This is a genomic window from Pseudomonas violetae, assembly GCF_023072615.1.
Taxonomy (GTDB): Bacteria; Pseudomonadota; Gammaproteobacteria; order Pseudomonadales; family Pseudomonadaceae; genus Aquipseudomonas; species Aquipseudomonas violetae.
Genome location: NZ_JAKNRW010000040.1, coordinates 1 through 45,864 on the forward strand (window position 1 = coordinate 1; position 45,864 = coordinate 45,864).

Annotated in this window: 41 protein-coding genes; 38 read left to right on the forward strand and 3 right to left on the reverse strand. The window is 55.4% G+C overall.

All coding sequences use genetic code 11. The features are described 5' to 3' along the window. Window positions 1–699 precede the first annotated feature (699 nt). Window positions 700–2,100 carry an MATE family efflux transporter gene (locus L9059_RS26580; protein ID WP_247293865.1) on the forward strand — a complete coding sequence of 467 codons (1,401 nt, stop codon included), beginning with the start codon at window positions 700–702 and terminating at the stop codon, window positions 2,098–2,100. A 139-nt stretch (window positions 2,101–2,239) separates the two neighbouring features. Here L9059_RS26580 and tusA read toward each other — a convergent pair whose 3' ends face one another. Continuing rightward, window positions 2,240–2,491 carry a sulfurtransferase TusA gene (gene tusA / locus L9059_RS26585; RefSeq protein ID WP_247293866.1) on the reverse strand — a complete coding sequence of 84 codons (252 nt, stop codon included), beginning with the start codon at window positions 2,489–2,491 and terminating at the stop codon, window positions 2,240–2,242. 92 nt (window positions 2,492–2,583) lie between these two features. Next, window positions 2,584–3,657: a 23S rRNA (cytidine(2498)-2'-O)-methyltransferase RlmM gene (gene rlmM, locus L9059_RS26590; RefSeq protein ID WP_247293867.1), complete on the reverse strand. Its 1,074-nt coding sequence runs from the start codon at window positions 3,655–3,657 to the stop codon at window positions 2,584–2,586. 222 nt (window positions 3,658–3,879) lie between these two features. Here rlmM and acnA point away from each other — a divergent pair, with 222 nt between their 5' ends. From acnA to L9059_RS26710, 24 genes are all read left to right on the forward strand, one after another. Further along, window positions 3,880–6,621 (forward strand): aconitate hydratase AcnA, encoded by a 2,742-nt coding sequence (gene acnA / locus L9059_RS26595; RefSeq protein ID WP_247293868.1) that lies wholly within the window; start codon window positions 3,880–3,882, stop codon window positions 6,619–6,621. A gap of 228 nt (window positions 6,622–6,849) precedes the next feature. Beyond that, window positions 6,850–7,893 (forward strand): RHS repeat-associated core domain-containing protein, encoded by a 1,044-nt coding sequence (locus L9059_RS26600; RefSeq protein WP_247293869.1) that lies wholly within the window; start codon window positions 6,850–6,852, stop codon window positions 7,891–7,893. Between the two features lie 88 nt (window positions 7,894–7,981). Continuing rightward, window positions 7,982–8,773 carry a CPBP family glutamic-type intramembrane protease gene (locus tag L9059_RS26605; RefSeq protein WP_247293871.1) on the forward strand — a complete coding sequence of 264 codons (792 nt, stop codon included), beginning with the start codon at window positions 7,982–7,984 and terminating at the stop codon, window positions 8,771–8,773. A gap of 214 nt (window positions 8,774–8,987) precedes the next feature. Beyond that, window positions 8,988–9,422 (forward strand): low molecular weight protein-tyrosine-phosphatase, encoded by a 435-nt coding sequence (locus tag L9059_RS26610; RefSeq protein ID WP_247293872.1) that lies wholly within the window; start codon window positions 8,988–8,990, stop codon window positions 9,420–9,422. Window positions 9,423–9,446: 24 nt separating this feature from the next. Further along, window positions 9,447–11,681 (forward strand): polysaccharide biosynthesis tyrosine autokinase, encoded by a 2,235-nt coding sequence (locus L9059_RS26615; protein WP_247293874.1) that lies wholly within the window; start codon window positions 9,447–9,449, stop codon window positions 11,679–11,681. Between the two features lie 54 nt (window positions 11,682–11,735). Further along, entirely contained in the window at window positions 11,736–12,254 is a 519-nt protein-coding gene (rfaH, locus tag L9059_RS26620) for a transcription/translation regulatory transformer protein RfaH (protein ID WP_247293876.1), read from the forward strand. A 749-nt stretch (window positions 12,255–13,003) separates the two neighbouring features. Further along, window positions 13,004–14,395 carry an undecaprenyl-phosphate glucose phosphotransferase gene (locus L9059_RS26625; RefSeq protein ID WP_247293878.1) on the forward strand — a complete coding sequence of 464 codons (1,392 nt, stop codon included), beginning with the start codon at window positions 13,004–13,006 and terminating at the stop codon, window positions 14,393–14,395. A 72-nt stretch (window positions 14,396–14,467) separates the two neighbouring features. Then, window positions 14,468–15,598 carry a non-hydrolyzing UDP-N-acetylglucosamine 2-epimerase gene (gene wecB / locus L9059_RS26630; RefSeq protein ID WP_247293879.1) on the forward strand — a complete coding sequence of 377 codons (1,131 nt, stop codon included), beginning with the start codon at window positions 14,468–14,470 and terminating at the stop codon, window positions 15,596–15,598. Window positions 15,599–15,668: 70 nt separating this feature from the next. Next, a complete protein-coding gene (gene wecC, locus L9059_RS26635; protein ID WP_247293880.1) occupies window positions 15,669–16,937 on the forward strand; it encodes a UDP-N-acetyl-D-mannosamine dehydrogenase in 1,269 nt (422 codons plus the stop codon). Between the two features lie 268 nt (window positions 16,938–17,205). Continuing rightward, window positions 17,206–18,393, forward strand: a complete 1,188-nt coding sequence (locus L9059_RS26640) for a hypothetical protein (protein ID WP_247293881.1) — start codon at window positions 17,206–17,208, stop codon at window positions 18,391–18,393. Next, window positions 18,380–18,880, forward strand: coding sequence for an acyltransferase (locus tag L9059_RS26645; RefSeq protein WP_247293882.1), 501 nt, complete (start codon window positions 18,380–18,382; stop codon window positions 18,878–18,880). Before L9059_RS26640 ends, L9059_RS26645 begins: the two co-directional genes overlap by 14 nt. Window positions 18,881–19,094: 214 nt before the next feature. Further along, window positions 19,095–20,291 (forward strand): glycosyltransferase family 4 protein, encoded by a 1,197-nt coding sequence (locus tag L9059_RS26650; protein WP_282615624.1) that lies wholly within the window; start codon window positions 19,095–19,097, stop codon window positions 20,289–20,291. Next, window positions 20,266–21,204, forward strand: a complete 939-nt coding sequence (locus tag L9059_RS26655) for a hypothetical protein (protein WP_247293884.1) — start codon at window positions 20,266–20,268, stop codon at window positions 21,202–21,204. Before L9059_RS26650 ends, L9059_RS26655 begins: the two co-directional genes overlap by 26 nt. 433 nt (window positions 21,205–21,637) lie before the next feature. Beyond that, on the forward strand, window positions 21,638–22,882 hold the full coding sequence (locus tag L9059_RS26660; RefSeq protein ID WP_247293885.1) for a DUF6369 family protein: 1,245 nt from the start codon (window positions 21,638–21,640) through the stop codon (window positions 22,880–22,882). Window positions 22,883–22,884: 2 nt separating this feature from the next. Beyond that, window positions 22,885–23,613 carry a WecB/TagA/CpsF family glycosyltransferase gene (locus tag L9059_RS26665; RefSeq protein ID WP_247293886.1) on the forward strand — a complete coding sequence of 243 codons (729 nt, stop codon included), beginning with the start codon at window positions 22,885–22,887 and terminating at the stop codon, window positions 23,611–23,613. Window positions 23,614–23,871: 258 nt separating this feature from the next. Continuing rightward, entirely contained in the window at window positions 23,872–24,159 is a 288-nt protein-coding gene (locus L9059_RS26670; RefSeq protein ID WP_247293887.1) for a hypothetical protein, read from the forward strand. 87 nt (window positions 24,160–24,246) lie between these two features. Then, complete coding sequence (locus tag L9059_RS26675) at window positions 24,247–25,353, forward strand: polysaccharide biosynthesis/export family protein (RefSeq protein ID WP_247293888.1); 1,107 nt, start codon at window positions 24,247–24,249, stop codon at window positions 25,351–25,353. A gap of 14 nt (window positions 25,354–25,367) precedes the next feature. Beyond that, window positions 25,368–26,027 (forward strand): YjbF family lipoprotein, encoded by a 660-nt coding sequence (locus tag L9059_RS26680; protein WP_247293889.1) that lies wholly within the window; start codon window positions 25,368–25,370, stop codon window positions 26,025–26,027. Next, complete coding sequence (locus L9059_RS26685; RefSeq protein WP_247293890.1) at window positions 26,024–26,797, forward strand: capsule biosynthesis GfcC family protein; 774 nt, start codon at window positions 26,024–26,026, stop codon at window positions 26,795–26,797. The genes L9059_RS26680 and L9059_RS26685 overlap by 4 nt, the downstream gene beginning before the upstream one ends. After that, window positions 26,794–28,893 carry a YjbH domain-containing protein gene (locus L9059_RS26690; protein WP_247293891.1) on the forward strand — a complete coding sequence of 700 codons (2,100 nt, stop codon included), beginning with the start codon at window positions 26,794–26,796 and terminating at the stop codon, window positions 28,891–28,893. Before L9059_RS26685 ends, L9059_RS26690 begins: the two co-directional genes overlap by 4 nt. After that, window positions 28,890–29,273: a VanZ family protein gene (locus L9059_RS26695; RefSeq protein WP_247293892.1), complete on the forward strand. Its 384-nt coding sequence runs from the start codon at window positions 28,890–28,892 to the stop codon at window positions 29,271–29,273. Before L9059_RS26690 ends, L9059_RS26695 begins: the two co-directional genes overlap by 4 nt. Window positions 29,274–29,988: 715 nt before the next feature. After that, window positions 29,989–30,315 carry a hypothetical protein gene (locus L9059_RS26700; protein WP_247293893.1) on the forward strand — a complete coding sequence of 109 codons (327 nt, stop codon included), beginning with the start codon at window positions 29,989–29,991 and terminating at the stop codon, window positions 30,313–30,315. 227 nt (window positions 30,316–30,542) lie between these two features. After that, a complete protein-coding gene (locus tag L9059_RS26705) occupies window positions 30,543–30,713 on the forward strand; it encodes a hypothetical protein (protein ID WP_247293894.1) in 171 nt (56 codons plus the stop codon). Window positions 30,714–30,737: 24 nt separating this feature from the next. After that, the gene (locus L9059_RS26710; RefSeq protein ID WP_247293895.1) at window positions 30,738–32,303 is read left to right on the forward strand and encodes a methyl-accepting chemotaxis protein; all 1,566 of its coding nucleotides are present in this window, start codon (window positions 30,738–30,740) and stop codon (window positions 32,301–32,303) included. Between the two features lie 207 nt (window positions 32,304–32,510). Here the strand turns inward: L9059_RS26710 and L9059_RS26715 are convergent, their stop codons facing one another. Further along, window positions 32,511–33,188 carry an alpha/beta family hydrolase gene (locus L9059_RS26715; RefSeq protein WP_247293896.1) on the reverse strand — a complete coding sequence of 226 codons (678 nt, stop codon included), beginning with the start codon at window positions 33,186–33,188 and terminating at the stop codon, window positions 32,511–32,513. Window positions 33,189–33,284: 96 nt separating this feature from the next. Here L9059_RS26715 and ccoN (L9059_RS26720) point away from each other — a divergent pair, with 96 nt between their 5' ends. The 13 genes from ccoN (L9059_RS26720) to L9059_RS26780 all read left to right on the forward strand — a co-directional run. Further along, window positions 33,285–34,709 (forward strand): cytochrome-c oxidase, cbb3-type subunit I, encoded by a 1,425-nt coding sequence (gene ccoN, locus L9059_RS26720; protein ID WP_247293897.1) that lies wholly within the window; start codon window positions 33,285–33,287, stop codon window positions 34,707–34,709. Window positions 34,710–34,719: 10 nt separating this feature from the next. Next, entirely contained in the window at window positions 34,720–35,328 is a 609-nt protein-coding gene (ccoO, locus tag L9059_RS26725) for a cytochrome-c oxidase, cbb3-type subunit II (RefSeq protein WP_247293898.1), read from the forward strand. A 3-nt stretch (window positions 35,329–35,331) separates the two neighbouring features. After that, window positions 35,332–35,532 (forward strand): cbb3-type cytochrome oxidase subunit 3, encoded by a 201-nt coding sequence (locus tag L9059_RS26730; protein ID WP_247293899.1) that lies wholly within the window; start codon window positions 35,332–35,334, stop codon window positions 35,530–35,532. Beyond that, window positions 35,529–36,485 carry a cytochrome-c oxidase, cbb3-type subunit III gene (gene ccoP, locus L9059_RS26735; protein WP_247293900.1) on the forward strand — a complete coding sequence of 319 codons (957 nt, stop codon included), beginning with the start codon at window positions 35,529–35,531 and terminating at the stop codon, window positions 36,483–36,485. The genes L9059_RS26730 and ccoP (L9059_RS26735) overlap by 4 nt, the downstream gene beginning before the upstream one ends. A gap of 492 nt (window positions 36,486–36,977) precedes the next feature. Next, complete coding sequence (gene ccoN / locus L9059_RS26740) at window positions 36,978–38,420, forward strand: cytochrome-c oxidase, cbb3-type subunit I (protein WP_247293901.1); 1,443 nt, start codon at window positions 36,978–36,980, stop codon at window positions 38,418–38,420. After that, the gene (gene ccoO, locus L9059_RS26745; RefSeq protein ID WP_247293902.1) at window positions 38,420–39,028 is read left to right on the forward strand and encodes a cytochrome-c oxidase, cbb3-type subunit II; all 609 of its coding nucleotides are present in this window, start codon (window positions 38,420–38,422) and stop codon (window positions 39,026–39,028) included. Before ccoN (L9059_RS26740) ends, ccoO (L9059_RS26745) begins: the two co-directional genes overlap by 1 nt. A gap of 5 nt (window positions 39,029–39,033) precedes the next feature. Continuing rightward, window positions 39,034–39,219, forward strand: coding sequence for a CcoQ/FixQ family Cbb3-type cytochrome c oxidase assembly chaperone (locus tag L9059_RS26750; RefSeq protein ID WP_003175465.1), 186 nt, complete (start codon window positions 39,034–39,036; stop codon window positions 39,217–39,219). Next, entirely contained in the window at window positions 39,216–40,199 is a 984-nt protein-coding gene (gene ccoP / locus L9059_RS26755; RefSeq protein WP_247293903.1) for a cytochrome-c oxidase, cbb3-type subunit III, read from the forward strand. The genes L9059_RS26750 and ccoP (L9059_RS26755) overlap by 4 nt, the downstream gene beginning before the upstream one ends. A 311-nt stretch (window positions 40,200–40,510) precedes the next feature. Next, on the forward strand, window positions 40,511–41,926 hold the full coding sequence (gene ccoG, locus L9059_RS26760) for a cytochrome c oxidase accessory protein CcoG (RefSeq protein ID WP_247293904.1): 1,416 nt from the start codon (window positions 40,511–40,513) through the stop codon (window positions 41,924–41,926). 11 nt (window positions 41,927–41,937) lie between these two features. Further along, the gene (locus L9059_RS26765) at window positions 41,938–42,477 is read left to right on the forward strand and encodes a FixH family protein (RefSeq protein ID WP_247293905.1); all 540 of its coding nucleotides are present in this window, start codon (window positions 41,938–41,940) and stop codon (window positions 42,475–42,477) included. A gap of 154 nt (window positions 42,478–42,631) precedes the next feature. Then, the gene (locus L9059_RS26770; protein ID WP_247293906.1) at window positions 42,632–45,082 is read left to right on the forward strand and encodes a heavy metal translocating P-type ATPase; all 2,451 of its coding nucleotides are present in this window, start codon (window positions 42,632–42,634) and stop codon (window positions 45,080–45,082) included. A 24-nt stretch (window positions 45,083–45,106) separates the two neighbouring features. Then, window positions 45,107–45,325, forward strand: coding sequence for a cbb3-type cytochrome oxidase assembly protein CcoS (gene ccoS, locus L9059_RS26775; protein WP_247293907.1), 219 nt, complete (start codon window positions 45,107–45,109; stop codon window positions 45,323–45,325). Beyond that, on the forward strand, window positions 45,318–45,864 hold a 547-nt coding region (locus tag L9059_RS26780), incomplete at its 3' end, for a sulfite exporter TauE/SafE family protein (protein ID WP_247293908.1). The genes ccoS and L9059_RS26780, both read left to right, overlap by 8 nt.

Consider the following 45,864-nt stretch of genomic DNA (forward strand, 5'->3'; position numbering starts at 1 on the left):
ACAGACCCACCCCCCCTGTGGCGAGCGAGCTTGCTCGCGCTGGGCCGCGCAGCAGCCCCAAAACCTGTGCATGCGGTCTGCGTGTTAAATGGCGTCGCCGAAACTGGGGCCGCTTCGCAGCCCAGCGCGAGCAAGCTCCCTCGCCACGGGTATAGCGGAAGCTGCGGGTTCTCGAAACAGCGATCCCCCTGACCACACGCAACCCAACAGACCCACCCCCCTGTGGCGAGCGAGCTTGCTCGCGCTGGGCCGCGCAGCAGCCCCAAAACCTGTGCACGCGGTCTGCGTGTTAAATGGCGTCGCCGAAACTGGGGCCGTTTCGCAGCCCAGCGGGAGCAAGCTCCCTCGCCACAGGTATAGCGGCAGCTGCGGGCTCTCGAAACAGCGATCCCCCTGACCACACGCAACCCAACAGACCCACCCCCCCTGTGGCGAGCGAGCTTGCTCGCGCTGGGCCGCGCAGCAGCCCCAAAACCTGTGCATGCGGTCTGCGTGTTAAATGGCGTCGCCGAAACTGGGGCCGCTTCGCAGCCCAGCGGGAGCAAGCTCCCTCGCCACGGGTAACTCGACACAGTGACAAATGCAGCCCCCCACAACCCACCCGCCGATTACAAATCCCCAACACAGCAATTTTCCTGACCACTACGTCAACGCGTAGAATGCTCCGCCTCGCGCATCAATACCTTTGGACGTTTCGCCGTGAATTCCGTAACTGAGCACTTCTCTCCCACCCCCCTCACCCGCCCCGCCCGGGTGCGCCTGGAGCTGAAAACCTTGCTTGGCCTGGCCCTGCCGATCATGATCGCGCAGCTGGCCACCACGGCCATGGGTTTCGTCGATGCGGTGATGGCCGGTCGGGTCGGGCCGAGGGACCTGGCGGCTGTGGCCCTGGGCAACTCGATCTGGGTCCCGGTGTTCCTCCTGATGACCGGCACCCTGCTCGCCACCACCCCGAAAGTCGCCCAGCGTTTTGGCGCCGGCACCCACAGCGAAATCGGTCCGATCGTGCGTCAGGCTCTGTGGTTGGCGCTGGTGGTGGGCCTGATGGCTACCGGCATGCTGTTCAGCGCCGAGCCGATCCTGCACCTGATGAACGTCGACCCCGAACTCATCGGCCCCTGCATGCGATACCTGCACGGCATCGCCAGCGGCCTGCCTGCCGTTGCGTTTTATCACGTGCTGCGCTGCTTCAGTGACGGCCTGGGGCGCACACGGCCAGCCATGGTCCTTGGCTTATGCGGCCTGGCGCTGAACATCCCGCTCAACTACATCTTCATCTATGGCCACTTCGGCATACCCGCCATGGGCGGCGTTGGCTGCGGCTGGGCCACGGCGATCGTAATGTGGGTGATGGCACTGGGCATGGCCGGCTGGGAACGCTGGGCGCCGGTCTATCAGTCGAGCCAGCTGTTCAGCCGCTTCGACTGGCCGCAGTGGTCGGTGATCAAGCGCCTGCTCGGCATCGGCCTGCCCATCGGCATCGCGGTGTTTGCCGAGTCGAGCATTTTCGCCGTGATCGCCCTGCTAATCGGCAGCCTCGGCGCGACCGTGGTAGCCGGGCACCAGATAGCACTCAACTTCAGCTCCCTGGTGTTCATGATCCCCTACTCCCTCGGCATGGCCGTCACCGTGCGCGTCGGCCAGGCCCTCGGACGTCAGCAGCCGCGAGAGGCAAGGTTCGCCGCCGGAGTCGGCATGGGCACCGCGCTGGCGTATGCGTGCATCTCGGCGAGCATGATGCTGTTGCTGCGCGAGCAGATCGCGACCATCTACACTTCGGACCCGACGGTGATTCATGTGGCGGCGATGCTGATCGTGTATTCGGCGCTGTTCCAGTTCTCCGACGCGATCCAGGTCACGGCAGCCGGCGCCCTGCGCGGTTACCAGGACACTCGGGCAACGATGATCCTGACGCTGTTCGCCTACTGGGGCATCGGTTTGCCAGTGGGCTACGCACTGGGCCTCACTGACTGGTTCGGCGAACCCAGCGGCCCGAGCGGGCTATGGCAGGGCCTGATCGTCGGCCTGAGCTGCGCGGCCCTGATGCTATCGATCCGCCTGACGCGCAGTGCCCGCCGGCGCATCCGCATAACCCTGTAGGAGCCCGGCTTGCCAGCGATGACGGTGTCACATTCACCATCACCATCGCAGACAAGCCAGCTCCCACGGATTTGTAGCGTTGCACAGTCCAACAAGCACCCGCTCCCACAAGGTGCTCATCCATGCTTAAGCGAGCGGCTTAAGCGATTTTCTTGCGAATCCAGTAGAGGTAGGTACCTGCCTCTTCATGCTGCCCGACCAGTTCATGGTCGAGGAATACGCAGAACTTGGGGATGTCACGCCGGGTCGACGGGTCGGTGGCGATCACCTTCAACAGGCCGCCGGGCACCAGATCACGGATGTGCTGGTGCAACATCATCACCGGCTCCGGGCAGTTGAGGCCGGTGGCGTCGAGGGTGCCGTCAACCGGCGTATCAAGCATTTCACTCATGATTCACTCCTGAAACTGGCCGATATTGTCGCGCAATGTCGGGTGTTCGGTCATCTATGACTTACCACCGCTCGCACAGGGGGCCATGTGCATCAGCGGGCTTTGGGCTTCTTCACATCAATCCGCCGCAAATGACACGTCACTTCTTCCCGGTCGTGATACAGCTGCTTGCAGCCAATCTCCACCCGAATCCCACGCGCCTTGAACCCCTCGGCGATACGCTCAAGCAACCGTTTAACCTCGGCATACCGCTGCTTCATCGGCAACTTCAGGTTCACCACCGCCTCACGGCAATGCCCCTCGCCGATCCACTCCTCCAGCATCGCCGCATTGCGCGCCGGCTTTTCGACGATGTCACACACCATCCAGTCCACCGGCTGCTTAGGCTTGAAGGTAAAACCATCCGCCATCAAATGCTGCACCAACCCGGTTTCCATCAGGCTTTGCGCCATCGGTCCGTTATCGATCGCCGTCACCAGCATGCCACGGTTCACCAACTGCCAGGTCCAGCCACCGGGCGCGGCACCCAGGTCCACACCGGTCATGTCACTGTGCAGACGCTCGTCCCACTGGTCACGTGGGATAAAATGGTGCCAAGCCTCTTCCAGCTTCAAGGTCGAACGACTCGGCGCATCACGGGGAAACTTCAACCGCGGAATACCCATCGGCCACATCGCCGAATTATTCGACTCCGCCAGCCCCATGAACACCTCGCGCCCACTCTTGAACGTCAACAGCAACCGCGGCTTGAGCGGGTCTTCCACCAACTTGCCGGCCGCCATCAGCGCCTTGCGCAAATGCACTTCGAACTTCTTGCAGAAATTCGACAATTCCTTGCCATCGTTGGTATCGACCATCTCCAGCCACAAACTGCCACACAGCGGAAAGTCAGCCATGTGCGCGAGGATCACACTGATGCGATCGGTTTCCGGCAGCTCGATAAACATCCCGCGAGCCCACTGGCGTGGAAAAATCAGCTCGGCAAAACGCTGGCCGCGCATCAGGCGCTCGGCGCCGTCTTCCTCGGTGCAGATAAATTCGGCAAAGGCGCTGGCGGTCTTGGCCTTGGCATAACCGGCCACGTTCAAACGGGCCGCATGCTCGGAAATCTCGGAGCAGACTTCGCCTTCGAAGCCCGGCCGGCAATGCATAAAAAGGGTGTTCATTATTACTCCTGGGCAGATGGCGAGGAATTCAGCCACTGCGCGATGCCCAGGCTTGCGTTGAAGCAAAGCCTGTCACGAAAACCGGCGCATGATAGCCGAGTTCGGAACCTTGGACCTGTCCATAGAGTCCAGTTATTAGCGTTAAGCTGCAAACAGGACTAGGTTAAGACCTCAGTTCGTCCCCTCAGTCCGTAGCCGTGCGGATCAAAAGGAGTGATCGTAATGCCGTCCCTCGATAGCCTGAAAACCCTCAAAACCCTGCAAATCGACGACAAGACCTACCATTATTTCAGTCTGCCCGACGCCGCCAAAAGCCTCGGTGACCTCGACAAACTGCCCATGTCGTTGAAAGTACTGCTGGAAAACCTGCTGCGCTGGGAAGATGCCAAAACCGTCACCGGCGCCGACCTCAAGGCCATCGCCGCCTGGCTCAAGGAGCGCCGCTCCGACCGGGAAATCCAATACCGCCCCGCCCGCGTATTGATGCAGGACTTTACCGGCGTCCCCGCCGTGGTCGACCTGGCTGCCATGCGCGCCGCCATGGCCAAGGCCGGCGGCGACCCGCAACGCATCAACCCGCTGTCCCCCGTGGACCTGGTCATCGACCACTCGGTCATGGTCGACAAATTCGGCAGCGCCGGCGCCTTCGAGCAGAACGTCGACATCGAAATGCAGCGCAACGGCGAACGCTACGCCTTCCTGCGCTGGGGCCAGAGCGCCTTCGACAACTTCAGCGTCGTCCCCCCGGGCACCGGCATCTGCCACCAGGTCAACCTCGAGTACCTCGGCCGCACTGTCTGGACCAAGGATGAGGACAGCCGCACCTACGCCTTCCCCGACACCCTGGTCGGCACCGACTCCCACACCACCATGATCAACGGCCTTGGCGTACTCGGCTGGGGCGTCGGCGGCATCGAAGCGGAAGCGGCGATGCTCGGCCAGCCCGTGTCGATGCTGATTCCGGAAGTCATCGGCTTCAAACTCACCGGCAAGCTCAAGGAAGGCATCACCGCCACCGATCTGGTGCTCACCGTCACCCAGATGCTGCGCAAGAAAGGCGTGGTCGGCAAATTCGTCGAATTCTACGGCGACGGCCTCGCCGACCTGCCCCTGGCGGACCGCGCGACCATCGCCAACATGGCCCCGGAATACGGCGCCACGTGCGGCTTCTTCCCGGTGGACGACGTCACCCTCGACTACCTGCGCCTCTCGGGCCGACCGCCAGAAACCGTCAAACTGGTCGAGGCCTACTGCAAAACCCAGGGCCTGTGGCGCCTGCCGGGCAAAGAACCGGCGTTCACCGACAGCCTGGCCCTGGACATGGCCAGCGTCGAAGCCAGCCTCGCCGGACCGAAGCGCCCACAAGACCGCGTCTCGCTCCCTAACGTCGCCCAAGCCTTCAGCGACTTCATCGAACTGCAATTCAAACCCACCAGCAAGGAAGAAGGTCGCCTGGAAAGTGAAGGCGGCGGTGGCGTGGCCGTGGGTAACGCCGATCTGGTCGGCGAAACCGACTACGAATACGACGGCCGCACCTATCGCCTGAAAAACGGCGCCGTGGTCATCGCCGCCATCACCTCCTGCACCAACACCTCCAACCCCAGCGTCATGATGGCGGCTGGTTTGGTGGCGAAAAAAGCCGTGGAAAAAGGCCTGACCCGCAAACCCTGGGTGAAAAGCTCCCTGGCCCCCGGCTCCAAAGTCGTCACCGACTACTATAAGGCTGCAGGGCTGACCCAATACCTCGATCAACTGGGCTTCGCCTTGGTCGGCTACGGCTGCACCACCTGCATCGGCAACTCTGGGCCACTGCCGGAACCGATCGAAAAAGCCATCCAGAAAGCCGACCTCACCGTCGCCTCGGTCCTGTCGGGTAACCGCAACTTCGAAGGCCGCGTGCACCCGTTGGTGAAAACCAACTGGCTCGCCTCCCCGCCGCTGGTCGTCGCCTACGCACTGGCTGGCACCGTGCGCACCGACATCAGCAGCGAACCCTTGGGCAACGACAAGGAAGGCAACCCGGTATACCTGCGCGACATCTGGCCCAGCACCCAGGAAATCGCCGACGCCGTGAGCCAGGTCAACACCGCCATGTTCCATAAGGAATACGCCGAAGTGTTCGCCGGCGACGAACAATGGCAGGCCATTGAAGTGCCACAAGCCGCGACCTACGTCTGGCAGGACGACTCCACCTACATCCAGCACCCACCGTTCTTCGACGACATCGGCGGCCCGCCTCCGGCAGTCAAAGACGTCTCCGGCGCCCGGGTCCTGGCCATGCTCGGCGATTCAGTCACCACCGACCACATCTCCCCCGCCGGCAACATCAAGGTCGACAGCCCCGCCGGCCAATACCTGCGCGCCAAAGGCGTGGAACCACGCGACTTCAACTCCTACGGCTCACGCCGCGGCAACCACGAAGTCATGATGCGCGGCACCTTCGCCAACATCCGCATCCGCAACGAAATGCTCAGCGGCGAAGAAGGCGGCAACACGATCTACATCCCCACCGGCGAAAAAGTCGCGATCTACGACGCCGCCATGCGCTACCAGGCTGCCGGCACCCCGCTAGTCGTCATCGCCGGCCAGGAATACGGCACCGGCTCCAGCCGCGACTGGGCCGCCAAAGGCACCAACCTGTTGGGGGTAAAAGCCGTTATCGCGGAAAGCTTCGAACGCATCCACCGCTCCAACCTGGTCGGCATGGGCGTGCTGCCACTGCAATTCAAACTCGACCAAAACCGTAAAAGCCTGAACCTCACCGGCAAGGAAACCCTCGACATCCTCGGCCTGACGGGCGTCGAACTCAAACCACGCATGAACCTGACCCTGGTCATCACCCGGGAAGACGGCAAACGCGAGAAGGTCGAGGTGCTGTGCCGGATTGATACGCTAAACGAGGTGGAATACTTCAAGGCTGGCGGCATCCTGCATTACGTACTGCGCCAACTCATAGCCTCATAACCCAAGCGGGGGGATAACAATCCCCCCCAACACCAACTCCTACACCACCAACCCCATGTGGGAGCGAGCCTGCTCGCGATAGCGGTCCAAAAGCCGCCAACCCCACTCAGAGTGACAACGCTTGCCCGAGAGTTCAGACCCAATCTACCTAGCAGTTCTGATAGTAGGCAGAAGCCGAGAAACCAACGATCCTAGGACCACGATTTTTAGCGCCTCGGGATCATCTCAATGCCAACTAATGTCCCCTCCGTGCTGGCTCGCTACACATACGATCCACTCGACCGCCTGAGCCATTGCTCCCCCTCCGAGCAACCTTACATCCAGCGCTTTTACTGCAACACACGCCTATCCACCGAAATGCAAGGCACCCGCCATCGCAGCATCGTGCAGCACGAAGACCAGCTATTGGCGCAACACCATCGAGATGGCGCAGCGGGGTCCACTACCCTGTTAGCAACCGACCTGCAACGCTCGGTACACCACGCAATCCATGGCAACTTGCCTTACGTCTTGGCATACACGCCCTACGGCCATCGCCCACTAATAAACAGCGTTCTCGATCTGCTCGGCTTCAACGGCGAAACCCCGGACCGGGTAACCGGGCACTATCATCTCGGCAATGGGTATCGCGAGTACAACCCGGTGCTGATGCGGTTCAACACCCCGGACAGCTGGAGTCCGTTCGGGGTGGGTGGGCTGAATGCCTATGCATACTGCGCAGGGGATCCGATCAATAATTGGGATCCATCCGGGCATGGCCTCAAATCAATACTCCGCGTGAACAGACCTCCTGTACCTCGCAGACTCTCCAAAACTAATTTTGATACACCTCGAAGTACCACTCCGATGGAAGCCGTGCAACCTGTAGCTCATCAACATCCTGCCCTTGAAGATTTTCACCATTTCAGCCCTAAAACCAAAGAAAACACACTTGAAAACGTGTCGACTTTAATTCCGGAAGAGGGGACGAAAACACTCATCGAGGACATCAAAAGAACAGCTGCGCAACGCTACAGCGATCCTTCGAAACAGCTGGACTTCTCTACGTATAGACTTGAAAGAAACGCTAATAGAGTCAAGCTGCTGGAGCATCACAACAAACTCCACGCGACAGACCAAACTTTGAAACCCACAGAGCGTCGCCTACGCTTCGGCTTTGTGCACATTAAGGAGTTTGATGAAGAAGCCTGGGAACTCCGCAAAGGAGTGGAGACACGCCCTCTTGCTCAGTTTCGACGCTCCGAGCCACCACTGAAACGCGAACAGCTTTAAAAACAACTTAATCCGCCCATCCATTGCGCGCCACTTCCCCATCTGCCTAAATTGCCCCACAGAATCAAGTCCCACCAAGGACGACCCCATGCTCCGCCTCCCCTGGCCGTACCTCACCATGCTCACCGCCGGCTACGTCCTGGCGCTCACCTACGGTCAATTGTCCCTCCAGGCCAGCATCCCCATCACCCTGCTCCTGCTAGCCGGCTTCGCCATACAACCGCAAAACCACCGCTACGCCCGCTACCTCGGCCACAGCCTGTTCGTCATCCTTGCCCTAGCCCTGGCCCTCCACTACCTGCCAGGCTTCCACAACGCCCAAGTCATCGAGCCCCAACGCTTCAGCGAAAACGCCGCCCCCGTCTCGATGTACCTCAACCTCGACAAACCCCTGCTCGGCTTCTGGCTCCTGCTCGCCTGCCCATGGATCATCGCCCAGCGCTCTTTCAGCCAAACCCTGAAAACCAGTGCCATCACCCTGACCCTCACCGCACTCGCCACCTTCGCGAGCGCCTGGCTACTGGGCATCATCGAATGGTCCCCTAAGTGGCCAGACGTCGCCCGCCTCTGGCTCCTCAACAACCTGCTACTCGTCACCCTGGTAGAAGAAGCCCTATTTCGCGGCTATATACAGGGCGGCCTGAGCCAACGACTCAAACACCTGCCCTACGGCGAAACCCTCGCCCTGTTACTTGCTGCAACACTTTTCGGCCTGGCGCACTGGGGCGCCGGCTGGGAGTGGGTCCTGCTGGCAACCCTGGCGGGCATCGGCTACGGCCTGGCGTACCGCTTCGGCGGGCTGGCGGCGGCCATTGCCACGCAATTCGGGTTAAACCTGCTGCACTTCGGGGTGTTCACATACCCGATGTTGGCGGGATAGTCATCAGGGCCAAGCAAACGTCCGTATGACAGAAAGTGTCAACGGAGCCTTGACCCTCCCCCCCTACGCCACTAGAGTGCACGCTTTTAAAAATGGCCCCGGAAGCAGTAATGCACCGGAGAAAGCCGTACTGTTGCGCTGGAAAGGACTTCCATCCCCCTCCTCCTGCTGCCTGTGCGGTCATCACACTCGATTCCGTAACCTACGCAGCCCTATGTTCAATAAAATCCTAGTCGTATGCATCGGCAACATCTGCCGCAGCCCCACCGTAGAAGCCCTGCTTAAAAGCAAGCTGGCCCACCGCGGCGTCGACGTAAGCTCAGCGGGCCTCGGCGCCCTCGTGGACAAATCCATGGACGCCACCGCGCTGGAAGTCCTGCGCGAACACGGCGGCGATCTGCCAGACCACAAAGGTCGGCAATTGACTCGAGAAATGCTGCAACAGGCCGATGTAGTACTGACCATGGAACAGCGCCATGTGGACAGCATCGCGCGAATGGCCCCGGAAGTACGCGGAAAGACGTTCCTGCTAGGCAAGTGGCAGAACAACCAGGAAATTCCCGACCCGTACCGCCAGCAAAAAGTCGCATTCGAACACGTCTACCAGTTGATGACGCAAGGCGTCGACAGCTGGTCGCAAAAACTATAATCACCTCTTGTAAAAGTACCCCGCATGCCAAGCCAAAACAGCCTACCTATTCAGGATCACAGCGACGACGATGACAGCATCGATCTGCTCGCGCTATTCGGCACTCTGATCGATAGCAAGTGGATTATTATCGGCATTACTGCGTTTTTTTGCGCAATTGGTGTTGCTTACGCCCTATTGTCAACGCCGGTGTATCAAGCGAACGCACTTGTTCAGGTCGAGCAAAAAAAAGGCGGCATGGCAGCGTTAGGCGGCATGGCAGAAATGAGCGAAATGTTCGGTGCTACCTCTCCGGCAGTGACCGAAATCGAGCTCTTAAAATCTCGTGCGGTACTTGGCAAGGCTGTGGAGAACCTCAATCTTGACATCGTAATTGAACCTAACTACTTCCCCGTGATTGGTCACTACCTAAGTCGACACTTCAAGCAAACTAACGAATATGAGTTTGCCTCACCCTTGCTTGGCTTAAACAGCTATGCATGGGGCGGTGAAAAGCTCGATATCTTCCAGCTAGAAGTGCCAGACACCTATATCGGTAAAAGTCTTACTCTGCAAGCTAAGGGCGACAACGCTTTCACGCTGATTAACGATGACAATGAAGAAGTAGTAAGCGGCAAGGTCGGGAAAAATCTCGAGCAAAATGGGTTCAAGCTGCAAGTCTCTACACTTAAGGCCAATGCAGGGACGCAGTTTACTGTAACTAAACAGCGCCGCCTAAATACAATCTTGCAATACCAAGATGATGTGTCGGCAGTGGAACGCAGCAAAGATTCCGGGATAATTGCGCTATCTATAGAGAGCGAAGACCCTAAACTAGCTAACAAAGTACTGGACGAGATTAATCGCTTATATGTACTTCAGAACGTAGAGCGCAACTCTGCTGAAGCCGCGCAAAGCCTTGAATTTCTACGCACCCAGTTGCCAGACGTGCGCAAACAATTGGAAAAAGCCGAAGGCCAATTAAACACTTACCAGACTAGCGCACGCTCTGTAGACATAACAATCGAGACTAAAGCTGTGCTCGATCAAATTGTGGCATTAGAAACACTGATCTCTGAACTCAAGCTTAAACAAGCAGAAATGGAACACCGCTTCACACGCGAGCACCCTGCTTATCAGGCTTTGATGACCCAGATGGGACAACTTGACCAACAAAAACGCGGACTAGAAAAGAAAGTCAAGAACCTGCCAGAAACACAGCAAGAACTGCTTCGTCTAGCCCGTGACATGCAAGTGACTACCGAGATTTACACCCAACTTCTGAACAAAACTCAAGAACTGGACATTGTCCGCGCTGGCACCGTCGGTAACGTTCGAGTTATCGACTCAGCTGATGCGAATATTGATAAACCGGTGAAACCGAAAAAACCATTGATCGTACTGATAGCTACCTTGCTCGGAGGACTGATTGCCGTAGCATACGTGCTGATCCGCAAAGCGATGAATCGCGGCGTGGAAGATCCAGAAATCATCGAGCAACTTGGTATCCCTGTGTACGCCTCGATCCCGCTCAGCAAAGGGCAATCCCTGATTGAGGCCACTTTAAAAGGCAATGGTCGCGCATTAACTGGCTCGCTGTTGCTAGCAGTCAATAACCCTGCTGACCTGGCTGTGGAATCGTTGCGAAGCCTGCGTACCAGCCTGCACTTTGCCACCATTGAAGCGAAGAACAACATCCTGATGATCTCGGGCCCCAGCCCAGCCGTAGGCAAATCCTTCGTTTCGTGCAATCTGGCCACCATCATTGCCCAGACAGGGCAAAAGGTACTGTTGGTTGACGCAGACATGCGAAAAGGTTATCTGAACAAGTTGTTCCGTATGGATGTGAGCAACGGACTTTCCGACCTTCTGGCGGGAAAAATCGACTTGCACAAGGCAACGCATCCGACGGAAGTGGAAAACCTGCATGTCATCACCCGCGGGCAAATCCCACCGAACCCGTCTGAACTTCTGATGCATAGCAATTTTACCCAATTTCTCGAAACTGTCAGTGGCCAATACGACTTGGTCATCATCGACACACCGCCGATTCTGGCGGTAACCGATGCAGCCTTGGTCGGACGCCAAGCCGGTACAACCCTGATCGTGACCCGTTTCGGCGTTAACGCCGCAAAGGAAATTCAGGTGACAAAGCGTCGCTTCGAACAAAACGGTATCGTCGTCAAAGGCGCGATTTTCAACGCAGTGGAACGTAAAGCTTCCGCCTATGGCTACGGCAACTACAGCTACTATCAATACGAATACGCTTCAGATAAATAGCACCGGATTTCAGGGCAGCGCCGCTGCCCTGATTTACCCAAGAGAGCTTTCCGCATGCCTCCTCAGAACCCGCCACCCCGCTGGTACCTGATCCAGTGCAAGCCACGACAGGACTCACGCGCAGAGGAAAATCTGACGCGCCAAGCTTTTAAGTGCTACCGCCCAACCCAACATACAGAACGCATCCAACGAGGCCGCCGCACCACTTTGGTGGAGTCATTATTCCCTGGCTACCTGTTCATCCAACTCGACCAGCTTAACGATAACTGGCACCCCATCCGCTCAACTCGCGGAGTCAACCAACTTGTCACATTCGGAAAACAGCCCATTGCCATAGCTGATGAACTCATCGAACAGCTGCAACAACGAAGTCAAAATCAACTCACCGAAACTCCGGAAGATTCCATAGCGCTTGAGCCCGGTGACTACGTACGCATCACCAGCGGCAGCTACAAAGAACTAGAGGCCATCTTCCTCTCCCACGACGGCGCCGAACGCATCGTGATCCTCCTGCAACTCCTCCACCGTGAACACCGGCAAAGCGTCCCGATCACTGCAATAGAAAAAACCTGACACCGCCCCACCAATAAAACAAAAATAATCCATCATCTCCCCCATCACTGGAGCTCCCCTATAAGAGATGCCGAAGGCTATCTTTTGATCTCAACCCCTGCAGCAACGCCTCTCATTGGCAGCAATCCGCCCTCCTGCCAAGCCCAATAATCCCCGCCCCATGTTCTCCCTCGTATTTCACCGAAAACAACCATCCTCGCAACAAAATCTTAAGACTCGGCAGTCACTCCAGACACTATCCCTGTGATCCACTACACAAAATATGCAGTTCGTCTGTAGGATCTTTCACGCAAAACTGTTTTACCCTTCACTTTTTCCACCAAATCGGTAAAATGCGCCGTCGGCTGAGGTAAATTCTCATTTCGGCAGGATGCCATTGCACAGTCATAGCGTTGTGCAGCAGTCAAGGACAGACTCATCTCCTCTGCTTGCTATTAACCGAGCCAAGACTCGGCCTGCCTGATTGATCCTCGCCCCTAAATTTGCCAGCGCTTGCGCATACGGCTCACGTCGCACCCACGGCGCACGTTTTCAGGAAACCAACGGTGAATCCTGGGGCGGTAGCGTGCCCAAAACCTTGATATTGGCCAAGGCAAAGTGCGTCCCCTCCCACGGATAAGGGGCTCGCCACGACAACGACCGGTTTGTGCTTAAGGCTCAAACAGTAACTCCAGCTGAATGGAGATAACTCCTCCTTACAGCGGGCGCAGCCTGGATGGCTTCGTCCATTTCACGCAAGGGACCTTATTTTGATTCGCAAGCGTCACACCACAATACCAGCAGGTCGCGGACTAACGTTCTGGGCTCAGTGGCTAGCAGCAATCTCCGTACTCATACTCCTTCTTTGCGCACTGGCTATATTGAAAACGGGAGAAGTGGATACCCAGTACCGCATTCTAAGCGTGCTTATGTTGCTCGGCTCAGTACCGGCTTACTCCATGATGCAGGTCTACCACAAGCAACATGGTTATCTAGTCGGCCTGGGGCGTCTGCTTGCCGGTTGGGTAACGCTGCTTTCAGGATTGATGGTGATGGCCTTCATCACCAAGACCAGTCAGCTTTTCTCCCGCGAGGTGATTATCACCCTCGCCTTATCCGGTTTTGCTTTGCAAGCCGTCCTTTACGTCCCGCTACATAATCTCGCTAAACGCTACCAACTGAAACTTCAAGCTGCTCGCACTTCGCTGATTGTTGGCACGGGTGAACTCGCACTAGATTTAGCGGACAAACTTGCTCGGCAGAAGAACGAACCTTTGGTAGGCTTGGTGGCTGCGGACGATTTGCCGCTACCCAATGACAGCGCGTACCCCTTCTTGGGTAGTCTCGCCCACCTGCGCGACCTGATTTCAACCCATCGAATCCGCCGTCTTTATATTGCACTGCCGCTCACAGAAGCCGAAAAGATCGAAGAGCTTTACATCGATTTGCTGGACTCGAGCGTTGACGTGATATGGATCCCTGATCTTCAAAGCTTGATCCTGCTGAACCACTCAGTATCTGAAATAGAAGGGCTCCCCGCGATCCATCTCAATGAAAGCCCACTCACTTCCTATCCTACTGCGGCACTTTCTAAAGCCGTACTGGATCGCACAGTTGCTTTAATCGCTATCATCCTGCTCAGCCCGGTACTCTTGGGCACCGCCATAGCCGTTAAATTATCGTCCCCGGGCCCAGTTCTGTTTAAGCAAAAACGCCACGGCTGGAATGGCAAGATTATAAAGGTCTGGAAGTTTCGTTCCATGCGCGTGCACGATGACCAAGAGGTCAAGCAGGCTAGCCGTGATGACCCGCGAATCACGCGAGTAGGACAATTTATCCGCCGCACCTCGATAGACGAGTTGCCGCAACTATTCAATGCCTTGCAAGGTCGCATGTCGTTAGTAGGACCGCGCCCCCATGCGGTGGCACACAACGACTACTATACGGGAAAAATTGACGCCTATATGGCGAGGCACCGTATCAAACCTGGCATTACGGGGCTGGCACAAATCAGCGGTTTCCGTGGTGAAACAGAAACCATAGACAAAATGGAGAAGCGTGTGGAGTTGGATCTTGCTTATATCAATAATTGGTCGTTGTGGCTTGATATTAAAATATTGATAAAGACACCCTTTACCTTGCTCTCGAAGAATATTTACTGAGTGATCGCCTTTTTAGACCGCCTTTCTCAGCGAATATTTTAATTAACAATCATTTACAATGGCTTGCTCCCAATGAAAACACTATGCGTCTTCGGCACGCGCCCCGAAGCTATCAAAATGGCCCCTCTTGTTCTCGCACTTGCGAATGACGATCGCTTTGACGCAAAAGTATGCGTTACAGGCCAGCACCGTGAGATGCTTGACCAAGTTCTTGAGTTGTTCAATATCACACCTGATTTTGATCTAAACATCATGAAACCAGGCCAGGACCTGACCGATGTCAGCACGGCAATCATGCAAGGTTTAAAATCAGTCTTCACGCAGTTTAAACCAGATATCGTACTTGTCCACGGAGACACAGCAACGACATTCGCGGCTAGCCTCGCGGCCTACTACCATCAAATTCCTGTCGCCCACGTGGAGGCGGGGCTTAGAACCGGTAACCTCTACTCGCCATGGCCTGAAGAGGGCAATCGCAAGCTCACAGGAGCATTGACCAAGCTGCACTTCGCTCCAACTGAAACCTCCCAAGCCAACCTGTTGCGAGAAGGAATCAATGCAGCATCGATTATCGTGACCGGCAACACGGTAATTGATGCATTGCTGGGCGTCATTGCACGCCTTGATCAAGACCCCGAATTGAACGCAAAAGCCGCTGAACCAAGTGCGTTTCTTGATCAAAGCCGAAAACTGGTACTCGTCACAGGTCACCGGCGTGAAAGTTTTGGCGACGGCTTTGAGCGAATTTGCCAAGCATTAATGGAAGTTGCCCAACAACATCCAGAAGTAGACATCGTATATCCCGTACATCTAAATCCAAATGTTCGCGAACCCGTTAATCGCCTGCTCACCGGCATTAAGAACATCTACCTAATTGACCCATTAGACTATCTCCCTTTTGTATATATGATGAGTCGGGCTTATATTATCTTGACCGACTCAGGCGGCATTCAAGAGGAAGCCCCATCACTGGGCAAGCCCGTGCTCGTGATGCGCGATACAACCGAGCGTCCGGAAGCCGTCGCTGCAGGCACAGTGAAACTAGTCGGCACGGACACTGACAACATGGTTCGTGAGTTAAATCGCCTGCTTACAGATACCGCTGCGTACCGCACTATGAGCTTTGCACATAATCCATACGGAGATGGCAAAGCATGCGAGCGAATTCTGAATGCACTGATCGCTCATCACACTTCGAGCTAATCAGGCATTAACTTCACTCGAATTAAAATCGTTAGAAATACACTTAACAAATATCAATCAAGGACGTTCCATGCCTTTTGCAACTATCTCAGTCATTGGTCTCGGGTATATCGGTCTGCCGACAGCGGCTGTCTTCGCTTCCCGTAAGAAAAAAGTAATCGGCGTTGACGTCAATCAGAACGCAGTTGAAATTATCAATCGTGGACAAATCCATATCGTCGAACCAGACCTAGACATGGTTGTACATGCTGCAGTAACCGAAGGTTACCTCCGCGCTACGACGCAGCCGGAGCCTGCCGACGCTTTTTTAATTGCAGTACCTACACCGTTTAAAGGCGACCATGAACCAGACTTAAGCTACATTGAGTCCGCTAGTAATAGCATTGCACCAGTTCTTAAGAAAGGTGATCTGGTCATTCTTGAGTCAACATCCCCGGTCGGGGCTACCGAGCAGATGGCTGCTTGGCTCGCCGCAGCTCGACCAGATCTGAGCTTCCCGCAGACACATGGTGAAAGCTCCGATATTCGCGTTGCACACTGCCCGGAACGTGTTTTGCCTGGTCATGTGCTCCGCGAGCTAGTACAGAATGACCGAGTTATCGGCGGCATGACGCCAAAGTGCTCGGAACTAGCTATTAACCTTTACAAGATTTTCGTGCAAGGCGATTGTATCGTCACTAACGCGCGCACAGCGGAAATGTGCAAACTCACCGAGAATAGCTTTCGTGACGTCAATATCGCTTTCGCAAACGAGCTTTCGATGATTTGCGACAAGCTCGAGATCAGCGTCTGGGAGCTAATTCGACTGGCAAACCGTCACCCACGGGTAAATATTCTGCAACCCGGCCCCGGTGTAGGCGGACACTGCATCGCAGTCGACCCATGGTTCATTGTAAGCAAAACCCCCGAACAAGCTCGCTTGATTCGTACTGCCAGGGAAGTAAACGACAGCAAACCAGAATGGGTAATCGAAAAAGTCAAACTGGCCGTAGCCGAATTCTTGCAAGCAAATCCGGACAAGACAACTAGAGAAGTTACTATTGCCTGCCTGGGATTAGCTTTCAAACCAGATATTGATGACTTGCGGGAAAGTCCGGCTTTAGCTATTACACAGACGATAGCGAAAAGCCACGCCGGACCAGTACTGGCAGTGGAACCAAACATATGCGAGCTTCCCACTAAACTGGCGAACAATCTTACTTTCGCCAGTATAGAAACTGCACTCTCCGAGGCCGACGTTCTATTAATTCTCGTAGACCACAAAGAATTCAAAGAAATACCTTTATCAACAATCGAAAAGTTTTCCTTTGTTGACACTCGTGGTATCTACACGCAGTAATACAAAGGAAATAGTTATACATTAATCATCTCTATTAGCTTCCCCCTCTACCAATAAATGTAGTGAGGGCAAATAGAGCTGAAACTCACGCTTCGTTTAACCGACTGTTTGAACCATGCCCCGCTTAGCGGGGCATCTTCAATTAGGGCAACAAACAATGCGCAATGAGCAATCAAACCCCCTCGATCGAGAAATAGAGGGTGATGTCGCCTTATTACTTCAAAATCCAAAACAAATACGCATTTATTTATGGCGCCCCACGACAATCATGAAGGCCATCCTATCAAAAAGTACAAGCCATTTATCATTTCTAATAATGTGCGCGGGATCCGGAGTATTATTTTTATCTAACATACTGGCAAAGAATTTTTTATCTACTCAAGACTACTTGTCTCTCTCATATATAATCACTATCACTACAATACTAAGCTCTTTTGCACTCGGAGGGATGGAGCAGCTAATAATTAGGTTCGGAACAAACGATAACAACAAGATAACAATAGACAAAACTTCGTCAATTTGCATAATCGCAGCATTGATCACTGCCATCCTTATAAGTCCGATTACAATAAATATAATATTTCCAAACAGTTTAAGCATAGTTTGGATCTTCCTCTTAACCCTTAGCTTTTGTCTCGCCCTGATAAATTACAACATATCTAGAATCAAAAGCCGCTTTATCGAGGCCCAAATATCTTCTAACGCGTGGAAATTCGCACTATTTTCTGGAGTAGCAGCGTGCATTTTATGGCCTAGTAACGACTTTGAGAATACGCTTCTAAGCCTCATCGCAGGCGCAGCCATTTTTAATATCTACCTTTCCATCATAAATATTAAATCATTAACGATTACTAGAAACCAGAGCTCTACATTAAGCACTGGATTAGCATTTTCTTTTTCCCTTGCAATTATGACAGTACTTGGTACTTTCGATCGCGTACTGGCCGAGAAATTCTCAGGCCCATCACTTTTCACGGAATACGTCTATTTTTCAATGATATTAATATACCCCTTTAATATGATTGCCTCCTATATAGGATTTAGAGAAGCAGTTATCTTCAAAACTAACTTTTCAAAAAACCTAATCAGACAAAAAGCATGGAAGTTGTTAATAAAGATCTCCTTTCTATTTTTACTATTCGGTGGTTGCGTTTATTCACTTTCGTCTTTTATCAACCTAAAGCTGACATGGCTTAATATGCTGCTATGCTACCTGCTAATATGCACCAAATGTATCTACTCTATCTTTTCCGCCGTGATGGGAAGCAGAGCCTCCGCTAGCGAAATATGGAAATCTAATCTTTTTTCAGCCGCAGCGATCATAGCAATAAGCGGTATATACTTCTCCCTAAGTCAAGAAGTCACACTAAATAGCCTACTATCACTGTTCATTGCCCTCTGGGCTTCTAGAACAATAATTTTCACGTACATGGTCTTTTCAAATGAAAATGCTTAAATATGAACTTATCTTATGGGCAATGAAGTTAACCTCTATCATTCCTGGAAACATTGGCTGCAGCATCAGAAACGCGGCACTGCCCTATAAACGTGGAAACAACGTTAAAATCTGGGATGGAGTACATATCGACAGTCCATCCAAATTGCGACTCGGAGACAATGTTTCCATTAACAGAAACTGCATAATTAATGCCGCCGGAGGGGTAACTATTGGAAATGATACTTTAATAGGTCCGAACGTCACCATCTACTCCCAAAATCATTTATATAAAGATAAGTCATTAGCAATTCGGATACAGGGATACGAAAAAAAAGCTGTTTCAATTGGCGCGGACGTCTGGATAGCGTGCAACGTAATTATACTACCTGGAGTAAATATCGGAGATGGCTGCGTCATAGCGGCTGGTAGTGTTGTGACTCATAGCTTGCCACCCTATACAGTTATTGCAGGAGTCCCTGCAAAAGTAATAGGCCATAGGCCATAGTTCATCCACCCTCGAACAGCTACGTTCAACATTAACAACCTGATGCAGGGTAACTGCTATTGCAAGTACGAGAGCAGAACAATACTTTGCCACTTACAGTTCTTGAAGAAGACCCCCATCAATATTTTAGCCAATCCTTATAATATGCATCCTCGGCTCATTCTACGATTATTTGTCGCTTTGATATATTCTGCTTCTTTCTGAGAAATAAATAATGCTTAAAATATTACACTTACTTCACCAGTCCGCTCCTAACATTAGCGGATCCTCTACCCGGACTAATTTGATTCTCAAATGGACATCTCGGAGCGGGGTGGAAAACATCGCAATCACATCACCGTTTCAAGAGCCATTTTCTCCTCCCGCAGCAACAAAATCTGAACACTTCCCAAACAATGGCGTTAAAGTTTATCGGAGCTATATTTTCAAGAATTTGAGCGTAGGTGCGGGAAGCAACTTTCTTATTAAAATAAAAAAAGCCGCTACACTCCCTTACTTTTTTATCCGAATAATGCGAATTATTAAAAAAGAAGACCCCGACATTCTTCATGCTCATGCAACATTTTTATGCGCCATTCCGGCAATTATATTAGGGCGGTTATTCAGAAAGCCAGTCGTTTACGAACTGAGAAGCCTGTGGTTCGACAACGAAAATTTCAAAGCAAGCAAACTAACTCGAATATTTGCTGCAGCACTTGAAAGATACTGCCTTAATAACTGCCAGCGCATTATAACTATATCTGATGGTTTAGCAGAATATGTTACCACCCTCCCCAACAGCAAAAATCGCTCCGTAACAACCATAAAAAACGGTATCGATGATGAATCCATTAATAGTGTCGAACAAATTTGTACTCAGACAGGAAAAATTCGATTTGGCTATATAGGCTCAGTTATTGATCTTGAGGGGTTACATTTTGTACTTCAGGCACTCAAACTCCTAGAAACTCAAGGTGTGTCAATTGACTTCCATATATACGGTGATGGGAGCGCTAGAGAATCACTTGAAAAATCAACTAACTCACTAGGCGTAAAAGTCCATTTTCATGGGAGATTTCATCCAGACGAAGCACAATCTATCTACAATAAGCTCGACGTTATCATAAACTATCGTAAATCAGGGGAAATCAGCGAAAAGGTGACACCTCTCAAACCTCTCGAAGCACTACTACACCGGAAAACACTAATATGTTCGGACGTGGGTGGATATAGAGAAATTCTCGACGGAGATCATGCTGTATATATCCAACCCGACAGACCAGATTTGCTTGCAGACGCAATACTTGAAGTATATCTGGACAACAACAAACATCAGACCTTAATTAACAAGGGGTTTGCATTCGTTACCGAGAAACGTCTTTGGTCGAAAAATGGTGAAAAATATCATGAACTATATCGCGGCATGCTATAAGAAATCTGGCCAATTAATTAATATTTATCTGACACAATTCCGATTCGCTATAACTCTCTCTTCCTTTGTCTTCACGCCACTTGTCTCTTATGCGGGAAGCCTTGAAAACTTCAATAGCTCTGAGATCCATGTACTGCCGCATGAAACACAAGAAGATCTTCAATATTCATCTCTGCAAAAAGCTATCGATTTTTCCTATAACAATCTTTCACCGAATGTGACTTCAGTGAAATTTGTAATTCATCAAGGCACGTATGATGGACAATCTGCTGTTCTTCGTCCAAAACAAGGAGTTCACTATGAGATCACATCTGCATCAGGTAGCGATCCACTTCCTAGTTTCGACGGACATCAACAACAGTTAACATGGTTAAAAATTGTCTCCACAAATGGATCTGGCTCAACGGTCAGCATCAGTAAACTGAGAATAACTAACTATGTCACCGCTATATCTATTGAAGGAGATAGAGAAAATTTAGATAAATTCAATTCAGGAAACAAGATATCAGATATGCGTTTTGAAAATATTGGCCAGAACTCTCCAGACGCCTCTCCTAGCACTGCTGTTATACGACTAGTAAATTCTCGTGCTAATGAGATTCTAAACAATGTTTTCCTAAATATACGAAACGTTAAGGACTGCAACCTTCTCCACTCCATCTACTTAGCTCATCATTCAAGCGATAACTCAATAAAAAATAACAGCTTTGCAAATTTTTGCGGCTCTCCTATTCGAGTTCGTGATGACTCAAACAGAAACATCGCCAAACTTAATAGCTTCGTAAATATTCAAAATAAACGACTTATGGATCAATGGTTTTGTGATAAAAACATCAGAGAAGACTGTACAAAAAAACAACCAGAACAAGACTCGCATTCAAATATTTTTAAGATGAACGAAATCTCCCCATAAGTTATATGTTATAGGAGGACGTTCATTACAATCGAAAAAAGCTACAGTGCCAAACGCAGAAAATAGCAAATGGCTTCAGATTTTGATCTATGGATTGGTGCTCCGTCAAAAGAACTGAGATGGCGAAAGGCACTAGCATTCCCAAAAAAACAAGACTGCTTGAGCAAAAAAGGACACCACCGTCACAATTACAACTCGATCGCCAATGACAGCGGTGAGTGTCTTCGCCCTTGTAAGCCCATCATCACAATCTGCAACGCAACAGCACCCTACCTACGGTATACTGCTGACCTCTATACTTGGTGTGATAATGGAAAGCCCGCTCAGTAAAATGATTTGGGCGCACTCCACCGTAACTGCTGCCTATATATCACTCTGCTACTGACCGGGCCGAGTAAAACAAAGACTTACAAGCATTTGGATCAGTCTAATAATGACTTACATCGTACTTTCCCTGTTATTTTTCAGTCTAGGCCTCCTCAGAGAGAAAGGGTTATGGGCTTTTCTCGCTCTGCTCTCTTGCCTGCCGCTCTCCAATTCTTTTTCGCTATATTTCTACCAATATGGCCTTTTCTCATTTGATTTTTATTTTTTCGGAGCGCTCATCTCTATCGCTATTAAAAGCATAGCAAGTAACGGCAGTACGATGAAAGTACCTAAATGGGCAACGCTTTCATTCTTGATAATTATCGCATACTCCGTCATCTCGGTTTTTTCCAGCACCCCTCTAGACGTTTATTTTTTGCGCGATTATAGACCCGCAATTTTCTCACTTGAGCTAATTGCTGCAACCCTTATACTCAAGTCAAGAAACATAAAACTATCAAATGACAAAATTATTAAAATAGCAATTCTGGCCGGCGCAACAAACTTAATATGGCTAACACTTTCTATCGTCGGAGTAATATCATCAGATGATCAATATTACACCAACAACAACTTTAAATACTTTGATGCAAGCACTTATATTTCCACGCTATTTACAATTTATTTTTTCTCTCGACAGGGGACTGCAAAAAATACGAAAAATAAAATACATCTTAACCCCGCGCAGGCTCTCGCCATTACCGTCTCGCTACTCTCAGTCGTTTTATCCGGCTACAGAATCCTTGCTCTCGCAACAATTATTGCGGCTGCCCTCGCGGCTGCCAAGAGTCCTAAACGACTTGTCCAGATCTTAATAGTATTCGCCGCCGCCACATTGACATTTATATTTCTAGCTCAATATTTCGGCGCTGCACGAGTTACAGAAGGGCTAACTGTGGATGGACTACTTCAGCAATTTGCAATTCGCTACGGACCTGCTTTGGACGTTATAAGCTCTTTTAAATCATATAATTATTTTTTCGGAAGTGGTTTCGGTACCGTTTTTGACATATCGTGGTTTGAGTACAGGGAATTAGACACAAAAAACAACTTTGTCGACAGTTCCTATATGACTTTTTTCGCCAAATACGGACTACTTGGGATGCTATACCTTGCTTCAGTCTCAATATCTCTTGTATCTCTAGTGCCAAAACCCATCAGGCTTTCCCTTTTAGCATACTTATTGATTATATTTTTTACCTACGCGATATCCTATCAGTCAGCCTCTTTTGGAATTATAGTGGGCTGCATGATGGTTAGAATTCTTCAATCAAACTCAGACAATGCTGCCAAAAAATCACTAGGAGATTAAGCATGCAAAGAATCGAATTCTTGGGATGCCCCATGGATGTAGCATCCATGGACACCACAGTCGAGGCGATTCGTAGCAAGATCACGGACGGTCATTTCACCCAGCATGTAGTAGTGAATGTCGCAAAGCTTGTAAACATGCGCGATGACGTTCAGCTAAGCGAATCAGTTCGCTCGTGCGATATTATCAATATCGATGGAATGGGTGTGGTGTTAGGCGCTCGTTTTCTTGGGCATACCGTTCACGAAAGAGTAGCGGGTGTCGACTTATTCCATGAACTGCTTCGAATGAGTTCTGTGAACCAGTTTTCGGTGTATTTGTTGGGTGGTACAGACGAAGTCGTTTCAATCGCTGCCAATAAAGTTAAAGAGCTTTATCCTGGGCTAAAAGTTGCCGGTTTTCATCATGGATATTTTTGGGACGACGAAGCAGTAGTGGTCGAAAAAGTTCGAGCGTCAGGCGCACAGTTATTGTTCGTCGCGATTACGTCACCTATGAAAGAGAACTTCATAAACCGCTGGCGCGACCAACTAGGCGTCTCTTTTGTCATGGGTGTCGGTGGGACATTCGATGTAGTTGCGGGTAAAGTCAAGCGCGCACCGAGATGGATGCAAACTTATGGCCTTGAATGGCTTTTTCGGGTCATTCAGGAGCCTCGTCGAATGTGGCGTCGCTACCTGACTACCAATAGTAAATTTGCTTGGCTACTCATCAAAGAAAGGTTCAAATAAAGCAGTAGCATCCGATATACTTATGTAGATGTTAACACCCGTAAGACGTTTTGGAGCTCGTACTCAAAAATGGATGCTAACTCAGCTTAAGAGGCTGCCGCCCAACCCAAACTCACAGGAATCAGGGATGGTTCGCCAGCACTGGAGCTAAGCATAAAAAAATGCGATTGCTCATGCCTAGCTTGCAATTCAGATACTTACTGCAATATCCTTATCTCCAACAACCCTCAGGGATTCCCCCTTTCAAGGAGCACGATCATGAAAAAGCTACTGGCCTTGGCCCTCATCACCTCTGTAAGCCTGCCGTTGATGGCTGCTGACGCTGTTCCAGCAAAAGTCGCTGCGGCGCCTGACAAATCTGCACCTCTGAGCTTGTCGACACCTATCGCAGGTGGCGTAACAGTTGGGACTGGTCTGGCCATCGGCGCAGGCCTCGTCGCTGTAGGCGTTGCTGCCTCCAACAGTGGTGGTGGTGGCGGTAACGACGGCACCCCTGGCACTACTGGTACTACCGGCACCACCGGCACTACTGGTACCGCTCGGTAACAGCGCTCCGCTTAAAGTTCGATACGCTAACCTCCCAGCCTTGCTGGGAGGTTTTGTTTTGCCTATTCCCTTCGAGCAATTTCGACAATGAATCGCGCGCTTCCCTTGGCCATGCTGGTCGGCCTGACCCTGCAAGGCTGCATATTTTCCCCTGGTCAGCACATGGACACAGGTAATCTGGTACGCGAAGGCTCACCAGAAAGCAGCCGAATCGAACTGGTGCCAATTACACCTAAATTGGTTGCCATTGACGCTGCCTCCAATCACTCGAATGTAATTGCCCCTGAGTTGCTTAATTACCAATACGGTGAGTATCGGATTGGTGCTGGCGACCTGATCTACATCACGGTCTGGGACCACCCGGAACTGACAGCGCCTTCAGGGCCACAACAACAAATTGAAGCGAACGGACGTCTGGTACGCCCAGATGGCTCGCTTTTCTATCCTTACGTTGGAACGATCGCGGCTGCCGGTAAAACCATCGAGGAGCTACGCTCGATTATTGCCTCTCGCTTAGCCAAGGTTGTCGCAGAGCCCCAGGTAGATGTGAGCATCTTGCGCTTTGTCAGCCAAAAGGTTGTTCTCTCTGGCGCCTTTGGCAAAACCGGTCAGTTACCTCTCACCAATACACCAATGAGTCTGCTGGACGCTGTTGGTCAAGGCTCGGTGCAGGTCGGGACGGCTGACATTTCTGGCCTCGTGCTCAAGCGCGATGGTCGTGAATATGTCATTGATCTTGATGCGCTTAATCGAAAGAACTCCAACCTGCATAACATTTTTCTAAAAGACGGCGATCAACTGCACCTGCCGTACAACGACCAGAAAAAGGTCTATTTGTTGGGTGAAGTCACCGCTGCACGACCTCTTATTTTCAAAGGCACCAACATGAACCTAACCGACGCCCTCGGCAGTGTTGGCGGTTTGCGTCAGGAAACTTCGAGCGGCAAAGAGGTTTACGTAATCCGTGGCGTTGAAAATCTAGCGGACGAACCGGTCAAGGTTTTCCAGATCGATCTCAAATCGCCTTCAGCCTTCGCCTTGGCCCAGCACTTCAAATTGAAGCCGCAGGACGTGGTCTATGTCGGCCCCGCCGATGTCACTCGCTGGAACCGCTTCATCAGCCAGGTTTTCCCAACTGCCAACCTGCTGCGTACCGGTGTAGCGATTCAAGATGACATGGGCAGCGACAACTAAGAATTGGATGTCTTGTGAAATTTCTGCGACTGGCCACCCTATCGGTGGCCTCCTTGCTGGTGAGCGCCTGCAACCCGTTAATGACCGCTTCCATGGACACGCTCAAGGCCGCGTTTGAAGGCCCTGAACCCCTGGAACTCACCCGCCAACAGGTGGATGCAACTCCGTACTACCAGATAACCATCGCGGCACCTACGGGTGAAGCCGTTATGGCACTGGTGCGTCTACAAGATGGTGTTGGCTTCTGGATGGCGTCCACTCGCCAGATTCTGATGCTCGAAGACGGCCTGGCCATTCGCAGCGTTGGTTTCAACAACAACCTTGATGGCACTCGCTTTGAGGGTGAATCGCCCTTCAAGGCCGGCTTGCACCGCGTTGTTGATGGCCTGCAAACGCGCCGCCAGGTGGACTTTGTCGACGGTTACCGGATGGGCGTGACGCTCACCAGCCGCTTTGAGAAAAAAGGCCTGGAAACGGTGCATATCCTCGATCACGACGTGGAGTTACTGCGCGTGGATGAGGAAATCGCAATGGAAGGCTTGGGCTTTACTGCGCGAAACCAGTATTGGGTCGACCCTGCCGACGGCTTCATCATGGCCAGCGTGCAGCACCTGACCCCCGAATTGCCCCTACGCATTGTTCAAGTGCGCCCGAATAAGCCGGTAGTGCAATGATTGCTCGTTCCTCCTGGCTGCTTTGCTGCAGCCTGCTCATGACTTTTGCCGTAAATGCTGACTCGCTGGTCACCGTGCAGGGCGATGCTGCCAAACCTGGGCGCTATTCGTTCCAGGAAGGGACCCGCTTGCATGACGTTCTGCTTCCAGCCCAGGTTAATCCGAAGGCGTATCTGCTTGGCGCTGCGTGGTTGCATACGCCGTTACGCAATGCGCAGGAGCGATTGAAACTGGGCGTGCTCTTCGATCTTGCGACCGTTAAGAGCAATGCACTGCAGGATGATGAGATCGAGTTGGCAGCGCTTGCAGAGCGCTTGATAGCCCAAGTACAAGCCATGCCGGTCACCGGCCGCCGGGTTGCTCAACTTGACCCGGTGCGGGTTGAACTGAACCGTGGGGACAATCCGTACCTGAGCAATGGTGATGTGCTGCTGTACCCTCCCCGTCCGAACACTGTGAAGGTGGTGGGTGCGGTAACTGGCGAATGCGATCTGGCTTACGAGCCTTTGCAGCCGGCAATCAGCTATCTGAAAAACTGCCCGCGTGATCTTGGTGCAGACAAAGATGTGCTTTTTGTTATCCAGCCGGATGGCCGCGTTTTCCAGGAAGGTATAGCGCTTTGGAATGAAACCAAATCTGTTCCGCCCGCACCCGGAGCGCGCATTTTCGTGCCCGTGCACAGCACCGCCAAGGGTGATCCAACACCAGACCTTAATACTGAACTGGCCGCTTTCATCGCCACCCAGCCACTGCTGGAGGTGAAGCCATGAAGTATCACTTGATTCCATGCCTGTTGCTCGGCTGCAGCGCTTGGGCGGTGGCGGAGCCGCGCTACACACAGAGCGACTTTGGTGGTGTAGGTCTGCTGCAAACGCCTACCGCGCGTATGGCGCCAGCGGGTGAACTGTCGTTGACCGCCAACCGTACTGATCCTTACAGCCGCTACAGCGTGTCCTTTCAGCCTTTTGAATGGTTGGAAGGTTCATTCCGTTACACCGCCATCAGTAACCGCAAATATGGCGCGGAAGCATTAAGTGGCGGCCAGAGTTTCAAGGATAAGGCGATTGACGCAAAAGTCCGCCTGATGGAAGAGACTCACTGGTTGCCTCAGGTGGCCCTGGGTGCGCGAGATATCGGCGGTACCGGCCTGTTCTCCAGCGAGTATTTCGTTGGCAACAAACGTATGGGCAATTTCGATCTCAGCTTAGGTCTGGCTTGGGGTTATATCGGTAATCGCGGCGACATGGACAACCCCTTGGGTTGGATTAACGACAAGTACAACTCTCGGCCGGGTTCAACAGGCCTGGTGGATACTTCTGGTAGTTTCAACGCAAATGCGTACTTCCGAGGATCTCCGTCTTTCTTTGGCGGCGTTACCTATCAAACCCCTTGGGATCCTCTGTCCCTCAAAGTGGAGTACGAAGGTAACGACTACCAAAACGAACCGCTGAACAACAACCAGATCCAGGACTCCCCAATCAACCTAGGCTTCGTCTTCAAAGCCACCGATTCGGTAGACCTCCACGCAGCCTGGGAACGCGGCAACACCGCCATGTTCGGCATCACCTTGCACACCAACTTCGCCACCCGCAAGGCGCCGACCAAAAGCTTCGACCCAAAACCCGAACCTGTGCCGGACGTCAAACCGACCACCGCGCCAACGGACGTGCAATGGGCCGGCGTCGCCAAGCGTCTGCAGAACAACGCGGGCTACACCGTTTCGAAAATCACCCAGCGTGACTCCGAGCTGATCGTCTACGGCGAACAGGGCCGCTACTTCCACACCCCGAAAGCCGTCGGCCGTGCTTCGCGCATCCTCGACAACAGCGTCAACGATCAGATCGACTGGTTCACCATGGTCGACACCCGTTACAGCTTGCCGGTCGAGGAAGTCAGCCTGCCCCGGGATACGTTCCGCGAAGTGGTGCAAGAAGATCGCCCGCTCGAAGACCTGCGCCGGGTGACCGAGCAGAACGTTCCGGTGCCGCATCAGGAAAAAACCCTGTACGCGAAAACGCCGGACAAGTTCACCTATGGCCTGGGCCTTGGGTACAAGCAGAACGTCGGTGGCCCTGACGGCTTCCTGTTGTATCAATTCAGTGCGGACCTGAGTGCCGAGTATCGATTCCAGCCTGATTTGTGGTGGAGCGGCATGCTGAGTGCAAACCTGGCGAACAACTTCGACAAGTTCAAGTACGACGCACCCAGCGGCCTGCCGCGAGTGCGTACCGACCTTCGTCAGTACATGACAACGTCGGAAGTGACGATGCCGACCTTCCAGCTGAACAAGGTCAAACAGCTGGACGAAGACCTTTACGGCATGGTGTACGGCGGCTACCTGGAATCGATGTTCGCCGGCGTCGGCGGTGAAGCGCTGTACCGTCCGATGGGCGAGCGCTGGGCGGTTGGCGTGGATATGAACTGGGTCAAGCAGCGTGATTTTGATCAGGGCTTGGGGCTGCGTGATTACAGCACCATCACCGGTAACGCTACGCTTTACTATCGGAGTTCTTTCCAGGACATTCTGGGCGCACTCAGCGTCGGGCGTTATTTGGCCAAAGACTACGGCGCTACTTTGGACTTGTCCCGCGAGTTCAGCAACGGCGTGCGGTTCGGTGGCTGGGTGACCGTCACTAATGCCTCGAAAGAGGAATACGGTGAGGGTAGTTTCGGCAAGGGTATCTACTTCTCGATTCCGTTCGACGAATTGATGGCCAGTTCGACCACTCGCCGGGCTAGCCTTGCGTGGACTCCACTGACTCGAGACGGTGGCGCTTCCCTGGCTCGCAGCTACTCGCTGTACTCCCTGACCGAGCGTCGCAACATCGACCTGTTCCACAACAACTTCTACAAGGTCACCGAATGAAGCAACGGATTCTGCGTGTCCTGCCCAAGCTGGCGTTTTTCGTGATCCTGCTGGTGCTGTGCGTCGCCGGCATGCGCGGCGAGCCGGTGCTGCAGGTATTCGAGAATCAGGACAAGCTGCATCACTGGGCCGGCTTCGCCTGCTTGACGGTGAGCGCCTACTGGGCGTTCCCCGGCACGCGGTTGGGCTGGCTGCTGTTTTGGCCGTTGGTGGGTTCGATGTTGATTGAGCTGGAGCAGAGCTTGATGCCGCTGCGTACAGCTTCCTGGGGGGATATGGTGGCTAATGCTACCGGGGTGTTGTGCGGGATGATGGTTGTGCTGGTTCTGCGGGGTTATCAGAGTGCCAGGCTGAAGAAAGCACTGGTGGTTGAGTCGTAGGACGCTGGATGACTGGGCATGTTAAGTGCCTTTTGAGTGGGAGCTGGGTTGCTGCGAGTTGTGATGTGTCAGTTGGGGGTATTTGACTGGGCATTGCGTTCGTACGCAGGCTAGCTCCCATTTTTGGTTTCGAGCTATGGCGTTCTACTTGGGGTTGTACTTTGCCTCAGACATGGCGGAGGTTCCGGCAAATGCAGCTGCATTTTGATTAGGTGTTCGGGGCTTACGTTTCTGATGGGCATGTAGGAAACTTCGTTGCTTGAAGAAAGCGAATTTTCCTACTCGCTATGTATCTGTTTCTTACTTATTTCCCATTCGATATACCGCACAGTCTTTCCCGCCGTTTTTTTGATGGCTGCGAGGGTTAGTTTGCGAATGGGTCCTACATAAGTACGAGTTTTGAGACGCCGTCTTCGGAGATTTCCTTCAAGTTTTAGCGGTTTTCATGAACTGGTGCGCGATGGTTTGCATGGGTAGTCTTTCGATGTCGCTGCGAAGGCAGTGGCAGGGTGTGGAAGCCCTTATATCGTTAGGCGCGTCATGCGCCACCTGTTCGACGTTTGTATCGTCAGTGCTTTATGGTGGCTGTGCGCGGGGCGCTTTCGAGTGCGCCGGGTGCCTAACGTCCCGGTCTTCCACACCTGCGCACAGCCGCCACCTTTTGTGTGGAAGCGAATTCTGGCGGCAACCAGTCGATACGTTAGGAGTTCGAACGATGCCAACACTAACCCCCGATCCACCCTATTCAAAACCAACCCCCTACCCCGAAAGTCGCTTCAAGGCGCTGACCAGCAACTGTAATGACATGCCCACGCTTTTCGTCGATGCCCAGGCGCCGCTTGATGTGCTGGTGGACGCGGCTAACTACCGGATTAATGCAGTCACCCAGGTGCTGGAAAACCTGTCCATGCGTGGGTCGGTTGAGTGTCAGTCTTTTATTCTTAGTGATTTTGCTTTGTTGTGCGCCATTCCGTTGCGCGATGGGTGTGATTTGCTGGATGTGGTTCGGCGGCGGATGCGGCCGCGGGCTGCTGGTGGCTGAATTTGTAAGTGAGACTTGAGAGGTTCGGTGGTTGCGGTGGGGTCATCGCGGGCAAGCCTTGCTCACACAGGGGTTGCTTTCACTGGAGTTGTTCAACCACTGTGAAGATGCTGTTGGGACTGCTGCGCAGTCCAGCGGGAGCAAGCTCCCTCGCCACGGGTATTTTTTGCCTGGGTTTCTCTATTTGCAGTTCACTTTAGGGATTTCGCTGGCCTGGAGTTCTCTGTTTGCAGGTCACTTTAGGGATTTCGCTGGCTGGGAGCCCTCTGCTGCAGTTTCCTGCGCTGATTTCCCGGGATGTGATCATCGCCATGGGTTTGATGGTGGTTTTTGTGGAGCAACTCCCAGCCTTGAAAAATAAAATTCAACAATTTCCCGCCTTCGCCGAAACCCTGTGAAAGCCTCACGGATTGAATAAAGCCATGCGTAACAACCAGCCCATCACTCAACGCGAACGGACCTTCCCGGCTCAGCAGCGGTTGATTTCCACGACCGATGCCAAGGGCGTGATTTCCTACTGTAACGACGACTTTGTCGAGATCAGCGGGTTTTCTCGTGAGGAACTGATCCGTGCCCCGCACAATCTGGTCCGTCATCCCGACGTACCATCGGCGGTGTTTGCGCATATGTGGGGCACGCTCAAGCAGGGCCAGCCTTGGATGGGCATCGTCAAGAATCGCTGCAAGAGCGGTGATCACTATTGGGTTAACGCCTATGTGACGCCGATCTTTGAAGGCAATCAGGTGGTCGGTTACGAATCGGTGCGGGTCAAGCCGACGGCCGAGCAGATCCGTCGTGCCGAGGCGTTGTATCAGCGGCTCAATCAGGGCAAGTCGGCGGTTCCGGCCAGCGATAAGTGGCTGCCGGTGGTGCAGGACTGGCTGCCGTTCATTCTGGTCAGCCAGTTGAGTTTCATGATTGGCGCCATGCTGAATTCCCATTGGGGCTTTGCCCTGGCCGCCGGGCTTTCGGTGCCGTTGGGGTTGATGGGCTTGAGCTGGCAGCAGCGCGGGCTGAAGCGCCTGTTGCGTTTGGCTGAGCAGACCACGTCCGATCCGTTGATTGCGCAGATGTACACCGACAGCCGTGGCGCTCAAGCGCGGTTGGAGATGTCGATTTTGAGTCAGGAAGCGCGTCTGAAGACTTGCTTGACCCGTTTGCAGGACACTGCCGAGCATCTGACCGATCAGGCCAAGCAGTCCGACACCCTGGCGCACAACAGTTCGACCGGGCTGGAGCGTCAGCGGGTTGAGACCGAGCAGGTCGCGACTGCGGTGAACCAGATGGCGGCGACGACCCAGGAAGTGGCCAGCCACGTGCAACGCACGGCGGATGCCACGCAGGAAGCCAATCGCCTGACGGGGCGTGGTCGCACCATTGCCGGGGAGACCCGTGAGGCGATTCAGCGGCTGTCGGTGGTGGTTGGGGAAACCGGGATGACGGTGACTCAGTTGGCCAAGGACAGTGATGAAATCGGTGGTGTGGTGGACGTGATCAAGGGCATCGCCGACCAGACTAACCTGCTGGCGCTGAATGCGGCGATCGAAGCGGCGCGGGCCGGTGAGATGGGTCGTGGTTTTGCGGTGGTGGCGGATGAGGTGCGGCAACTGGCGCAGCGTACCAGCGAGTCGACCGGGCAGATTCATGCGCTGATTGCCAAGCTGCAGCAGACGGCCAGTACTGCCGTGCAGACCATGGAGGCCGGGCATCGTCAGGCTGAGGAAGGTGTGGCGCGGGTGCTGGAGGCGGATCAGGCGTTGGTGGGGATCAGTGAGGCGGTGGCCAATATTACTGATATGACCACGCAGATTGCGGCGGCGACTGAGGAGCAGAGTGCTGTGGCTGAGGAGATCAGTCGTAATATCAGCAATATTTCGCAGCTGGCGGATCAGACGTCGGAGCAGGCGCAGCATTCGGCGTTGTTGAGTGAAGAGCTGACTAAGACGGCGAGTACGCAGTATTCGTTGGTTGAGCGGTTTAATCGCTGACAGTCGCTGGAAAGACAAAAACCCGGACAGTGAAAACTTCCGGTTTTTTTGTTGCCACTTTGGCACAGTCCACTGTGGCCCCGGCAGTGGGGGTGCCTGGCAGACCGCTATCGCGAGCAGGCTCGCTCCCACACTGGATTGTGGTGCTGCACAAATCCTGTGGGAGCGAGCCTGCTCGCGATGAGGCCCGTGCAGCCACCGCAGATGTCACTGAAGGAAATTGACAACCTTCTGCGCAGCAGCGGCCAGATGCTGTTCGTGGGTATGCCCCGAAGCCTTCAGCGGCTTGAGGTCATGATCCCCCGCCACCCGCCAGAACACCTCGATGCTCGGTGACAACGTGTACCCTTCAACCGCCTGCCGATTCCCCAGCGCATCCCGCTCGCCCTGGACGATCAACGCTCGCGTCTTCAACCCCGCCAAGTGCTCCACCCGTGGCTTTTCCGGTTTGCCCACCGCGTAGAACGGGTATCCCAGGCACACCAGCGCATCCGCCCCCAGTTCATCGGCCAGCAAGCTCGCCATCCGCCCGCCCATGGACTTGCCGCCGATGGCCAGTGGCCCGGCGACATGACGTCGCACCAGGGCATAGACCTCACGCCAGCATTCCAGCAGTTTCGGGGCTGGGTTCGGTGGGCGTTTGCCCCCGTCAACACGCCGCTGCGCCATGTAGGGAAACTCAAAGCGCAGGACGTTGACGCCAGCAGCGGCAAGGCGTGCAGCCATGTCGTTCATCCAGGCGCTGTCCATGGGCGCGCCGGCGCCATGGGCGAGGATCAAGGTGGGTGAAGCCGGTGCCGAGGCGGCATTCCATAACCATCCTTGTTGCTGCACACACTGCGCCCATTGATCCCCGTCAATACTGGCCTTGTGCTCTTTGTCCATGCTTGCCTCGCTTTTAGTCTGCCTATAACTCCAGGCGAAGGACGCGCTGCTTTGTCGCAAGCGTGCTCACTTCGGCTGAACCGTGGATGGGGAACCATGAACACTTCTATCAGTACCGCCTACAACTACAAGGTGGTCCGCCAATTCGCCATTATGACGGTGGTGTGGGGCATCGTTGGCATGGGGCTCGGGGTTTTTCTCGCGGCCCAATTGGTCTGGCCCGAACTCAACTTCGATTTGCCGTGGACCAGCTTCGGGCGTCTGCGCCCTTTGCACACTAACGCGGTGATCTTCGCCTTTGGCGGTTGCGCCCTGTTCGCCAGCTCGTTCTATTCGGTACAACGCACCTGCCAGACGCAATTGTTTGCGCCGAAAATTGCCGCGTTCTGTTTCTGGGGCTGGCAGTTGGTGATCCTGTTGGCGGCGATCAGCCTGCCGCTGGGTTACACCAGTTCCAAGGAATACGCCGAGCTGGAATGGCCGATCGACATTTTGATCACCATCGTCTGGGTGGCCTACGCCGTGGTGTTCTTCGGCACGATCATGCAGCGCAAGACCAAGCACATCTACGTCGGCAACTGGTTTTTCGGTGCGTTCATCATCACTGTGGCAATTCTGCACATCGTCAACAACCTTGAGCTGCCGGTGAGTTTCACCAAGTCCTACTCGGTGTATGCCGGTGCCACCGATGCGATGGTGCAGTGGTGGTACGGCCACAACGCCGTGGGCTTTTTCCTGACTGCCGGCTTCCTCGGCATGATGTATTACTTCGTGCCCAAGCAGGCCGAGCGGCCGGTGTATTCCTATCGCCTGTCGATCGTGCACTTCTGGGCCCTGATCACCCTGTACATCTGGGCCGGTCCGCACCACTTGCACTACACCGCGCTGCCGGACTGGGCGCAGTCGCTGGGCATGGTGATGTCGCTGATTCTGCTGGCGCCAAGCTGGGGCGGGATGATCAACGGCATGATGACGCTGTCGGGCGCCTGGCATAAGTTGCGCAGCGACCCGATCCTGCGCTTTTTGGTGGTCTCCCTGGCGTTCTACGGCATGTCGACCTTTGAAGGTCCGATGATGGCGATCAAGACCGTCAACGCCCTCTCCCACTACACCGACTGGACCATTGGCCACGTACACGCCGGCGCGCTCGGCTGGGTGGCGATGATTTCCATCGGCGCGCTGTACCACATGATCCCGAAAATCTTCGGTCGGGCGCAGATGCACAGCATCGGCCTGATCAACGCGCACTTCTGGCTCGCGACCATCGGCACCGTGCTGTACATCGCCTCGATGTGGGTCAACGGCATTGCCCAGGGCCTGATGTGGCGTGCGATCAACGAAGACGGCACGCTGACCTACTCCTTCGTCGAAACCCTGGTGGCCAGCCATCCAGGCTTCGTCGTGCGCCTGGTGGGCGGCGCTATCTTCCTGAGCGGCATGTTCCTGATGGCTTACAACACCTGGCGTACCGTACGGGCCTCGCAGCCTGCCGACGTCGCCACTGCCGCGCAGATCGCCTGAGGAGTCCGCGATGAAACACGAAACAATCGAAAAAAACGTCGGCCTGCTGATGCTGCTGATGGTGCTGGCCGTGAGTGTCGGCGGCCTGACCCAGATCGTCCCGCTGTTCTTCCAGGACGTGACCAACAAGCCAGTGGAAGGCATGAAGCCCTACACCGCGCTGCAGCTGGAAGGGCGTGACATCTACATTCGCGAAGGTTGCGTGGGCTGCCATTCGCAGATGATCCGGCCATTTCGCGCCGAAACCGAACGTTACGGGCACTACTCGGTGGCCGGCGAAAGCGTGTGGGATCACCCGTTCCTCTGGGGCTCCAAGCGTACCGGTCCGGACCTGGCACGGGTCGGCGCACGCTACTCGGACGACTGGCACCGCGCGCACTTGTATAACCCGCGCAACGTGGTGCCAGAGTCGAAGATGCCGGCCTACCCATGGCTGGTCACGCAGGCGGTCGACAGCAGCCATACCGAAACCAAGATCCGCACCATGCGCACCTTCGGCGTGCCGTACACCGACGACGACCTCAGCGGCGCGGTCGCCAGCCTCAAGGGCAAGACCGAAATGGACGCCCTGGTTTCTTACCTGCAAGTGCTCGGCACTGCCATCAAGAGCAAGAGGTGAGCCATGGTCTTTGAATTGAGCACTGGAATGATCCGCGGCCTGGGCACGGTCGTGGTGTTCGTGGCCTTCGTCGGCCTGACGCTGTGGGTGTTCAACACCAAGCGCAATCCGGAATTCGCCGAAGCGCGCCTGCTGCCGTTCGCCGACGAGCCGCAACCTGACAGCACCCCAGAACCTGCAACAACAAGGAGTACCCGGTCATGACCACTTTCTGGAGTACGTGGATCTGCGTACTGACCATCGGCAGCCTGATCGGCCTGACCTGGCTACTGATTGGCACCCGCAAGGGCGAAACCAAGGGCAGCGTCGACCAGACCATGGGCCACAGCTTCGACGGCATTGAGGAGTACGACAATCCGCTGCCGCAGTGGTGGTTCATGCTGTTCGCCGGGACCCTGGTGTTTGCCGTCGGTTACCTGGTGCTGTACCCAGGCCTGGGCAACTGGAAAGGCATCCTGCCCGGCTATGAAGATGGCTGGACCGGTGTGCACGAGTGGGAAAAGGAGATGAGCAAGGCCGATGCGAAGTTTGGGCCGATCTACGCCAAATTCGCGTCGATGCCCGTGGAAGAAGTCGCCAAGGATCCACAAGCGCTGAAGATGGGCGGTCGCCTGTTCGCCTCCAACTGCTCGGTGTGCCACGGCTCGGATGCCAAAGGTGCGTTCGGCTTCCCCAACCTCGCCGACAGTAACTGGCGCTGGGGCGGCGATGCCGAGATGATCAAGACCACCATCATGGGCGGTCGCATGGCGGCGATGCCGGCCTGGGGCGAAATCCTCGGTGAGGCCGGGGTGAAGAACGTTGCCGCCTATGTGCGTCACGAACTGGCTGGGCTGCCGTTGCCTGCCGATAACAAGGCCGACCTGCTAGCCGGACAGCAGTCGTTCAGCACCACCTGCGTGGCCTGTCACGGCGCGAATGGCCAGGGCACCGAGGCGATCGGCGCGCCGAACCTGACGCACCCGGCCGGGTTCATCTACGGCACCAGCCTGACGCAACTTGAGCAAACAATTCGCCACGGTCGCCAGGGCCATATGCCGGCGCAGAACGAGCTGCTGGGTAACGATAAGGTGCAACTGCTCGCGGCGTATGTGTACAGCCTGTCGAACCATGGGGAGTTGTTGAGCGACAAGCTTCAAGCGACAAGCCAAAAGTAACGGCGAAAACAGCAGCTGCAAGCGGCGAGCTTTAGCTTGAAGCTTGCAGCTGGCCACTTGCACCTGCTTCCTTTTGTCACACCCCTCCTTAGTACGCCTTTCGGTTCCCTTAATTCGGGTCTAAGCTTCCCCCGATGCGAACTGGCATGAGCCGGTTCCAGGTCGACCCGACGCGATGCGTTCGACGAATTTGCTCGATAACAGGCCGCAAAGGCTGGTAGATACCGGCTGTCGCGCCTATCGCCTGTTGTCACCTGATCGTTGTGTTTGAACACACCCCGTTACATCTGACCTGACCCCCTCACCCTTTTCGTCAGCTGCGACATTTTGTCCTTGGGCAATTTTGTCCTTACGCAGCGCATGGAAAGGCCGCAGAATCAGCTTTTGAAAGCATTGACCCAGGTCATGGCGCGTTGCAATGACCCCCCGCTTTCTCCATACTTGCGGCCGATTTTTACTCCTAATAAAACACCCAAACCGTGGAACCTTAGAATGAGCACAGCAATCAGTCCGACTGCTTATAACTATAAGGTAGTCCGCCAGTTCGCCATCATGACGGTGGTCTGGGGGATCCTTGGCATGGGGCTTGGTGTCTTCATCGCCTCACAGCTTGTATGGCCGGAATTGAACCTCGGTCTGCCGTGGACGACTTTTGGACGCTTACGCCCGTTGCACACCAACCTGGTGATTTTCGCCTTCGGTGGTTGTGCACTGTTTGCCACTTCTTATTATGTCGTGCAGCGAACCTGCCAAACGCGACTGATTTCCGACAGCCTCGCCGCCTTCACCTTCTGGGGTTGGCAAGCGGTGATCGTTGGCGCCATCGTTACCTTGCCGCTGGGTTACACCACCACCAAGGAATACGCTGAGCTGGAATGGCCTTTGGCTATTCTGCTGGCCATCGTCTGGGTTACCTACGGTCTGGTGTTCTTCGGCACTATCACCAAGCGCAAGACCAAGCACATCTATGTGGGTAACTGGTTCTACGGTGCCTTCATCGTCGTGACGGCGATGCTGCACATCGTCAACCACGCCTCCCTGCCGGTCAGTTTCTTCAAGTCCTACTCGGCCTACGCCGGTGCGACTGATGCGATGATCCAGTGGTGGTACGGTCACAACGCGGTGGGCTTCTTCCTGACCACTGGCTTCCTGGGGATGATGTACTACTTCGTTCCGAAGCAGGCCGAGCGTCCGATCTACTCCTATCGCCTGTCGATCGTGCACTTCTGGGCGCTGATCACCCTGTACATCTGGGCCGGTCCGCACCACCTGCACTACACCGCACTGCCTGACTGGGCCCAGTCCCTGGGCATGGCGATGTCGATCATTCTGCTGGCGCCAAGCTGGGGCGGCATGATCAACGGCATGATGACCCTGTCGGGCGCCTGGCATAAGCTGCGCACCGACCCCATCCTGCGGTTCCTGGTGGTGTCCCTGGCGTTCTACGGCATGTCCACCTTCGAAGGCCCGATGATGGCCATCAAGACCGTGAACTCGCTGTCGCACTACACCGACTGGACCATCGGCCACGTACACGCCGGTGCCTTGGGCTGGGTGGCGATGATCTCGATCGGCGCGATCTACCACATGATCCCGAAACTGTTCGGTCGTGTGCAGATGCACAGCATCGGCCTGATCAACACGCACTTCTGGCTCGCGACCATCGGTACCGTGCTCTACATCGCTTCGATGTGGGTCAACGGCATCACCCAGGGCCTGATGTGGCGTGCAATCAACGACGACGGCACCCTGACCTACTCGTTCGTTGAAGCGCTGCAAGCCAGCCACCCGGGCTTTATCGTTCGCGCCCTGGGCGGTGCATTCTTCGCCTCCGGCATGCTGTTCATGGCCTACAACGTATTCCGTACCGTACGCGCCTCGAACCCGGCAGAAGCCAAAGCCGCCGAACAGATTGCTGTAGTTGGAGCTCACTGATGAAGCATGAAGCAGTCGAGAAGAATATTGGCCTGCTGGCCTTCTTCATGGTTATCGCCGTCAGTATCGGCGGCCTGACCCAGATCGTTCCGCTGTTTTTCCAGGACGTCACCAACAAGCCGGTCGAAGGCATGAAGCCGCGTCCCGCCCTTGAACTGGAAGGACGCGACGTGTACATCGCCAACGGTTGTGTCGGTTGCCACTCGCAGATGATTCGCCCGTTCCGTGCTGAAACCGAACGCTACGGCCACTACTCGGTCGCCGGTGAAAGCGTCTGGGACCACCCGTTCCTGTGGGGTTCCAAGCGTACCGGTCCGGACCTGGCCCGCGTCGGCGGTCGTTACTCCGATGACTGGCAGCGTGCGCATTTGTACAACCCGCGCAACGTGGTGCCCGAGTCGAAAATGCCGGCCTACCCGTTCCTCGTGGAAAACAAGCTCGACGGCAAAGACACCGCCAAGAAAATGGAAGTCTTGCGCACGCTCGGCGTCCCTTACACCGACGAAGACATCGCCGGTGCCAAGGATGCTGTGAAGGGCAAAACTGAAATGGACGCGCTGGTGGCCTATCTGCAAGGCCTGGGCACCATCATCAAAAGCAAACGGTGATTTAGATGGATATCGGGATGATTCGTGGCCTGGGCACCGTCGTTGTGATGGTGGCCTTCATCGGTCTGGCGTTGTGGGTGTTCAGCCCCAAACGCAAGTCGGAGTTTGAAGACGCGACCTTGCTGCCTTTCGCGGATGATCCCGAAGCCATCAAGCACGTCGAGCAAGCTTCTAGGAGTAACAAAGAATGACTACGTTCTGGAGTCTGTACGTCACAGTCCTCAGTCTGGGCACCATTTTCGCCCTGACCTGGCTGCTGCTTTCCACCCGCAAGGGACAGCGCGCCGAGCAGACGGAAGAAACGGTTGGCCACTCCTTCGACGGGATCGAGGAGTACGACAACCCGCTGCCGAAATGGTGGTTCATGCTGTTCGTGGGCACTATCATCTTCGCCCTCGGCTACCTGGTGCTCTACCCGGGCCTGGGCAACTGGAAAGGCCTGCTGCCGGGTTACAACTACCTGGATAACGAGAAGCAGACCGCGTTCGCCAACGGCCAGACCGGCTGGACCGGCGTGCACGAGTGGGAAAAGGAAATGGCCAAGTCGGACGCGCGGTTCGGCCCGATCTTCGCCAAGTTCGCTTCCATGCCTATCGAAGAAGTGGCCAAGGACCCGCAAGCACTGAAAATGGGTGGCCGTCTGTTCGCCTCCAACTGCTCGGTGTGCCACGGTTCCGACGCCAAGGGCGCCTACGGCTTCCCGAACCTGACCGACGCCGACTGGCGCTGGGGCGGCGAGCCGGAAACCATCAAGACCACCATCATGGGCGGCCGTCATGCGGTGATGCCGGCGTGGGCTGAAGTGATCGGCGAGCAAGGCGTGGCGGACGTGGCTGCATTCGTCCTGACCAACCTCGATGGCCGCAAGCTGCCGGAAGGTGCCAAGGCTGACCCGGCTGCCGGGCAGAAACTGTTCGCGGCCAACTGCGTGGCGTGCCACGGTCCGGCCGGTAAAGGTACTCCGGCAATGGGTGCACCTGACCTGACCCACCCGGGCGCGTTCATCTACGGTTCGAGCTTCGCACAACTGCAGCAGACCATCCGTTACGGCCGCCAGGGCCAGATGCCTGCCCAGGAACAGTTGCAAGGCAACGACAAGGTTCACCTGCTGGCCGCTTACGTCTACAGCTTGTCTCACGGTGAGAAAGCTGCGGCGGAAGATGCTGAGTAACGTTTGATGTACAAAAAACGGCCCCGCCAATGTGAATTGGCGGGGCCGTTTTGTTTATGGCCTATGCTCGCTTAACGCTTGGCCGGTAGGAGCTGCCGAAGTGACGTCCCTCCCGCTGCGAAAACCGTCCATAATTCACAAGTCAATTGATTCAAGTCATTACACCGTCAAATGATTTCCGCAAACGTGACCAAAGGTCGCACCCTCGGACTAGAGCGACAGGCGTATCATTGCGCCACTGCAACACCTCTTTTTGACCGCGGTCGGCATGTACTGACCGAGGCATTTTTCCACTGCCGTGGGATGCAATGATGAGCAACCAGATACCGGTACACGACGTCACGCCACCCACCAAGAACGCTAATAACAGCGTCGACCTCTACGCCTCTCGAGAAAAAATCTACACCCGTGCTTTCACCGGCCTGTTCCGCAACCTGCGGATGATGGGCGGCGCGCTACTGTTCCTGCTGTATTTCGGCACGGTATGGCTTAATTGGGGCGGGCACCAGGCGGTCTGGTGGAATCTGCCGGAGCGCAAATTCTTCATCTTCGGCGCCACCTTCTGGCCCCAGGATTTCATCTTGCTGTCCGGCATCCTGATCGTCAGCGCCTTCGGCCTATTCTTCATTACCGTGTATGCCGGGCGAGTCTGGTGCGGCTACACCTGCCCGCAAAGTGTCTGGACCTGGATTTTCATGTGGTGCGAGAAGGTCACCGAAGGTGACCGCAACCAGCGCATCAAGCTGGACAAGTTGCCGATGAGCGCCAACAAGTTCATGCGCAAATTCAGCAAGCACGCCATGTGGCTGTTGATCGGCTTCGTCACTGGCATGACCTTTGTCGGGTATTTCTCGCCGATCCGCGAGCTGACCATCGACTTTTTCACTGGCCAGGCTGATGGCTGGTCGTATTTCTGGGTCGGGTTCTTCACCCTGGCCACCTACGGCAACGCCGGCTGGTTGCGTGAGCAGGTGTGCATCTACATGTGCCCGTATGCGCGCTTTCAGAGCGTAATGTTCGACAAGGACACCCTGATCGTCTCCTACGACCCGCGCCGGGGTGAAAGCCGTGGCCCGCGCAAGAAAGGCATCGACTACAAGGCCCAGGGCCTGGGCGACTGCATTGACTGCACCATGTGCGTCCAGGTATGCCCCACCGGCATCGACATCCGCGACGGCCTGCAAATCGAATGCATCGGCTGCGCCGCCTGCATCGATGCCTGCGACAGCATCATGGACAAGATGGACTACCCGCGCGGCCTGATCAGCTACACCACCGAGCACAACCTGTCCGGCCAGAAAACCCACAAGCTGCGCCCGCGCCTCATCGGCTATGCCGTGGTGCTGCTGGCGATGATCAGCTTGCTGGCAGCGGCTTTCTTCATGCGTTCACTGGTGGGTTTTGACGTCAGCAAGGACCGCGTGCTGTACCGCGAGAACGCTGAAGGCCGGATCGAAAACGTCTACAGCCTGAAGATCATGAACAAGGACCAACGCGATCACACCTACTTGCTCGAAGCCTCCGGCCTGCCGGACCTCAGGCTGCAAGGCAAGCGCGAGATCAAGGTCGCGGCCGGGGAAATTTTCAGCCAGCCGGTTGAGCTATCCAGCGCGCCGGAGCAATTGCCATCGAGCACCAATGAGGTGAAATTCATCCTCAAGGATGCCGATGACAACAGCGTCCACGTTGAAGCCAAGAGCCGATTCATCGGCCCACAAATTCGTTGAGAGAAGTGAACATGCCTGCAGCAAATACGACGAGCCCCTGGTACAAGCACCTTTGGCCGTGGATCATCATTGCCATCCTGGCCTGCTCGGTAACCCTGACTTTGTCGATGGTAACCATTGCGGTGAATAACCCGGACAACCTGGTCAACGACAACTATTACGAGGCCGGCAAGGGCATCAACCGTTCACTTGACCGTGAACTGCTGGCGCAAACCCTGAAACTTCGCGCCAGTGTGCACCTGGACGGTATGACGGGCGAGGTCGACCTGCACCTGACCGGCGACAGCCAGCCAAAAACCCTGGAACTGAACCTGATCTCGCCGACCCAGCCGGAAAAGGATCGCAAGATTGTCCTGACCCACAGCGACACTGAGGCAGGCCGCTACATTGGCCAGGTGAACGACAAGGTCGAAGGGCGTCGGTTTGTCGAGCTGCTGGGCGTGGAAAACGACAAGACCTGGCGCATGTTCGAAGAGGAACAGGTCAGCCATGACAAGGACCTGCTGCTGGGTGATGAACCACTGCAGGGTGCGGAAGACCTGAAGAAATAGAAGCCTGCGCGCCCCCTGTAGGAGCGAGCTCGCTCGCGATGGACGTCAACGATAACGCTGGGAGCCTGATACTCCGCGCCGCTCATTGGTTCTTCGCGAGCGAGCTCGCTCCTACAGGGTTCTCAGCAGCTCCCGGACGATTTAGATTCCCCCCATGACCACACCAACCCCCTGCTACCACTGCGCCCTGCCCGTCCCGGGCGGCAGCCGCTTCACCGCGGTTGTACTCGGGCAAACCCGCGAGTTCTGCTGCCCGGGGTGTCAGGCCGTGGCCGAAGCCATTGTCGCCGGGGGGCTGGAAAGCTATTACCAGCATCGCAGCGAAGCATCGGCTAACCCCGAAGCCTTGCCGGTACAACTGGTGGACGAACTGGCGCTCTACGACCGCGCTGACGTGCAGGCCCCGTTTGTACGTCACGAGGGCGAACTGGCCGAAACCACCCTGCTTATGGAAGGCATCAGTTGCGCCGCCTGTGGCTGGCTGATCGAAAAACACCTGCGCACCCTGCCAGGCGTTGCCGAAGCACGGCTCAATCTGTCGAACCACCGCCTGCATGTACGCTGGTCCGATGCGCAGTTGCCACTGAGCCAGGTGCTCGGCGAATTGCGCCACATCGGCTACGCCGCCCACCCCTATCAGGCTGACCGCGCCAGCGAACAACTGGCCAGTGAGAATCGCCTGGCCCTGCGCCAACTCGGCGTCGCCGGCCTGCTGTGGTTCCAGGCCATGATGGCGACCATGGCTACGTGGCCGGAATTCAACATCGACCTCAGCCCCGAGCTGCACACCATCCTGCGCTGGGTCGCACTGTTTCTCACCACGCCGATCGTGTTCTACAGCTGTGCGCCATTCTTCAAAGGCGCCATGCGCGACCTGCGCACCCGCCACCTGACCATGGACGTGTCGGTCTCGCTGGCCATCGGCAGCGCCTACATTGCCGGCATCTGGACATCGATCACCGGCGTAGGCGAACTGTATTTCGATGCGGTCGGTATGTTTGCCCTGTTCCTGCTGGCTGGCCGCTACCTGGAACGCCGCGCCCGGGAACGCACGGCCGCCGCCACCGCGCAACTGGTCAACCTGTTGCCTGCTTCATGCCTGCGCTTGAGTGCAGACGGTCAGAGCGAGCGCATCCTGCTCAGTGAACTGCGGGTGGGCGATCAGGTGCTGGTGCATCCCGGCGCGATCCTGCCGGCGGATGGCCGGATTCTCGACGGCCAGTCCAGCGTCGACGAGTCCCTGCTTACTGGTGAGTATCTGCCGCAACCCCGCACCCTGGGTGATGCGGTCACTGCCGGGACGCTGAACGTCGAGGGCGCGCTGACCGTTGAAGTGCTGGCGCTGGGCCAGGACACGCGCCTGTCAGCCATCGTCCGCCTGCTGGACCGCGCCCAGGCGGAAAAACCGCGCCTGGCGGAAATCGCCGACCGCGCTGCGCAGTGGTTTTTGCTGCTGTCGCTGATCGCCGCCGCCGTCATCGGCCTGGTGTGGTGGGAGCTGGACTCATCGCGGGCCTTCTGGATCGTGCTGGCGATGCTCGTGGCGACCTGCCCTTGCGCCCTGTCCCTGGCGACGCCGACTGCGCTCACGGCGGCGACTGGCACCCTGCACAAGCTGGGCCTGCTACTGACTCGTGGCCATGTCCTGGAAGGCCTGAACCAGATCGACACGGTGATTTTCGACAAGACCGGCACCCTCACCGAAGGGCGGCTGGCCCTGCGTTCAATCCGCCCCTTGGGCGTGCTCGACAGTGACCAGTGCCTGAGCCTGGCCGCCGCCCTGGAGAACCGTTCCGAACATCCGATCGCCCGGGCGTTTGGTCGCGCCCCGCTGGCCGCCGAGGAAGTGCACAGCACGCCGGGCCTGGGGCTTGAAGGCCTGGTCGGCGAACAGCGTCTGCGCATTGGCCAGCCGGGTTTTGTCTGCGAACTGAGTGGCGCAGCAGTGCCGGCGATGCCCGATGAGCCTGGCCAGTGGTTACTGCTTGGCGACGCGCATGGCCCCCTGGCATGGTTTGTCCTCGACGACCGCCTGCGCGCCGATGCGCCGGCGCTGCTGGCGGCCTGTAAAGCCCGTGGCTGGCGCACACTGCTGCTGTCCGGCGACAGTTCACCCATGGTCGCCAGCGTGGCCGCCGAACTGAGCATCGATGAAGCCCGGGGCGGTCTGCGCCCGGATGACAAACTGCAGGTGCTGCAACAACTGCACCGGGAAGGTCGCAAGGTGTTGATGCTCGGCGACGGGGTCAACGATGTGCCGGTGCTGGCCGCCGCCGACATCAGTGTCGCCATGGGTTCGGCCACTGACCTGGCGAAAACCAGCGCCGATGCAGTGCTGCTATCCAACCGTCTGGACGCGCTGGTACAGGCTTTCAGCCTGGCGCGACGGACCCGACGGGTGATCATCGAGAATCTATTGTGGGCTGGGCTGTACAATGGCCTCATGTTGCCCTTCGCTGCCCTGGGCTGGATCACTCCGGTGTGGGCGGCGGTCGGCATGTCCATCAGTTCGTTGACCGTGGTGCTGAATGCCCTGCGCCTGACTCGCCTGCCGAGCACGCCTGCCATCAGCGCCACGCCAGAAACCCGCCCGCTGCCGGCCTGAGCCGCGCGGGCATGGAGTTAACCCATGCCAGCCTTATACGTGATGATCCCGGCCGCGCTGCTGATCGTGGGCATTGCGATCTACATTTTCTTCTGGGCAGTCGACAGCGGTCAGTACGACGACCTCGACGGCCCGGCCCACAGCATCCTGTTCGACGACCAGGACCCCAAGCATACGGCGGCGGTCGACGAGGCCAGCGGCCACTTGGACAAACCCGACGACAAGGCCCCGCCCCATGCTTGAATTGGCACCCCTGCTGGTGTCCGCCGTCATCCTGGGCCTGCTCGGTGGCGGCCATTGCCTGGGCATGTGCGGCGGCCTGATGGGTGCCCTGACCCTGGCGATTCCCCCGGAGCAACGCAGCCGGCGCTTTCGGCTGCTACTGGCGTACAACCTCGGGCGAATCCTCAGCTATGCGACCGCCGGCCTGTTGATCGGCCTGGCGGGCTGGGCGGTGGCCAACAGCCCGGCGGCGATGTTCATGCGGGTGCTTGCCGGGTTGTTGCTGATCGCCATGGGCCTGTACCTGGCCGGCTGGTGGAGTGGCCTGACCCGTATCGAAAGCCTCGGTCGCGGCCTGTGGCGGCATATCCAGCCGGTTGCCAACAAACTCCTGCCCGTATCAAGCCTGCCCCGCGCCTTGCTGCTGGGCGCGCTGTGGGGCTGGTTGCCGTGCGGCCTGGTCTACAGCACGTTGCTGTGGGCGGCGAGCCAGGGCAATGCACTGGACAGTGCCTTGCTGATGCTCGCGTTCGGGCTGGGCACCTGGCCGGTGCTGCTCG

Excerpts from the sequence above, each read along its gene's own strand:
- L9059_RS26605 (WP_247293871.1), top strand. The coding sequence starts at position 7,982 with ATGCTCCGCCTCCCCTGGCCGTACCTCACCATGCTCACCGCCGGCTAC.
- L9059_RS26695 (WP_247293892.1), top strand. The coding sequence starts at position 28,890 with ATGAAGCAACGGATTCTGCGTGTCCTGCCCAAGCTGGCGTTTTTCGTG.
- L9059_RS26710 (WP_247293895.1), top strand. The coding sequence starts at position 30,738 with ATGCGTAACAACCAGCCCATCACTCAACGCGAACGGACCTTCCCGGCT.
- L9059_RS26765 (WP_247293905.1), top strand. The coding sequence starts at position 41,938 with ATGCCTGCAGCAAATACGACGAGCCCCTGGTACAAGCACCTTTGGCCG.
- L9059_RS26690 (WP_247293891.1), top strand. The coding sequence starts at position 26,794 with ATGAAGTATCACTTGATTCCATGCCTGTTGCTCGGCTGCAGCGCTTGG.
- ccoS (WP_247293907.1), top strand. The coding sequence starts at position 45,107 with ATGCCAGCCTTATACGTGATGATCCCGGCCGCGCTGCTGATCGTGGGC.
- wecC (WP_247293880.1), top strand. The coding sequence starts at position 15,669 with ATGCCTTTTGCAACTATCTCAGTCATTGGTCTCGGGTATATCGGTCTG.
- L9059_RS26645 (WP_247293882.1), top strand. The coding sequence starts at position 18,380 with ATGAAAATGCTTAAATATGAACTTATCTTATGGGCAATGAAGTTAACC.
- tusA (WP_247293866.1), bottom strand. The coding sequence starts at position 2,491 with ATGAGTGAAATGCTTGATACGCCGGTTGACGGCACCCTCGACGCCACC.
- L9059_RS26660 (WP_247293885.1), top strand. The coding sequence starts at position 21,638 with ATGACTTACATCGTACTTTCCCTGTTATTTTTCAGTCTAGGCCTCCTC.
- rlmM (WP_247293867.1), bottom strand. The coding sequence starts at position 3,657 with ATGAACACCCTTTTTATGCATTGCCGGCCGGGCTTCGAAGGCGAAGTC.
- L9059_RS26770 (WP_247293906.1), top strand. The coding sequence starts at position 42,632 with ATGACCACACCAACCCCCTGCTACCACTGCGCCCTGCCCGTCCCGGGC.
- L9059_RS26670 (WP_247293887.1), top strand. The coding sequence starts at position 23,872 with ATGAAAAAGCTACTGGCCTTGGCCCTCATCACCTCTGTAAGCCTGCCG.
- L9059_RS26700 (WP_247293893.1), top strand. The coding sequence starts at position 29,989 with ATGCCAACACTAACCCCCGATCCACCCTATTCAAAACCAACCCCCTAC.
- L9059_RS26600 (WP_247293869.1), top strand. The coding sequence starts at position 6,850 with ATGCCAACTAATGTCCCCTCCGTGCTGGCTCGCTACACATACGATCCA.
- rfaH (WP_247293876.1), top strand. The coding sequence starts at position 11,736 with ATGCCTCCTCAGAACCCGCCACCCCGCTGGTACCTGATCCAGTGCAAG.
- ccoO (WP_247293898.1), top strand. The coding sequence starts at position 34,720 with ATGAAACACGAAACAATCGAAAAAAACGTCGGCCTGCTGATGCTGCTG.
- L9059_RS26655 (WP_247293884.1), top strand. The coding sequence starts at position 20,266 with ATGAACTATATCGCGGCATGCTATAAGAAATCTGGCCAATTAATTAAT.
- L9059_RS26715 (WP_247293896.1), bottom strand. The coding sequence starts at position 33,188 with ATGGACAAAGAGCACAAGGCCAGTATTGACGGGGATCAATGGGCGCAG.
- L9059_RS26610 (WP_247293872.1), top strand. The coding sequence starts at position 8,988 with ATGTTCAATAAAATCCTAGTCGTATGCATCGGCAACATCTGCCGCAGC.
- L9059_RS26640 (WP_247293881.1), top strand. The coding sequence starts at position 17,206 with ATGAAGGCCATCCTATCAAAAAGTACAAGCCATTTATCATTTCTAATA.
- ccoN (WP_247293901.1), top strand. The coding sequence starts at position 36,978 with ATGAGCACAGCAATCAGTCCGACTGCTTATAACTATAAGGTAGTCCGC.
- ccoP (WP_247293900.1), top strand. The coding sequence starts at position 35,529 with ATGACCACTTTCTGGAGTACGTGGATCTGCGTACTGACCATCGGCAGC.
- wecB (WP_247293879.1), top strand. The coding sequence starts at position 14,468 with ATGAAAACACTATGCGTCTTCGGCACGCGCCCCGAAGCTATCAAAATG.
- acnA (WP_247293868.1), top strand. The coding sequence starts at position 3,880 with ATGCCGTCCCTCGATAGCCTGAAAACCCTCAAAACCCTGCAAATCGAC.
- L9059_RS26665 (WP_247293886.1), top strand. The coding sequence starts at position 22,885 with ATGCAAAGAATCGAATTCTTGGGATGCCCCATGGATGTAGCATCCATG.
- L9059_RS26615 (WP_247293874.1), top strand. The coding sequence starts at position 9,447 with ATGCCAAGCCAAAACAGCCTACCTATTCAGGATCACAGCGACGACGAT.
- L9059_RS26685 (WP_247293890.1), top strand. The coding sequence starts at position 26,024 with ATGATTGCTCGTTCCTCCTGGCTGCTTTGCTGCAGCCTGCTCATGACT.
- L9059_RS26650 (WP_282615624.1), top strand. The coding sequence starts at position 19,095 with ATGCTTAAAATATTACACTTACTTCACCAGTCCGCTCCTAACATTAGC.
- ccoG (WP_247293904.1), top strand. The coding sequence starts at position 40,511 with ATGAGCAACCAGATACCGGTACACGACGTCACGCCACCCACCAAGAAC.
- L9059_RS26750 (WP_003175465.1), top strand. The coding sequence starts at position 39,034 with ATGGATATCGGGATGATTCGTGGCCTGGGCACCGTCGTTGTGATGGTG.
- L9059_RS26730 (WP_247293899.1), top strand. The coding sequence starts at position 35,332 with ATGGTCTTTGAATTGAGCACTGGAATGATCCGCGGCCTGGGCACGGTC.
- ccoN (WP_247293897.1), top strand. The coding sequence starts at position 33,285 with ATGAACACTTCTATCAGTACCGCCTACAACTACAAGGTGGTCCGCCAA.
- ccoO (WP_247293902.1), top strand. The coding sequence starts at position 38,420 with ATGAAGCATGAAGCAGTCGAGAAGAATATTGGCCTGCTGGCCTTCTTC.
- ccoP (WP_247293903.1), top strand. The coding sequence starts at position 39,216 with ATGACTACGTTCTGGAGTCTGTACGTCACAGTCCTCAGTCTGGGCACC.
- L9059_RS26675 (WP_247293888.1), top strand. The coding sequence starts at position 24,247 with ATGAATCGCGCGCTTCCCTTGGCCATGCTGGTCGGCCTGACCCTGCAA.